Genomic DNA, 57,671 nt, shown 5'->3' with positions numbered 1-57,671 from the left:
ACCCTCCGACTGCTCGGCAGCGTCGGCGAACCGATCAACCCCGAGGCGTGGAACTGGTACCGCCAGGTCATCGGCCACGACCGCACGCCCATCGTCGACACGTGGTGGCAGACCGAGACCGGCGCGATCATGATCTCCGCGCTGCCCGGCGTCACGAAGCTCAAGCCCGGTGCCGCCCAGACACCGCTGCCGGGCATCGTCGCCGAGATCGTCGACGACGACGGCCACCGCGCCGACCCCGGCGAGAGCGGCTACCTCACCATCACCGAACCGTGGCCGTCGATGGCGCGCGGCATCTGGGGTGACCCGCACCGCTTCGTCGAGACCTACTGGTCACGGTTCCCCGGTCGGTACTTCGCGGGCGACGGCGCCCGGCTCGACGGCCAGGGCGACATCTGGATCCAGGGTCGGGTCGACGACGTCATGAACGTGTCGGGACACCGCCTGTCGACGGCCGAGATCGAGTCGGCCCTCGTCGGGCACGAGGGCGTGGCCGAGGCCGCGGTCGTCGGTGCCGCCGACGAGACCACCGGGCAGGCGGTCGTGGCCTACGTCATCCTCACGTCGGAGGCGGCGGCCGACGTCGACCGCGAGTCCGCGGCCGCGGAGCTCCGGAACTGGGTGGGCAAGCGCATCGGCGCCATCGCGAAGCCCCGGCAGGTGGTGATCGTGCCCGAGCTGCCGAAGACACGCTCCGGCAAGATCATGCGTCGCCTGCTCCGCGACGCGGCCGAGGGCCGTCGCATCGGCGACACGACCACGCTGGCCGACCCGACGATCATGGCGACCATCTCGGAACTCATGTAGCCGGAACGACGCGAGCCGCGCCTCCTGTCCGATCGGACTGGAGGCGCGGCTCGCGTGACGTGCGCTGCTGCCGGTCCGTCAGTCGGTGAGTTCCACCACCAGCTCGACCTCGACCGGCGCGTCCAGCGGGAGCACGGCGACGCCCACCGCGCTCCGCGCGTGGACGCCGGCGTCACCGAACACGTCGCCGACGAGCGTCGACGCGCCGTTCGCGACGCCGGGCTGCCCGGTGAAGGACGCGTCGGACGCGACGAACACCGTGACCTTGACGACGCGCGCGACCCGGTCGAGCGAACCGGCGACCGACTCGACGGCGGCGAGGGCGTTGAGTGCTGCCACCCGCGCCTGGGCCGTGGCGGTCTCGGCGTCGACCGTGCCGCCCACCTTGCCGGTGACCGGCAGCGCACCGTCCACGAACGGCAGCTGACCGGCCGTGTAGACGTACCGTCCGGTGACGACGGCGGGCACGTAGGCCGCGACGGGGGCCGCGACCGCCGGCAGGGTCAGTCCGAGCTCGGCGAGCCGGTCGGCGACGGTCATGCGTCGGCCTTCGGGCGCTTCAGGTAGGCGACGAGGCCGCCCTCGGGGCCGGTGACGACCTGGACGAGTTCCCACCCCTCGTCACCGAAGTTGTTGAGGATGGCGGTGGTGTTGTGGATGATCAACGGGGTCGTGAGGTATTCCCAGCGAGTCATGGAGATCCTTGCCAGCCTTTCAGTCGGCGGTGTCGTTTAGGCTGCATCCTATGTCTGCCCAGAAGACGTCTGCCTCGCGGACCAAGCCCGTCTCTGCAGTCGGCGCCTTCGTCGGTTTCGTCGGTTTCAGCGTGCTCGCCGGTCTGCTCGTCACGATCGGTGTCACCCCGGCCATCGCGGTCGCCGGTGTCACGACGACGTCGACGATCGGCGTGTTCGAGTCCCTGCCGGAGTACATCGAGATCGGTGACCTCCCGCAGCGCAACGAGCTGTACGCGTACCAGGGCGGCAAGAGCGTGCACTTCGCGACGGTCTACGACCAGAACCGTCAGGAGCTGAAGTTCGACCAGATCAGCGACCAGCTGAAGAACGCGGCGATCGACGGCGAGGACAAGCGCTTCTACGACCACGGCGGCGTCGACATGACCTCGCTCGTCCGTGCGGGCGTGGGCTCCCTCGCGGGCGGCCTCGGCGAGTCGGGCGGTGGGTCGACGCTGACCATGCAGCTCGTCCGCAACATCAAGATGAACCAGGCGCTCGAGCTCACCACTCCGGAAGAGCGTCTCAAGGCCTACAACGACGCGGTCGAGCAGACCATCCCCCGCAAGCTCGAGGAGATGAAGCTCGCGATCGGGCTCGCGAAGAAGTACACCCACAAGGAGATCCTCACCGGGTACCTCAACATCGCGTACTTCGGCGACCAGACCTACGGCGTGCAGGCCGCCGCGCAGCACTACTACAACAAGAGCGCGACCGACCTGACCCCGGCCGAGGCCGCCTCGATCCTCGCGATCGTGCAGTCGCCGAACACGCGCAACCTGTCGAACCCGAAGTACTACGACGCCAACGTCGCTCGCCGCAACGTCATCCTCAAGTCGATGTACGCGCAGAAGCACCTGACGAAGGCCGAGTACGACGAAGCCGTCAAGTCGAACCCGAAGGACTACGTCCACCTGACGCAGCCGTCCCAGGGCTGCAAGGCCTCGGTCGGCGACGGCTCGCAGTTCTTCTGCGACTACGCCGTGCAGGTCGTCAAGGAGATGTCGCAGCTCGGCGCCACGCAGAAGGAGCGCGACGCCGCCTGGCGCAACGGCGGCTACAAGATCCAGACGACGCTCGACATCGACGCCAACGCGCAGCAGAAGCAGGTGCTCAACACCTACGACAACAAGGCCGAGACGAACTTCAAGCTCGGCGCAGCGCTCGACTCGGTCGAGGTCGGCACGGGTCGCATCCTGACGATGGCGCAGAACAAGGACTACGACCAGTCGCTGCAGTCCCCGCCGACGTCGACGTCGATCAACTACAGCGTCGACAAGAAGTACGGCGGCGGCATCGGCTTCCAGGTCGGGTCGACCTACAAGCTCTTCACGCTGCTGCAGTGGCTCAAGGCCGGCCACGGCCTCAACGAGACCGTGAACGGGACGCCGCACAACACCGCCGTCTGGCAGCACTGTGGCGAACCGAGCTACACGAACTGGGCGCCGAAGAACGACTCCGCGGGTGAGAACGGCAACTACACCGTCGCCCGTGCGACCGCGCTGTCGGTGAACGCAGCGTTCGCCTCGATGGCCGCCAAGCTCGACCTCTGCGACATCAAGCAGACTGCGCAGGACCTCGGCGTGCACTCCGGTGACGACAAGACCGAGCTCAACTCGTACCCGTCGTCCATCCTCGGCACGAACAACATCGCGCCGCTGACGATGGCCGCCGCGTACGCCGGTGTCGCCAACAACGGCACCTTCTGCGAGCCCATCGCGATCGACAACGTCACCAACGCCGAGGGCAAGAGCCTCGGCGGCCAACCGAAGGCCTGCAAGCAGGTCCTCGACCCCTCGGTTGCGCAGACCGCGGTCTACGCGATGAAGGGCACGATCTCCGGCGGTACCGCGGTCGGCGCCCAGACCTACGACGGCACCCAGCTGTTCGGCAAGACGGGCACCACCGACGACGCCGACCAGATCTGGCTCGTCGGGTCGAGCACCCGCGTCGCCACGGCCTACTGGCAGGGCAACACCGACGGTGGCAAGAACAACCTCCGTCACTACGGCAACGGTGTCAGCGGCACCTACGCGAGCGCCCGTGCGGACGTCTGGCGGCAGGCGCAGACCCCGATGAACGCGCTGTACCCGGCCGGTGCCTTCACGGACCCGTCGTCCTCGGCCCTGCGCGGCAACGCGAAGGCCGTCCCGGACGTGACCGGCAAGACCGCTGCCGAGGCGAAGGCCGCGATCGCCGGCGCCGGGTTCACCTACGTGGACGGCGGCGCGCAGCCGGGCTCCGCGAAGGCCGGCACCGTCTCCTCGACCTCGCCGTCGGCCAACTCGCTGCTCTCGAGCGGTTCGAGCGTCACCGTCTACACCTCCGACGGCTCGCAGATCGTCATGCCCGCGATCGCCGGAGCAACGCTGGACACAGCGCGATCGAAGCTCAACGAGCTCGGGTTCTCGAACGTGAGCATCTCCGACTCGTACGTCAAGGGCGGCGCCGGCAAGACGTGCCGTGTGGCCTCGGTCGACCCGGGCGTGCACGCTGCGGCGAGCAAGGACTCCGCGGTGACGCTGACCCTCTACGGCGACAAGAACGGCAAGGCGCCCAAGGACTGCAAGTGAGTCGCGGTCGCGCTGCGCTGGGGGTCATCGCAGCGGGCGCGGCCGTCGGTGCCGCGTCGGCGGCCTGGGGCACGCTCGTCGAGCGACGTCGGTTCGGCATCCGGTGGGAGACCATCCCGGTGCTCCCGCCGGGGTCGCGCGACGTCACCGTGCTGCACCTGTCCGACATCCACATGGCGCCGTGGCAGGCCGACAAGCAGCAGTGGCTGCGTGACCTGAGCCTCGTCGAGCCCGACTTCATCGTCAACACCGGCGACAACCTCGGGCACCCCACGGCCAACGCTGCGGTGGAGTACGCGCTCGAGCCGTTCCGCGGCGTCCCCGGGGCGTTCGCGTACGGGTCGAACGACTTCTACGGGCCGACGCCGCGCAACCCGCTCAAGTACTTCGGCGGTCCGAGCACCCACAAGCACGGCACCCGCCCGGTCGAGCTCGACATCGACCGGCAGACGGCGTTCTTCGAGTCCCTCGGCTGGCTCGACGTGAACGACCAGGCACACGCCATCGAACTCCGCGGGTCGCGGTTCGAGCTGTTCGGGACGTCCGACGCCCACCGCGACTGGGACCGACTCGACCTGCTGCCGACCAACGTCGACGAGATGCGCGGCGACGTGCCCTGGTCGGAGGACGAGGACGGCCCCTCCCCCGTCGCCCTCGGCATCACCCACGCGCCGTACCGCCGGGTGCTCGACGCCTTCGTCACCCAGGGCGCCGACGTCATCTTCGCCGGGCACACCCACGGCGGACAGGTCCAGGTCCCCGGTGTCGGCGCGCTCGTCACGAACTGCGACCTGCCGCGTCGGTACGTCAGCGGGCTGCACAAGTGGCAGCACCGTGGGCACTGGTCGTGGCTCGAGGTCTCTGCGGGCCTCGGCACGTCGATCTACGCGCCGGTCCGCTTCGCCTGCCGACCCGAGGCCGTCGTGGTCACCCTGACGGCCCGCACGGACTGAACACGACGCGCCCGGGAGTTCGCCGGATGGTCACGACCACCCCCGATCATCGGATAGACTTCTGGGGTTGCTCCGGTACGGAGTGACCACACCGCGGGGTGTGGCGCAGCTTGGTAGCGCGCCTCGTTCGGGACGAGGAGGTCGCAGGTTCAAATCCTGTCACCCCGACACTGTGTTGAGACAGTACGAAGAAGGCCCTGGTTCTCCGGAACCAGGGCCTTCTGCTTTGCGTGGTGTGTCGGCCGGGGGCGCTCGCGCGTTCGTGAGCAGAAATGGTCGGGTGGCGTGCGGCGACCCGACCATTCCTGCTCACGAAGTGGCCGCGCGCGCGCGTACCCGCGGGCGCGTCAGACCGACGCGCCCTCCCCCGCAGCCACGAGCCGGCCCTCCGCGTGCAGCCCCGCCACCACGTCGAGCGCCTGGTGCCGGTACCGCGCCTGGGCTGCGCCAGGAGCGACGATCACGCCGTTCGCCCCGGTCGAGGCCACGAGCGCGTTGATCTTCGCCGCGACCTCGTCCGCGGTGCCGTACGCCTGACGCTCGGTCCGTGCCTGGATGAACCGCCGCTCGAGGTCGCTGAACTCGTACGCGCGGGCCTCCTCCATGGACACCGGCTCGGGCTTCGCGCCCTGCCGCATCCGGATGAACGAGATCATGCCCGGAGCACTCTGCTCGTCGATCACGGCGGGGTCCTCGTCGGTGACGACCTGCACGCCGATCAGCGCGTTCGGGGTCTGCCGGAAGCGCGACGGCCGGAAGGAGTCACGGTAGAGCGCGAGCGCGGCCTCGGTGTTGTCCGACGCGAAGTGGTGCGCGAAGGCGAACGAGACGCCGAGGGCACCGGCGACCTGCGCGCTGTACCCGGAGGACCCGAGCAGCCAGAACTCCGGCACGTCGCCGTAGCCCGGTACCGCTTGGATCCTGGCGAGGGGGTTCGAGGGGTCCATCCCGGTGAAGAAGCCGATCAGGTCGGCCAGCCGGTCGGGGAAGTCGTCGACGTCGAGCCGGTCGGTCCGGCGCAGCGCCATCGCGGTCGCGCCGTCGGTGCCCGGGGCACGCCCGAGGCCGAGGTCGACCCGGTCGCCGTAGAGCGCACGGAGCGTGCCGAACTGCTCGGCGATGACGAGCGGCGCGTGGTTCGGGAGCATGACGCCGCCGGAACCGATCCGGATGGTGGAGGTCGCGGCACCCACGGCGCTGAGCAGCACCGCCGGCGCGGAGGACGTGATCCCCGGCATGCCGTGGTGCTCGGCGACCCAGAAGCGCTCGTAGCCGAGCTTCTCGGCGTGCACCGCCATGTCGATGGAGCCCTGCAGGGCTTCGGTGTTGGACTGGCCGTACTCGCGGGTCGCGAGGTCGAGGACGGACAGGTGCACGGATGCGTCGCTCATGCAGTCGCCAACGCCACCCGGCCGACGTGCATTCCGCACCGCGTGCGGGCCTGGAGGCGCGGGTCGGCGCCGACCCGCGCCTCCAGTCCGGCAGACGGTCGCGTCTGCACGAGGCGGGCCGGCGGCCCCGTCAGTCGCCGTCGAGGCGTCCGCCGGACTCCGTGAGGTAGCAGTTGGCGCACAGCGACTCGTAGGTGACGTCGACGCCGTCGATCGCGACCTGCGATCCGTCGAAGACGAACCGTCCGTCGACCTTGCGGGCGTTGAAGACCGCCTTGCGGCCGCAGCGGCAGATCGTCTTGAGTTCCTCGAGCGAGTGCGCGACCTCGAGCAGGCGGGCGCTGCCGGGGAACGCCTCGGTGCGGAAGTCCGTCCGGATGCCGTACGTGATGACCGGCACCTCGTCGAGGACGGCGATGCGCAGCAGGTCGTCGACCTGGCGGGGCGTGAGGAACTGCGCCTCGTCGACGAGCACGCAGCTGACCGGCCGGACCATGCCGTCGAGCCGGTCGGACTCGGGGTCGGTGGCACCGGCCTCGGTGACCGCCGCGCGGACGTCGGCGTCGGGCGTGAACACGATGTCGACGGTGCGGGTCACCCCGAGGCGCGAGACGATCTCACGGTCGCCCTTGGTGTCGACCGACGGCTTCGCGAGGAGCACCCGGTGACCGCGTTCCTCGTAGTTGTAGGCCGCCTGCAGGAGCCCGGTGCTCTTGCCGCTGTTCATGGCGCCGTAGCGGAAGTAGAGCTTCGCCACTACGCGAGGAACCCGTCCTCGGCCGCACGACGGATGAGGTCGGACTTCTTGGACGCGGGCCGGCCGACCTTGCTGTACTTCTCGCGCACGCGGCGCAGGTAGGTCTTCGCGGTCTCGTACTGCACGTTCATCTGCGCGGCGACCTCGTTCGTCGAGTAGCCCGACACGTACAGGCGCAGCGCTTCCTCTTCGCCGTGGCTCAGCTTCGGCCGCTGGTGCGCGTTCGCCCCGGTCGGCAACGGCCGCCAGTCGCGCTGCGGCGGGGTGTCCCGCGCGACGCCCATGATCTCGCGCGCGACGTCCATGACCTCGCGCATGGGGAGCGACTTCGACAGGAAGGCGGCGGCGCCGGCGGCGAGCGCACGGTCGCGGGACTCTCGGCTGTCGACGCTCGACAGGACGATGACCTTGGCCCCGGCGGCACGGCAGGTGCGCACGCGGGCCTCGATCGAGACGGGTTCCTTGAGCTGGAAGTCGAGGAACACCAGGTCGGTCGGGAAGTTCTCGCTGTGCACCATCTCGAGCCACGTGTGGGCCGTCAGTGCGAGGTCGAAGTCGAACGCGTTCACCGCGATCCAGCTCGACAGGCTGTCCAACAGCACCTCGTGGTCGTCGAGGATCGCCAGCCGCACGCGTCGTGTCCCCGGGTTCGGGACGGCGGGCGCACCATCCGTGATCCGGCTCGGGTCAGTGCTGGTCATACGAGAACCTTAGTGCGAGGGCGGAGGGTCGGACCGCGACGTCCAGATCGGGGAACGTCACGCGGAGGACCGCGAAGTAGGGGTCGAAGGTGCGGTGGATGCCGACGTCGGAATCGGCGACGGCGAGGTCGATCGCGACGGTCACGCCGCGGCTCGTCGCGGGCGGCTGCGCGGTGGCGGTGGTCCGCTCGTCGCCGCCTATCCCTCCGTCCGCGTCGCCGGCCGCCCCGTCGTCCGTCCCCGTCCTTCGGATCGTGGCGCGGAACCCGGCGGGGTCGACCGTGGAGGCACGCAGCGCGGCCCGCAGGAACGTCCGGACCACCGTCCGCTGGTCGGCGTCGAGGGTGGCGATGAGCCCGTCGGGGTCGTCGACGACGGCGTCGGTACCCCCGTCGGTGCGGACGGCCTGCTCGAACCAGGTCCGGTCGGCGTCGGCCACCATCGAGCGCCGGATGCCGTCGGCGATCGACCGGGCCCGGGCACGGTCGGCGTCGGTGATGACCTCGCGCGTGCGGAGCTCGGCGAAGAAGGGTGCGACGTCGCGGGCGAGGATCGTCGAGCGGTCCTGCTGCACGCTGGCGTCGATGCCGTCGCGCTCCGCACGCTCGACCGAGTACGACCCGGCACGGATCTGCACGCGCTCGGCGAGCCCGGCGAACGTCCACGCGAACACCGCCGAGGCCGCGGTGAGCACGAGCGTCGGCGCTGCCGCCAGGAACGCCGCGACGCCGATCGGGACGTGGTGCGGGAACGCCCACGCCGCGATGCCCCACGAGACCCCGGTGACGACCGCGAGCAGCAGGCCGCCCAGGGCCAGGTCCGTCCAGGGTCGGTACGGCGCCGTCATGACGATGCCGGTCGCGGCGAGCAGGGACATGAAGTCGTTCAGTGCGCTGCGGTCCGGGCCCCACTGGGCGGCGACGCTCGTGATCGTCGCCGCGGCGAGGAGCAGCACGTGCACCACGAACGCCCAGCGCGGGAACGGTGCGCGGAACGGACTCGACGCGACGAACACGACCGCTCCGGAGGCCGCGACGAGCAGCACGGTGAGGGCGCTCAGGGTGGGGCTGCCGACGACGTCCCGGTCGAAGACGGACACGAACAGCGCCCACAGCACGCCGCAGGCGCCGAGCACGATGGCCAGCGGGCGGGACCCCATCGCGCCGAGCGGGTCGTACTGCTGCGCGGTGCGGCCGGCGTCGCGGGCGGGACCGGGGCGCGTCACCGGCCGACCTCGGACCCGGCGTTCGGCACCGGGGTCGTCCCGGTGACCGCACCGTACGGCACGGACATCATGACGCTCGTCCCCGAGCCCGGCGACGACCACACCTGCACGTCGCCGCCGACCCGGCCGATCCGCTCCCGCACGGATCCGCGCAGGCCCATCCGGTCGGGGCTCGTCGTGGACTCGTCGAAACCGCGCCCGTCGTCGACCACCATGACCGTGCACGCCACCCCGTCGTCGAACACGCTCACTTCGGCCGCGTCGGTTCCCGCGTGCTTCCGGACGTTCGCCAGGCACTGGCCGACGGCACGGAGGATCGCCGTCATCGCCGCCTGGTCCAACCGGACGAGGGCCGCGGGGTCACCGGTGACGGTCACCGTGAGTCCGAGCGCCCGGTGGTCGTCGACCATCTGCTCGAACGCGCGCACCGCGGCACCGGGTTCGGCGCGGGCCGGGCGGGCCCCCGGCGCGAGCCACTCCTTGCCCGTGAGCATCGCGACGTCCGCCTCGACCGTGCGGGCGAGCTGCGGGTCCATCGGGCCGTCGGGCGCGAGGGCGATCGCACCGAGGTGGTTGAGGACCGTGTCGTGCAGGATGGCCGCCGCCTCGGCCTCGACCCCGGCGCGGTACGCGGACACGTGCTCCTCGCGCGCGGAACGGAGCAGCTCGGGCTGCACACGCTCGGAGCGGGCGGTGTTGCGGCTCGTGATGAGCACGAGGGCGATGACGAACGCGAGCGTCACCCACGCGAGCACGAGGGGGTGCGTGGGACCGCCCGCCTGCGCGATCGCGATCGACGTCGCGACCCGACCGACCAGGAACCCGGCGATCGACCACAGCGCCACCCGCCCCGCGACCGCGCCGGCACCGCCCACCAGCACGAGCGGGATGATCGACAGGGAGAGCAGGTACGAGGCGACCCACCCGGCGGGGACCTCGCGTTGCACGACCACGGCGAACCACCACGCGCACACCCCGCCGACGACGAGGAACGCGACGGCCGACCGCCACGTGCCGAACTGCACGTGGACGGCGATCATGCCGAGCATCGGGACCAGCGCCAGCACGGCACCGATCACCCGGACGTCCGGTTCGGCCAGGCGGTAGAGCACCAGGGCGATCGCGGCGGCGGCGAGCGAACCGATCGCCGCGGCGTGGAAGGCCCGAACGGTCGACCACGCGTTCACTCGCGGAGCGAGGTGCGTGGGGATGCCGAGCACGGGTGGGGGTCCTTCCGGACGTGGGGGAACGCCGCCCACGATCCAACCACGGTTGGTGCGACCGTGTACCCCGATTGTCGGAGTGATCGGCGACCCGCTCGATGATACCGGCACACGGGTGTTCCCGGTGTCCCCCGAACGCGGACCGACGCCCTCGTGCCCGAGGCCCGTCAGAAGAGCGTCGGCACGACCGGTGCAGCGCGTGGGACCAGGCGCTGGTCGAACCCCGGATCGGCGCGCTTGAGCGGCGAGGACGTCGACCGGGACTGCTCCTCGAACGGCGACGGTCCGGAGATCGCTCCCGCCGGCGTCGCGGGCGCTGCCCCCGGGTCGCTCAGCCGGTTCGAGAACCCCATCGAGCCCGTCGCCGGATCGACGTGGCCGAGCCCCATGCCGTGCGCGCGCAGGATCGGACGGACCCGCTCGGACAACCAGCGCCGGTAGTCCTTCGGCGCGAAGGTGTTGTCGAGGTACATCGACCGGTACCGCTCGACGAGGTCCGGCCGGGTGCGCTGGAGCCACGCGAACCACCAGGGCTTCACGCCAGGACGCAGGTGGAGTGCGGAGTACATGACGCTCGACGCCCCGGCCGCCGCGGCTCGCCCGACGGCGTCGTCGAGGTGGGCCCGGGTGTCGGTGATGTACGGCAGGACGGGCATGAGGAACACGGAGCACGTCAGGCCCGCGTCACGGATGGCCCGGACCGTCGCCAGGCGCGCCGCCGTCGTCGGGGTGCCTGGCTCGACCTGCTGCTGGAGTTCGTCGTCGTAGACCGCGATCGACATCGCCAGGTCGACCGGCACCGACCGCGCGGCCTCGACCAGCAACGGGATGTCGCGGCGCAGCAGGGTGCCCTTCGTCAGGATGCTGAACGGCGTGCCCGAGTCGGCCAGGGCGCGGATGACTCCGGGCATCAACCGGTACTTGCCCTCGGCCCGCTGGTACGGGTCGGTGTTCGTGCCGAGCGCGACCGGGTGGCGGTCCCAGCTCGGCTTCGTGAGCTCGCGGTGCAGGACGTCGGCCACGTTGGTCTTCACGACGATCTGCTGGTCGAAGTCCGCTCCCCCGTCGAACTCGAGGTAGGTGTGCGTCGGGCGGGCGAAGCAGTACACGCACGCGTGGCTGCAGCCCCGGTACGGGTTGATCGTCCACCCGTACGTCCCACTGCCGTCCGCGCTCGGGACGCGGTTCAGCGCGCTCTTGGCCAGGACCTCGTGGAAGGTGACACCCGCGAACTCCGGCGTCGTCACGCTCCGGACGAACCCGCTGTTCGACTCGAGCCCGGGGAGCGCATCGCTCCGCGAGGCATCGATCGCCTGCCCACTCCACCGCATGCAGTCATTCGAACACACGTTCGAACGACATGCAAGCGGGGTCGGCTCAGTGGTGGAGTCCGAGCACCTTCGCCGTGCGCTCGAGGGTCGCGTCGGCGAGCTCCGCGTCGGACCCGAGGTCCTGCCCGTAGGTGGGCACCATCACGCGGACCGCGGCTTCCCAGCGGTCCCAGCGGTCCGGGAAGCACTTCCGGAGCAGGCCGAGCATGATCGGCACCGCGGTGGACGCCCCCGGGCTCGCACCGAGCAGGCCGGCGATCGAGCCGTCGGCCGAGGTGATGACCTCGGTGCCGAACTGCAGGACGCCACCCTTGTCCTTGTCGGGCTTGATGACCTGCACGCGCTGTCCGGCGGTGATCCGGTGCCAGTTGCCCGGCTCGGCGCTCGGCATGAATTCGCGCAGGGCGTCGAACTTCGTCTGCTTCGAGGCGAGGAGCTGCCCGATCAGGTAGCGCACCAGGTCGAAGTTGGAGAACGCGACGCTCAGCATCGGCCGGAGGTTGTGCGGCCGGATCGACTTCACGAGGTCGAAGAGCGAGCCCTGCTTGAGGAACTTCGGGCTGAAGCCCGCGTACGGCCCGAACATGAGCGAGGCGTTGCCGTCGACGATCCGGGTGTCGAGGTGCGGGACGGACATCGGCGGTGCACCGACGCTGGCCTTGCCGTAGACCTTCGCCGAGTGCTTCTGCACCACCTCGGGGTCGTCGGTGCGGAGGAACTCGCCGGAGACCGGGAACCCGCCGTACCCGCGGATCTCCGGGATGCCGGACTTCTGCAGCAGGTGGAGGGCCCCGCCCCCGGCGCCGACGAAGACGAACTTCGCCGCGATGCGCTGGGTCGACCGACCGATCTCGTTGCGGACGTCGAGCACCCAGCCCTCGCTGACGGTCGAACGCGTGAGCTTCGTGACCTGGTGCGACGGCTCGAACTCGACACCGTCGATCTCGAGCTGGTCGAAGAGTTGCCGGGTGAGCGACCCGAAGTCCACGTCGGACCCGGCGGCGGAGTACGTCGCCGCGATCGGCTGGTCCTTCTTCCGGCCCGGGATGAGCGCGGGCGCCCACTTCCGGATCTGCTGCGGGTCGTCGGAGAACTCGAGCCCGGCGAAGAGCGGGTGGTCCTGCATCGCCACGTACCGCTTGCGCATGTACTCGACGTTGTCGGCACCCCACACGAACGAGATGTGCGGCGTGGGGTTGATGAAGTTCGACGGTTCGGGCAGGTCACCGGTCTCGACGAGGTGGGCCCAGAACTGGCGCGAGACCTGGAACTGCTCGTTGACGGTCACGGCCTTGCTGATGTCGACGCGGCCGTCCGACAGTTCCGGCGTGTAGTTCAGCTCACAGAGCGCGGAGTGGCCCGTCCCGGCGTTGTTCCACGGGTTCGAGCTCTCCTGCGCGACGGTGCCGAGGCGCTCGTAGACGCGGATCTTCCAGGTGGGTTCGAGCCGGTGGATGATGGCGCCGAGGGTGGCGCTCATGATCCCTCCCCCGACCAGGACGACGTCGATGGGGTCCACCTGCTTCACTGCCACCCGACAATGCTAGCGGCGTCGGCTGACAAGCCGGGCCGGGAACGCCAGGAGGCGCGGTGCCAGCTGGCACCGCACCTCCTGGATCGCACAGGGTTACGCGGCGACCGTCCGGCGCGCGACGATCGCCTCGGCGATCTGCACCGCGTTCAGCGCGGCGCCCTTGCGGAGGTTGTCGTTGCTGACGAAGAGCGCGAGGCCGTGTCCCTCGGGTGCGGACTGGTCCGCACGGATGCGGCCGACGAAGGACGGGTCCTGCCCGGCGGCCTGCAGCGGCGTCGGGACGTCGGCGAGCTCGACCCCGGGTGCGTCGGCGAGGATCTCGGTCGCACGCTCGGGCGACAGCGGGCGCTCGAACTCGGCGTTGACCGAGATGGAGTGGCCCGTGAAGACGGGCACGCGGACGCAGGTCCCGGCGACGAGCAGGGCGGGGAGCTCGAGGATCTTGCGGCTCTCGTTGCGGAGCTTCTTCTCCTCGTCGGTCTCGCCCAGCCCGTCGTCGACGATGCTGCCCGCGAGCGGGATGACGTCGAACGCGATCGGGCGGACGTACTTGACCGGCTCGGGGAACGTCACGGCGGAGCCGTCGTGGGTGAGCGCCGCGGTGTCCTGCTCGAGCGCTGCCCGCGCCTGGCCGAGCAGCTCCTCGACGCCGGCGAGCCCGGAACCCGAGACCGCCTGGTAGGTGGTGGCGACGAGGCGACGGAGGCCGGCCTCGGTGTCGAGCACCTTGAGGACCGGCATGATCGCCATCGTCGTGCAGTTCGGGTTCGCGATGATGCCCTTCGGCGCATCGTCGATGGCGTGCGGGTTCACCTCGCTCACGACGAGCGGGACGTCCGGGTCCATGCGCCAGGCGCTGGAGTTGTCGACGACGAGGGCGCCCGCGGCGGCGAACTTCGGCGCGAGTGCCCGCGAGGCGGTGGCACCGGCCGAGAACAGCGCGATGTCGATGCCCGACGGGTCGGCGGTCTCGGAGTCCTCGACGACGATCTGCTCGCCGCGGAACGGCAGCGTGGTGCCGGCGGACCGGGCGCTCGCGAAGAACCGGACGTGCTCGGCCGGGAACGCGCGTTCCTCGAGCAGGCGGCGCATCACGGCGCCGACCTGGCCGGTGGCGCCGACGACGGCGACGGTGAGGGTGCTCATGCGGTGCTCCTGACGGGTCAGCGGCCGGTGCCGGCGTAGACGACGGCCTCGGAGTCGGCGTCGAGGCCGAACGCGTTGTGCACCACGCGCATGGCCTCGTTGAGGGTGTCGGCACGGGTGACGACCGAGATGCGGATCTCCGACGTGGAGATCATCTCGATGTTGATCGACGCCTCGTGCAGGGCGCGGAAGAGCGCCGCCGAGACGCCCGCGTTCGTGCGCATGCCGGCGCCGACCAGGGCGAGCTTGCCGATCTGGTCGTCGTACTGGATGCCCTCGTAGCCGATGTCGGCCTTCGCGACCTCGAGCGCGGTCAGGACGCCCTGGCCCTGGTCCTTCGGCAGCGTGAACGAGATGTCGGTCCGCCCGGTGACGGCCTCGGACACGTTCTGCACGATCATGTCGATGTTCGCACCGGCGCGGGCGACGATCGTGAAGATCTCCGCCGCCTTGCCCGGGGTGTCGGGCACGCCGACGACGGTGATCTTGCCCTCGGAGAGGTCTCCGGCGATGCCGGTGATGATCGGTTCTTCCACGGTTTCCCCCTCTGCAGGGTTGTAGACGATGGTTCCCTCGGCGTTGCTGAAGGAGGAGCGGACGTGCAGGGTGACGCCGTGCCGACGGGCGTACTCGACGGCACGGATGTAGAGGACCTTCGCACCGGAGGCTGCGAGTTCGAGCATCTCCTCGCTGGTGATGCGGTCGACCTTCTTGGCCTTCGGCACCACGCGCGGGTCGGCGGTGAAGATGCCGTCCACGTCGGTGTAGATCTCGCAGATGTCGGCGTCGAGCGCCGCGGCGAGGGCGACGGCCGTCGTGTCCGAACCGCCGCGACCGAGCGTGGTGATCTCGCCGGTCGTGCGGTTGAAGCCCTGGAACCCGGCGACGATCGCGACGTGCCCGGCGTCGAGTGCCTCGCGCACGCGCTTCGGGGTGACGTCGACGATGCGGGCCTTGCCGTGCTGGGCGTCGGTGAGCATGCCGGCCTGACTGCCCGTGTACGACGACGCCTCGACCCCGAGGCTCTTGATCGCCATCGCCAGGAGCGCCATCGAGATGCGCTCCCCCGCGGTGAGGAGCATGTCGAGTTCACGTCCGGCGGGGATCGGCGTCACGGAGTGCGCGAGGTCGACGAGCTCGTCGGTGGTGTCGCCCATCGCCGAGACGGCCACGACGACGTCGTTGCCGGCCTTCTTCGTCTGGACGATCCGCTTCGCCACGCGCTTGATGCTCTCGGCGTCCGCGACGGACGATCCACCGAACTTCTGCACGATCAAGGCCACTGGTTGGTACTCCCGGGGACGACGGTTCCGCGACTGTCACGCGGTCTCATGATGGTAGTCGGTGTTTCGAGGATGTTGCGTCAGAGCCGGTGCAGACGCAAGGATCCTGCGCGCTGCTCGGCTCCGGCAGGTCAGCCGCCGACGACCCGACGGCCCTCGAACGCGCGGCCGAGTGTGACCTCGTCGGCGTACTCGAGGTCACCGCCGACGGGCAGCCCGGACGCCAGGCGGGTCGTGCGGATGCCCATCGGGACGAGCAGCCGGCTGAGGTACGTCGCCGTGGCCTCGCCCTCGAGGTTGGGGTCGGTGGCGATGATGACCTCGTCCACCGTGCCGTCCGCCAGTCGCGTCATGAGCTGCTGGATGCGCAGGTCGTCCGGGCCGATGCCGTCGATCGGGCTGATCGCGCCGCCGAGCACGTGGTACAGCCCGCGGAACTCGCGCGTCCGTTCGATCGCGGCGACGTCCTTCGCCTCTTCGACGACGCAGATGACCGCCGGCGACCGGCGCGGGTCACGGCAGATGCTGCACTGCACGTTCTCGGTGACGTTGCCGCAGATCTCGCAGAAGCGGACCCGCTCCTTGACGTCCGCCAGGAGCTCGGACAACCGGGTGGGGTCGAACGACTCGGTCTGGAGGATGTGGAACGCGATGCGCTGCGCCGACTTCGGTCCGATGCCGGGGAGGCGACCGAACTCGTCGATGAGGTCCTGCACGATGCCGTCGTACATCAGGCGCCTTCCTCGTGGAGGGAGGTCTCCTCGATGAACTGGGCGTTCAGGATCTCACGGACGACGGCCTCGCCGTAGCGGCCCGCGACGGGGGTCCGGCGGACCTGCGGTACGGGTGCGGCGGGGCGCTGGGCCGGTGCCGGGCGCTGCTGGCTCGGCGCGGGGGCGGCGGGCTGCTGCGGTGCGGCGGACTGCTGCGCGTCGGGGTAGGGGTCGCCGTCGCCGTACGGGTCGTCGTCGAGCGGGTAGTCGTCGACGGGGACGTCCGGGCTGCCGCCCGGTGCGGCGGCCGGACCGGTGGACTGCTCGGCGCCCGGGCCGCGGTCGGCCTCGGCATCCGGACTGCCGGGAGGCGCGGCCTGCGTCGACGGGGTCGCCTGCGGTGCGGGGGCGCCCAGCGAGGACGCGGGGCGCAGCTGTGCCGCGAGGGCCGCGTCCACCGTCGGGTCGGACGTGGTCGGGACGGGAGCGACGGGCTCACCGGTGTCGGTGGTGCCGAACGGGGCCGACCACGAGCGCTCGGCCCCGGCGGTGGGATCCGCGGCGGGGATCGTGGCGACGGCCCATTCGGTGACCGGGGCGCCGGTGGGCTCCGGGGCGGGGGTGGGCTCCGGGGCGGGGGTGGGTGCAGGGCGGGACTGCGTCGGGCGCTGGTCTCCCTGCGCGGGCGCCGCGTCCGGCCGTGCCGGTGCCGGTGCCGGTGCTGGTGCCGCGTGCTCCGACGCTGCCGTCTCGCGCGCGGCGGACTCGGCCGCCGAGGGTGCTCCCGTGGCGGATGCGCCCCCGCCGGACTCCTGCGCAGCGGACCGGTCGGCGGAGTCCCCCGCCGCCTGCTGCTCGGCGGACCCGTGCGGCTCGGCCGTCGTCGGCTCCGGACGCGCGGGAGCGGCCGGAGCCGTCTCGGCGGACCGGTCGGCACCGGGCCGTGCAGCACCCGCAGCACCCGCAGCACCCGCAGCATCAGGGGCAGGCGCGGCACTCGGCGTCGGCTGCGCGGCCCCCTGCGGCGGCTGGGCCCCGGGCTGCTGCGGCGGTCGCTGCTGCCCCGGCCCACCGGGACCACGGGCGACGAACTTCACACGGAGCCCGAGCACGTCGACGATCGCGGCCCGCAGGAGCTCGCTGACGCTGGCGTTCGGGTCGGACATCTCCTTGAACGAGGCGACGTCCTGCTGGCTCGGGAACGTGAGGGTGAGGACGTCGTCGCGCAGCGCCGTGACCTGCGCCGTGACGACCACGGACCACGCCGAACGCTTCTGCCGCTGGACGTGCTCGACGATCTGCGGCCAGGAGTCGCGGAGCTGCTGGAACCCGACGGCGCCGATGGGACGCACGGCCGGCTCGTCGCCCGCAACCGCGCCCTGGCCGGTCGAGGACGCGTTCGCAGCGCCCGCGGCGGGCGTCGGCGTGGCTCCGGGTGCCGGCGTGGACCCGGGTCCGCTCGACGGCGCCTCGGGTGCACTCGGCACCGCGGCGGCCCACGAGGCAGCGGCATCCCGAGCGGTGGCACCGGGGTCGGTCGACGTCGGGGCCGGGGTCGCGGCCGGTTCGGCGGCGGCCGGAGCAGGAGCCGGCGCCGGCGTCTGGGCCTGGGTTTGGGTCTGGGCGGGAGCCGCGGGGGCCTGGGCCGCCCGAGGAGCGGGTGCGGCCGGCTGCGTGCTCGGCGCGGGGGCGGTGGTCGACCCCGCGGCCGGGAGCGACTCCGGTCCGGCCTGGTGCCCGCCGGCGTCCCCGACACCGATGCGTCGCTCGAGTCGCTCGACCCGGGCGAGGGCACCGCGCTGGGTGTCGTCGGCCTCGGGCACGAGCATCCGCGCGGTCATGAGTTCGAGGTGCAGCCGCGGCGAGGTCGCCCCGGTCATGTCCGTCAGCGCCCGGTTCGCGATGTCCGCCGCACGCGAGAGCCCGGTCGCACCGAAGACACCGGCCTGCCGGGTCATCGTGTCGAGCTCTTCCGGTGAGACGCCCCGGAGGACGGCCGCGGCGCTCTCGTTGGTCGCGGCCACGACGATGAGGTCACGGAGGCGCTCGAGGAGGTCCTCGACGAAGCGACGAGGGTCCTGCCCGGTCTGCACGACCCGGTCGATGGCGGCGAACGCCGATGCCGGGTCGGCCACGGCGAGCGCGTCGACCACGTCGTCGAGCAGTGCGGCGTCGGTGTAGCCGAGGAGCGCGACGGCCCGCTCGTACGCGATCGCCCCGTCCTCGCTGCCGGCCATGAGCTGGTCGAGCAGCGACAGGGTGTCACGGACGGAACCGCCGCCGGCGCGGACGACCAGGGGCAGCACGCCGGGCGCGACCGAGACCGATTCCTGCTGGCAGAGCTGTTCGACGTACTCGAGCATCGCGGCCGGCGGGACGAGGCGGAACGGGTAGTGGTGGGTGCGCGAGCGGATCGTGCCGATGACCTTCTCGGGCTCGGTCGTCGCGAAGATGAACTTGACGTGCTCCGGCGGTTCCTCGACCAGCTTGAGCAGCGCGTTGAAGCCCTGCGGCGTCACCATGTGCGCCTCGTCGAGGATGAAGATCTTGTAGCGGTCGCGCGCCGGGGCGAACACGGCGCGGTCGCGCAGGTCACGGGCGTCGTCGACGCCGTTGTGGCTGGCGGCGTCGATCTCGATCACGTCGAGCGATCCCCCGCCGCCGCGTGCCAGTTCGACGCAGCTCGGGCAGACGCCGCACGGGGTGTCGGTGGGGCCCTCGGCGCAGTTCAGGCAGCGCGCGAGGATGCGCGCGGACGTCGTCTTGCCGCAGCCGCGCGGGCCGCTGAACAGGTAGGCGTGGTTGACCCGGTTCGTGCGCAGGGCCGTCCGGAGGGGATCGGTGACCTGCGACTGTCCGATCAGCTCGGCGAAGTTCTCGGGCCGGTAACGGCGATACAGGGCGGTGACCACGCCCCAAGGGTAGCCGGGACGACCGACACCCGATGGTCGGACCGGACCGCCTGTGGGAAGTGGGCGGCGGGCGCGTGACGAACCGCGCCTCCCGTCCGTGCAGACGACGGGACGGGAGGCGCGGTTCGTACGTGCGACGGACTCAGACGCGTCCGCGGCGGCGGACGCCGCGGGCGAGCCGCGACAGACCCAGCAGGAGGAAGCCGAGCACCACCAGGCCACCCGCTGCCCCGGCGAGCGGGGCCACGTCGGCACCGGTGAACGCGAGCGCACCGGACCCGGAACCTGTCCCGCTCCCGTTCCCGGACCCGTTGCCGCCGGTCCCGGGCGCGCCCGGCGTCCCGGGCGTCCCGGGCGTTCCGGGTGTGCCGGGCGTTCCGGGCGTTCCGGGCGTCCCAGGCGTGCCGGGTCCACCCGGCACCGCGGCGTCGACCACGACCGCGACCGACTGCACGGCCGACGTCGCACCCGCCACCGTCTGCGTCACGCGGATGGTGTGCTGCCCGACCGCCAGTCGCAGGACGACCGACCAGGTGCCGTCCTCGGCCGAAGTCGTCGTGACGGGCGTGCCGTCGTCGGCGACGACCGTGACGGTCGCTCCCGGCTCGGCGGTCCCGGTGACCCGCCAGTCGACGGTCCCGGCGGCCGAGGCCGTCTGGTGCGCGCCCGGCGTGGGCGAGGTGACCGCGAGCGGCTCCACCGCGTCGACCACGATCGGGACCGGCTGCGAGACCGTCGTCGTGCCGTTCACGGACTGCGACGCCTCGATGGTCCACTCCCCCTCGGGGACGCGGTCGAACGTGACGCTCCAGTCGCCGTCGGCGTCCGCGGTCGTGGTGCGGACCTGCCCGTTCGACAGGCGCACCGTGACGAGCGCTCCCGGTGTGGCGTGCCCGGTCACCGTGAAGCTGCCGGTGTCGCCGGTGCCCGTCGCGGGGATGAGCTGGCCGGGGACCGGGCTCGTGATGGTCACGTCGGTCGGCTGGGCGACCACGACCCGCACGGTGCTCGTCACCGGGTCGGAGGTCACGCCGCCGACGGTCTCCGTGACCGACACGGTGTGGGTGCCCGGCGGGACCCGGGTGACGGTGACGGTCCACGAACCGTCTCCACCCGCGGTCGTCGTCGCGGTCCGGCCGTCGATGTCGACGGAGACCGTGGCGCCCGGCTCGGCGGTGCCGCTGACCGGGATCGACGTCGTGGCACCGGTGGTCGGGACGACCTGGCCGTCGGTCGGGCTGGTGACCCTGACCGGTGCGGCCGCGGCGACGGAGAACCCGACCTGCGGGGCGTTCGTCGTCGTCCCGCCGACCGTCTGCGCGGCGGCGATCGTGTGCGGGCCGGTGCCGACGTCCGGCACTGTGACGGCCCACTCGCCGTCGCCGTCTGCCGTCGTCGTGACCGGGGTCCCGCCGTCGACGCGGACCGAGACGGCCGCGTTCGGGGCGGAGACACCGGTGACCCGGACGTCCGTGGTGCCGCCGAGCACGCGGTAGGCGGTGCCGTTCTCCGGGGAGGTGACGACGATCGCGTCCACCGCGGCGACCTCCACCGTCAGGTCGCGCTCGATCGGCGACGACGTCGTGCCGTTCACGACCTGCGTGACGACGATCGTGTGGTCGCCGGCGTCGAGACCGGTGAGCTCGGTCGACCAGCGGCCGTCCGGGCCGACCGGGACCTGGACGGGGTCGCCGTCGTCGGTCACGATCCGCACGGTACCGCCGGGCTGCCCCTGGCCGCTGACCGGGATGCTCGCGGTCGTGGTGCCGGCCGGCACGGTCACGGTGTCGCCGTCAGCAGGGGTGTCGACCGTCAGCGCTGCACCCGCGGCGACCGTGAAGGTCGTCGAGACCGGCGCCGAGGTCGATCCCGCGACCGTCTGGGTGGCACGGACGGTGTGCTCACCGGTGCCGAGGCCCTCGAGGTCGACGGACCAGGTGCCGGCCGCGGTCGCCGTCACGGTCCGGGGGTCGCCCCCGTCGACCGCCACCCGGACGGTGGCCAGCGGCTCGGCGGCGCCGTTCGCGGTCACGGTCGCGATCGAGTCCTGCTGCGCGACGCGCACGGTCGACCCGTTCGCCGGGGTGGCGATCGTGATCGGGTCAGCGACGAGCACCCGGATGCCGACGGTGACCGGGGCGGAGACGGTGTCACCGATCCGCTGCGTGACGCTGACCGTCGGGGTGCCCGCGGGCACGTCGGGCACCGAGACGCTCCAGTTGCCGCCGGTGTCCGCGGTGGTGGACTCGCTGCGTCCGCCGCCGAGGTCGACCACGACGGTCGCACCGGGCTCCGCCGTCCCGCTGACGTCGACCGTGGTGGTCGCGCCCTCGCCGGCGACGGTGTACTCCTGGCCTGCCGTCGGTTCGGCGATCTCGACCGGGGCTCCGGCCTCGATCTCGAAGGCCGACTCGACCGGGGTGGTGGACGTGGACCCGTCGACCGTCTGCGTGACGCTGACGTCGTGCGTGCCGACGCCGAGGTCCGGCACGTCGACGCTCCACGCGCCGTCGTCACCGGCGGTGACCTCGACGGGGTCGCGGTCGTCGACGGTGACCGTGACGGTGGCGCCCGGCTGGGCGTCACCGGCGATCGTCACCGTGGTGGTGGCGTCGCCGTCCGCGACGGTGATCGGGTCCTCGCCGGGCTGGCGGACGGTCAGGTCGGCCGCGGCGACGACGGACACCGGTCGTGCGACCGCCGCGCTCGTCGTCCCGTTCACGGCTTGGGTGACCTCCGCCGTCCACGAACCGGTTGGCACGTCCTCGACCGTCGTGGCCCAGTCCCCGTCGTCGTCGACCCGTGCCGTCGCGGTCCCGCCGTCACCGAGGTCGACCGTGACGGTCGCCCCGGGCTGGCCGGTGCCGGCGAACCGCACGTCGGTCGTGGCGTCGTCGTCGGCCACCGTCACGGAGGCGGCCCCGGCCGGGGTCGTCACCGTGAGCGGTGCACCGGCGCGGACCGACACCGCCGCGGTGACGGGTGCCGACGTCTGCCCGCCGACGACCTGCGTCGCGCGGACCGTGTAGTCGCCGACCGGGACGTCCGCGAACGTCGTCTCCCAGGCGCCGTCGGCAGCGGCGGTCACCTCGTCGGAGTCGCCGTTCGACAGCGTCACCGTGACGGTGGCCCCGCCCTGTGCCCGTCCCGCGGCCCGCACGTCGGCCGTGCCGGCCGCGTCGGCGACCGTCAGGACGGCGCCGTTCGTCGGAGCGGTCAGGGAGAGCGCGGTCCCGGCACGGACGGCGACGGTCTGTGCGGGACTGGAGGCGCTGGTCCCGCCGACCGTCTGGGTCGCGGTGAGCGTCGGGTCACCGACACCGACCCCGCCGAACGTGACCGTCCAGTCGCCGTCGCCGTCGCCGTCCGCGGTGGTGGTCGCCTCGTCGTCGCCGAGTCGCACCGTGACCGGAGCGTTCGGCTCGGCCGTCCCGGTGACCGTGACGTCACGCGTCGCGTCGGCGTCCGGGACGAGCAGCACGGCGCCGGCGGCCGGGGTCGTCACCGTGACCGCGTCCGCGGCCTCGATCGTGACGGTGCGCGTCGCCGGGTCGGAGACCGCCGGGGACGAGACCGTCCCGGGCAGCGTCTGCGTCACCGACACCGGGTGCTCGCCGACGGCGAGGTCCGGGAAGGTCACCGACCAGGTGCCGTCCGGGGCGACCGTCGTCCGCTGGTCGTCCTCACCGGTCGTGCTCGCGGTCACCGCGGCGCCGGGCTGGCCGGTGCCGGAGACCGTCACGTCACGTCGGACGTCGTCGCCCGCGACCGTGATCGGCGCCGTGCCGGGGGTGGTGATCGCGAGCTGCGCGGCCGTGACGACCTGGAACGTGGTCGGGATCGCGGTGGTGACCACGCCCTCGACGCTCTGGCTCGCGTTCACCGTGTACGTGCCGGTGGGTGCGAGACCGGTGGCGTCGACACTCCACACGCCGTCGCCGTCGGCCGTGGTGGTGAACTGCGTGTCCGGGCCGAGCGAGACCGTGATGTCCGCGTCCGGCTCCGAGGTGCCGGAGATCGGGACGGTCGCGGTCGCGTCGCCGTCGACGACGACGAAGCGCGAACCGACGGCCGGCGAGTCGATCGCGACGGCGGTCCCCGGCACGACGGTGAAGTCGCGCGTCACCGTGGGTCCGGTCGTGCCGTTCACGGTCTGCACGGCGGTGACGGTGTGGTCGCCGATGCCGAGCTGCGTCGGGTCGGTCGCCCAGTTGCCGGAGCCGTCGGCGACCACGTCGACCGGGTCGCCGTCGTCGACCGTGACCCGCACGCTCGCACCCGGCTCGGCGGTGCCGCGCACGACGACGCCGATCTGGCCGCCCGCTCCCGCGGGGACCTCCTGCGCGTCCGTCGGCGACTCGATCACCAGGTCGTCGGCGACGGCGATCGCGAAGTCCCGGTCGACGGCTGCGGACGTCTGCCCGCCGACCGTCTGCGTGACGCTCGCGGTGTGGTCGCCCGCGCCGACGTCCGGCAGGGTCACCGACCACGCACCGTCGTCGCCGGCGGTCGTGGTGACCGGGTCGCCCGTCCCGTCGAGGACGACGCTGATGCCGGCGCCCGGCTGCGCGGTGCCCGAGACGACGACGTCGATCGTCGAGTCGTCGGTCGCGACGTCGGTCGTGCCGTCCTGGGTCGGCGAGGTCACGGCGAGCGCCGCGCCGGCGACGACCGTCACGACCTCGCGCACGGCCGGCGAGGTGGTCCCGCCCACGGTCTGCGTCGCCTGGATCGTGTACCGGCCGACCGGGACGTCCTGGACCGTGGCGGTCCAGTCCCCGTCGCCGTTCGCGGTCGCGGTGGCGGTCAGCCCGCCGCCGAGCGAGATCGCGACGTCGGCGCCGGGCTCGGCGGTACCGGTCACGTCGAGGTCGGTCGTCGTGTCCGCGTCGAGCACGGTGACGGTGGCACCGGGTGCCGGGGCGGTGATCGCGATCGGGTCACCGGCGGCGACGGTGAAGTCGCTCGTCACGGGGCCGGAGGTCGTCCCGCCCACGGTCTGCCGAGCGGTCGCGGTGCGGTCGCCGACCGGGACGCCCTGGAAGGTCGCCTCCCAGTCGCCGTCGCCGTTCGCGGTCACCGTCGCGGTGAAGGACCCGCCGATGCCGACCGTGACCTGCGCGTTCGGTGCGGCGGTGCCGGACACCGTGACGGGCGTGGTCGAGGTCGGGTCCGCGACGGTGATCGTGCTGCCGTCCTCGGGTGCGTCGATCGTCAGCGCCGGGGCGGCCGTGACCGTGAAGGCACGTGTCACGGGGGCACTCGTCGAGGACCCGACGGTCTGCGTCACCTGGGCGGAGTACGACCCCGCGGGGACACCCGTCACCGTCGTCGACCAGGTACCGCCGGCGTTCGCCGTGGTCGTGGCCGTGCGGCCGCCACCGAGGTCGACGTCGACCCGGGCGCCGGGCTGCGCCGAACCGGAGAACGGCACGTCGCGGGTGGTCCCGGCGAGCGGGAAGTCCTGGCCGGCCGTCGGGCTGTCGACCGTGAGGCCGGCTGCGGCGACGACCCGGAAGGCCCGCGTCACGGGCGCCGAGGTGGTGTCCCCGACGGTCTGCGTCACGCTCGCGGTCGGTTCGCCGATCGGGACGTTCGGCACCGTGATGCTCCACGCGCCGCTCGCGTTCGCCGTGCCGGTCGCGGTGAGGCCGCCGCCGAGGTCGACGTCGATGCGGGCGTTCGCGGTCGCGGTGCCGGTCAGGGTCACCGGCGCGGTGGCGCCGGTGGTCGTGAAGGTCTGCCCCGCGGTCGGCGTCGAGATGGTCAGGGCCTGCTGCGCGACGACCGAGAACTGCTGCGTGGCCGAGCCCGCCGCTGCTCCCCCGACGGTCTGGGTCGCGGTCGCGGTGTACGAGCCGGTCGGCACGTTCGCCACCGAGGTGCTCCACGTCCCGTTGGCCGCCACGGTCGCGGTGCCCGTCCGGCCGCCGCCGAGGGTCACGGCGATCGTGGCTCCGGGTTCGCCGGCGCCGCCGACGGTGACACTGCGGGTGGAGGACGCCGTCGGCACGCTGAACACCTGGTTCGCGGTCGGGGCCGTGATCGTCGGCGCGACGAAGGCCGAGGCCCGCACGGTCGACGTGGCGAGGTCGACGGTGGCGACGTTCGCCCCCGGCAGGATCGACAGCCGCAGGGCGTGCACGCTCCGCGAGCCGGGGTCGTACCCGCGGCCGTCGCGGAACCCGGTCGCGGTGTCCTGCGCGTTGACGGTGAGGTCGACGACCTGGCGGAGGAGCAGGACGACCGGCGACAGCAGCGTCGCCACGGCTGTGGTCGTGGTGGTCAGGGTGGTGCCGAGCTGCGTGAGGGCGGTCCCGCCGATGATCGGCCGGAGCGCGGTCTGCAGGGTCGGGACGACGATGCCGGAGACGACCGGCGCGAGCACGGTGCCGAGGGGCAGCGGCAGGCCGACGAGGCTCCCCGATGCGGTGACGGTCGGGTTCGCCGTCGCGGTGCCGGCCAGCGCGCCGAGGGTCGTGTCGACCTGCAGACCGATCGCGGCCGCCGACTGCCCGAGGACGGTGGCGTTGGTGGCGATGTTCACGCGCACCGCGGTGGAGTTGATCGTGTTGACGACCGCCGTCTGCAGCGTGGTGGGCAGCTGCGTGCCGAGGATCGTGGCGATGCTCTGGTTGATCGAGTCCACGGCGACCGTCGTCAGCACCGGGGTGTTCGCGGGCTGGCCGTTGAGGGCCGTGAGCTTGTCGAGGTCGACCGTGATCGTGCCGGTCGCCGGGACGATCGTCACGGCGCCGTCCGTGAGCGGCTGCTGGAGGACCTGGGTGAGGGTGCCGTCGAGGTTGAGGTTCACGTTCGCGGTGATGGTGGTGCCGCTCACGTTCACCGTGCCGAGCAGCGCCTGGCGGAGGAGCGTCTGGATCTGGCCGGACACCGCTGCGGTGGTGCCCTGCAGCGCTCCCCCGGTGCCGAAGACGCCGTTCACCGAACCCGACACCGTGCGGAGCTCGTCACGGAGCGAGGTCGTCAGCCCCTGGACGGCGGGGCTCGTCAGCGTGAGGTCGGCTCCGGCGATCCGGTAGTCGCTCGTGGTGCTGACCGTCGCGCCGCGCGTCGCGGACAGGGTCGAGGCGAGCGCCCCGACACGCAGCTGCGCGTTCGAGAGCACCGTCGTGTCGGCACCGACCCGGCTGAAGAGCGGGTTGAGGTCGAGCGTCGACGCCCCGGTGCCGATCCCGGTCCCGACGCCGATGCCGCCGTCGTTCGTCAGGAGGCCGGAGGACGCCGTCGCACCGTTCGCCGAGGTCGTCGCGTACTGGCCGGCCACCCCGAGGGTGAGGATGCCGTTCGCCCCGAGCAGGTCGATGTCGTTGCCGAGGTCCACCCCCACGGTGTTCAGGGCCTCGACGTTGAGCGGCTGGTTCGTCGTCCCGCCGCCGGTCGTCGCACCGCGCGCGGAGTAGGCGCCGCCGAGCTGGGCGATGCCGTCGACGTCCACGATGCCCGAGCCGCTGAGCAGGAGCCCCTCGGCCTCGGAGACGTCGGTCTGTGCAGCCGCAGCGGGTTGGATCGCCACGGTGGCGGCGAGGAGCGCCGTCACCGTGGCGATGACGCCGCCGCGCAGGAGGAGACGCCGATCGTCCGATGCTCGTCGTCGAGCTCGGCCGCCAGCACCGAAGATCCGTCGTGTCCAGTCGCCCGCCGTCGTGGGTACACGGGTACCCCGCAGCGACACGTGCCTGCGCATGCGTGTCTCTTTTCCTGGCGAGCGCGCTCGCCACCTGATCCGGAACTCCCCCGCTGGTGAGGCGGTGGAGGGTCAGGAGCCCTGGTTGGGGGTTCCTGAGGGCGATCTTTGCACACGATCAGGTTGCTGTCCGCAACCCGTTACGAAAGAGACACCGGGCGCACGAAAAGACTCCTCACGCACCCGCACCGGGACAGACACAGCCCCGGTTACCCTCCCCGGGAACGGAAAAGACTCCTCACGCACCCGCCAGAGCCCGGTTACCCTTGCTGCGTTTCCGCCCTGGGGGAGTTGGCCTGGATGGCGTCACGTGAGGAGCCGCCGAGAAGTCTACCGGACGCGACGGGCAAGATCGGACACATGAAGATCGCCATCGCCGGAGGCCACGGCCAGATCGCCCTCCTCCTCGCCCGCCAGATCACCGACGCCGGCCACGACGCCGTCGCCATCGTCCGCAACCCCGCGCACGTCACCGACGTGGAGCAGCAGGGCGGACGGGCGATCGTCGCGGACCTCGAGCAGCTCGACGACGACGAACTCGGGCTCCGGCTGCGCGGGGTCGACGCGGTGGTGTTCGCCGCCGGGGCCGGTCCGGGGAGCGGCGCCGAGCGGAAGCTCTCGGTCGACCGGGACGGGGCGATCCTCCTGGCGGACGCGGCCGAGCGCGCCGGCATCCGCCGCTACGTGATGATCTCGGCGATGGCGGCGGACTCGTACGACCCGGAGCGTGCGGTCGTGCCCGCCCGGTCCGAGGCCGATGTCTTCCAGGTGTACCTCCGCGCGAAGGCCGAGGCGGACGCGAACCTGCGGGCGCGGAGCCTCCGGTGGACGATCGTCCGACCCGGGGGCCTGCTCGACACGCCGCCCCAGGGCACGGTCGACGTCGGCGCCACGGTCCCCCGCGGCACGATCCCACGCTCGGACGTCGCGGCGGTGGTGCTCCACGCGCTCCTCGACGACACCGCGGTCGGCGTGCAGTTCGAGGTCACGAGCGGCGACACCCCGATCCCCGCCGCGGTCGCGTCGCTCGGCTGACGCCCGCCGACGGCAGCGGCGTCGAACCACGGATCCGACGTCGAACCGGGCGACGACGGTGGTTCGACGTCGGATTCATGGTTCGATCGCGGCGCCGCGCCCGCCGCAAGCGCGCCGCGGCGCCGCGCGCGCGGCGCCGCGCCTCAGAGCGCGACCGCAGCCGACTGCCGGGCGATCTCCAGTTCCTCGTTCGTCGGGATCACGAGCACCGCGACGCGCGACGTGTCCGTGGAGATGAGCCGCGCCTCCCGAGATGCCAACTCGTTGCGGTCCGCGTCGATCTCGATGCCCAGGTGCTCGAGCCCGGCGAGCACGCGCCGGCGCAGCAGCGCGTTGTTCTCGCCGACGCCCGCGGTGAAGACCACCGCGTCCAGCCCGCCGAGCTGCGCCGTGTAGGCGCCGACGTACCGACGGATCCGGTGCCGGTACACGGCGAGCGCTGCCTCGGCCACCTCGTCGCCGTGCAGCGCCGCGTCCTGCACGTCGCGCATGTCCCCGTTGCCGGTCAGGCCGAGCAGCCCGGACTCCTTGTTGAGCATGGTGTCGAGCTCGTCGAAGGAGAGCCCGGCCTCGCGGTGGAGGTGGATGAGGACCGCGGGGTCGAGGTCTCCGGAGCGGGTGCCCATCACGAGACCCTCGAGCGGGGTGAGGCCCATCGAGGTCTCGATCGAGCGTCCACCGTCGATCGCCGCGGCGGACGCCCCGTTGCCGAGGTGCAGCACGATCGTCTTGAGCTCGGCGAGCGGACGGCCGAGGAACTCTGCCGCCTGCTCGGACACGTACTTGTGGCTCGTCCCGTGCATGCCGTAGCGGCGGATCGCGTACTTCGCGGCGAGGTCGGCCGGGATCGCGTACGTGTAGGCGTGCGGCGGCATCGTCTGGTGGAACGCGGTGTCGAACACGGCGACCTGCGGCACGTCCGAGAAGACCTGCTTCGCGGCGCGGATCCCCTCGAGGTTCGCCGGGTTGTGCAGCGGCGCGAGGCTGTTCAGCTCCTCGATCTGCCGCTCGACCTCGTCCGTCACCACGGTGGCCCGGTCGAAGGTGGTGCCGCCGTGCACGACGCGGTGGCCGACCACGGCGGGCGGGTGCGCGTCGAAGGACGGCCCGACCTTCGCGAAGGCGTCGATCATGGCCTGGAAGCCGGCCGCGTGGTCGGCCACCGGGGTCGAGTCGTTCGACGAGGACTCCCCCGTGAGCGCGTTGGTGTGCTTCCACGCCCCCGTCGACTCGCCGATGCGTTCGACGAGCCCGGAGGCGAGCGTGCGCTCCCCCTCGAGCTCGATGAGCTGGTACTTGAACGAACTCGATCCGGAGTTCACGACGAGGGCTGCGGTCACGGGATGGGTCACTTTCTCGGTCGGACGGGAGGCGCGGTGCGGGTCGCGCGGGTCAGCCCGCGTCGGTCGCGGTGCCGGCCTGGATCGCGGTGATCGCGACGGTGTTGACGATGTCGCCGACGAGCGCACCGCGGGAGAGGTCGTTGATCGGCTTGCGCAGACCCTGCAGGACCGGGCCGATCGCCACGGCACCGGCCGAGCGCTGCACGGCCTTGTACGTGTTGTTGCCCGTGTTGAGGTCGGGGAAGATGAACACCGTGGCGCGGCCCGCGACGGGCGAGTCCGGCATCTTCGTCGACGCGACCGTCGGGTCGGCGGCGGCGTCGTACTGGATCGGCCCCTCGACGAGCAGGTCCGGGCGGCGCTCGCGCACGAAGGCGGTGCCGGCGCGGACCTTGTCGACGTCCGCTCCCGAGCCGCTGTCGCCCGTCGAGTAGCTGAGCATCGCCACGCGCGGGTCGATGCCGAACTGCGTCGCGGTCTCGGCGGACGAGATCGCGATGTCCGCGAGCTGCTCGCTCGTCGGGTCGGGGATGACCGCGCAGTCGCCGTAGACGAGGACCCGGTCGGCGAGGGCCATCAGGAAGACGCTCGACACGATCGAGGTGTCCGGCCGGGTCCTGATGATCTCGAACGACGGCCGGATCGTGTGCGCCGTGGTGTGCTTCGCGCCGGAGACCATGCCGTCGGCGAGCCCGAGCTGCACCATCATCGTGCCGAAGTAGGACACGTCGGTCACGGTGTCGCGGGCGAGCTCGATCGACATGCCCTTGTGCGCCCGGAGGCGGGTGTACTCCTCGGCGAAGCGCTCGCGGAGCTCGGGGTCGAACGGGGAGACGAGCTGCGCGGCGTCGAGGTCGAGGCCGAGCTCGGTCGCCCGGGTCCGGATCGCGGCGGGGTCGCCGAGGATCGTGAGCTCGCACACCTGACGCTGCAGGAGCGTCGACGCGGCGCGGAGGATGCGGTCGTCCTCCCCCTCGGGCAGGACGATGCGCTTGCCGTACCCGCGGGCCCGGTCGAGCAGTCCGTGCTCGAACATGAGCGGCGTCACGACCCCGGAGGGCGTGAGCTGCAGGCGGTCGCGCAGGGCGTCGGCGTCGACGTGCTGCTCGAACAGCGCGAGCGCGAGGTCGGCCTTGCGGGGCGAGTCCGCCGCGAGCCGTCCGCGGGTCTGGGTGATGCGGAGCGCGGTGTCGTAGGTGCCGAGGTCGTTCTGCGCGATCGGCAGCGAGCTCGACAGCCCCTCGAGCAGGCGGGAGATCTGCGGTGCCGTCTCGAAGCCGCCGTTGAGGATCACCCCGGCGAGGCTCGGGAAGGTCTCGGACTGGTTCGCGAGGAGCGTCGCGATGAGGACGTCGCTGCGGTCCCCCGGGACGACGACGATCCCGCCCTCGATCAGGCGCGGCAGGACGTTCTCCATGCTCATGCCGGCGACGACGGTGCCGAGGGCCTCGCGGTCGAGCAGCGCTTCGTCGCCGCGCACCAGGGTCGCCCCGGTGGCCTCGAGCAGGGCGCGGACGGTCGGCGCGACGAGGACACGGTCCTCGGGGATGGCCCACACGGGCAGGTCGGGGTGGTCGTCGCTGACGGCCTGCCGGACGCTCGACACGACCGACGGCAGGGCATCGGGGTCGGCACGGTTCACGACGATGCCGAACAGCTGGGCGTGCGCGGCGCGGAGCTCGCTCGTCGTGACGTCGGCGACCTGGGCCATGTCCTCGGGGGTGCGGGCACCGCGTTCGGCGGCGTCGCGGCCACCGAGCACGAGCAGCACCGGAGCGCCCAGGTTGACCGCGACCTTGGCGTTGAACGACAGTTCCGTGGGGCTGCCGACGTCTGTGTAGTCCGACCCGAGCACCACGACCGCGTCGCACTGCCGCTCGACCTGGGCGAAGCGGGTGACGATCGTCGCGAGCGCCGCGTCCGGGTCGGCGTGCACGTCGTCGTAGGTGACGCCGACCGCGTCGTCGTAGGAGATGCCGACCGCGGTGTGCTGCAGCAGGAGCTCGAGCACGTAGTCCGGCTCGTCGACGGAGCGGGCGACCGGTCGGAACACCCCGACCCGTCCGACCGAGCGTGCGAGGGTCTCGAGGACACCGAGGGCGACGGTGCTCTTGCCCGTGTGTCCTTCTGCTGACGTGATGTAGATGCGGGTCGACACGCGTCCAGGGTAGTCGGCGCACACGGCACGACATCTGGGAGCCCCGGCACTTCCGACACGCGGTCGTGAGCACTCCGGAGAACCTGTACCATTGGGTGTCGTCGTCGGAAGACGGCGCCAGGAGAATTCGCCTAGTGGCCTATGGCGCACGCTTGGAAAGCGTGTTGGGTGCAAGCCCTCGGGGGTTCGAATCCCCCATTCTCCGCCAGAGCACGGAACGCCCCGGGAACCGATCGGTTCCCGGGGCGTTCGTCGTCCGGAGCACTCCGGCGCACTCCGGACAGGACGGTCCCCCACCCGGCGGACCCCGCCGAACCCCGTTCGCCATGGACTGGCCGGGAAACGATGCCGAGGGGTGGAACGGGCTGTCCCCGATACCCGTCGGTCGCCTAGACTGACCCGAAGGACGGCCCCGGGACGGGTCGGACACGGTGCACGGAGCGGCAGGGGCGCGCTCCCCGGGCGAGCGTCGAACGCTGCCCGGGCACCCGAGGGACGAGGAGTCCACGTGGGGGACCTGACGGCGCCGGCAGCAGCTCGGCCGAGCGCGACCGTGTACGACGTGGTCCTCCGGCCGCGTCGCTCGCTCGTGCGCTCGACGATCCTGAGCGTCGTGTTCTCGGCCGTCCCCCTCGCCGTCGCCCTCGTCTGGGTCTCCCTCCCGATGCGCCTCTGGCCGGTCGTCACGGGTGCGGTCATCCTGCTCGCGGCCGCCGTCGCCGTCGTCTTCGTGCGCCTCGGCACCGCGTTCATCGGCATCGACCCGGTGGCGATCACGGTGCGCGGCGTCCTCACGCAGAACCGTCGGGTGGACCGCGACCGCGTCCACAGCCTGGTCCTCGCCACCACGTACGGCAGCGCGGTCGAGCGCACGACGCGCGAGCTCATCGCCCTCGACGCCGCCGGCGCCCACTTGTTCCGCCTCCGCGCCGACACCTGGAGCGACGCCGGCATCGACAGCATCGTGGACGCCCTCGGCGTGCAGGTCACCGACGAGACCCGGCCGATGTCGATCCGCGAGTTCGTGCGGCGCTACCCGGCGAGCCGGTCCTGGTACGAGCAGCGCGGAGCGTACGTCGCCGTCGGTGCGGTGGCGGTCCTCGCGGTCGCCGGGCTGCTCGTGGTCGAGACCACCGGCCTCCTCGGCTGACCCCTCAGCGACGGCGGCGCAGGGTCGAGAAGATCCCCTGCACGACCTCCTTGGCGATCGTCCTGCCCAGCCCGGACCCGAGCAGGTCCGACAGCGGGTCGTCCGCCTTCCGTGACGTCGTCGTCCGGGACGACGTGCGCCCCGACCGCCGCGCATCGGCAGCCCGTTCGGCTCGCTCGAACTCCCGCTGCGCCCGTTCGTACTCCTTCTGTGCCGCCGCTCGTTCGCGCGCCTCGGTCTTCTCCTTCGCGGCGGCCTCCTTCGCTGCGGCGGCAGCGGCGCGGGCCGCCTCCTTCTCCGCCTCGGCGGCAGCGGTCGCCGCGGCCTTCTCGGCGTCCGCGGCAGCCGCGTCCGCAGCGGCGGCCTCCATCCGGCGGGCGAGCATCTCGTACGCCGAGTCGGGATCGAGCCGCGTGCCGTAGGTGGGCAGGAGCGGGGATGCCTGCACCCGTGCCGTCATCTCGGCCGCGGGCATCGGGTCCATCGAGCCCTCGGGGGCTCGCAGGCGCGTCCAGGCCACCGGCGTCGGCGCGCCCTTCTCGTTCATCACGGTGACGATCGCCTCACCGGTGGCGAGCGAGGTCAGCACCTCCCCGAGGTCGTAGTCGCTCGTCGGGTAGGTCGACACCGTCGCGCGGAGTGCCTTCGCGTCGTCGGGGGTGTGCGCCCGCAGCTGGTGCTGGATCCGCGAGCCGAGCTGGGCGAGCACGTCGTTCGGGACGTCCTTCGGGGTCTGCGTGACGAAGAAGATCCCGACGCCCTTCGAACGGATGAGCCGGACCGTGCGGACGATCTGCTCGAGGAAGTCCGCCGACGCCCCGCTGAAGAGCAGGTGCGCCTCGTCGAAGAAGAACACGAGCTTCGGCTTGTCCTGGTCGCCCACCTCGGGGAGCTCGTTGAAGAGGTCGGCGAGGAGCCACATCAGGAACGTCGAGAAGACCTCGGGCTGGTCCTGCACGCCGGGCACCTCGAGCAGGCTGACGATCCCCCGGCCGTCGGCGGCGGTGCGGAGGAACACGGTCGTGTCGATCTCCGTCTCGCCGAAGAACTGGTCGGCGCCCTTGTCGGCGAAGGTGATCAGCTCGCGGAGGATCACCCCGGCGGTCTGCTTCGACAGTCCGCCGAGCTCGGCGAGCTCCGCCTTGCCCTGGTCGCTCACGAGGAAGGTCAGCACGCTCCGTAGGTCGGACAAGTCGACGAGCGGCAGCCCGGCCCGCTCGGCGTAGTGGAACACGAGCCCGAGGGAGGACTCCTGCGTGTCGTTCAGCCCGAGCACCTTCGACAGCAGGAGCGGTCCGAACCCGGACACGGTCGCACGGATCGGCACGCCGGTCCCCTGCCCGCCGAGCGAGTAGAGCTCCGCCTCGCTCGCCACCGCGCGCCACTCCTGGCCGATCCCGGCGGTGCGCGCGAGGAGCTTGTCGTTCGGCGTGCCCGCGACCGCCAGCCCGGACAGGTCGCCCTTGATGTCGGCGGCGAAGACGGGCACCCCGTTCGCGGCGATCTGCTCGGCGAGGACCTGCAGCGTGCGCGTCTTGCCCGTGCCGGTCGCGCCCGCGACGAGACCGTGTCGGTTGAGCATGCCGAGCGGGATCCGGACCTGCACGTCGGGCACCGCGGCACCGTTCACGAGGGCGCCGAGCTGCAGCGCGCTGCCCTCGACCTCGTAGCCGGCGCGGATCGCCGCGACGGCGTCCGCGCCGAGCGGCCCCTCGGTGGTGGTCGGCTCGGGAGGCACGGTGCCGGTCGTCGACGTCGGCTCGCCCGCCGGGGCGGTCGCGTCCACCGCCGGGGCCGGGGAGTCGACGACCGCCGGCTCCGCGTCGGGGTCGAGCCGCGCCTCCTGGCCCTGCGCCACCGCGGCGGCGAGTTCCTCCGCCCGCTGCACCGCCTCGTCCGCGAGGCGCCGGGCCTCGTCGGCCGCCTGCTTCGCTGCCTCGGCCGCTGCCCGTGCCTGCGCCACCACGTCGCTCATGTCCACAGCATACGAACGGCCGGACGCTCCTGTCCGGCGCGTGCCGTGGCACCGTGCGACGGTCAGTGCGTGAGCGCCGGGACCGTCCTCGGTCGGACGACCGCCCAGAGCAGCACGATCGCGACGGCCGACGTGCACGCCATCACCGCTGCCATCGGGGTCGCCGTGGTGATGCCGATCCACCCGACCACGGGCGAGATGATCCCCGCCACGCCGAAGTTCAGCGCGCCGAGGAGCGAGGCGGCGGTGCCGGCCTCCTTGCCGTGGGCGGCGAGTCCGATCACCTGGACGAGCGGGAACGAGAAGCCGCACGCGGCGATGAAGAACCAGAGCGGCACGAGCACCCCGACCAGTCCGGCGCCGAGCTGGTCGAGCACCATGATCGCGACGGCGGCGAGGAACAGGGTCGCGGTCGAGCACGCGAGGATCCACTGCGGTCCGACGCGCTGCGCCAACCGCGCGGAGACCTGCACGCCGACGACGACGCCGACCGAGTTCACCGCGAACAGCAGACCGTACTGCTGCGCGTCGAGCCCGTACAGGCCCTGGAACAGGAACGGTGACGCGCTGAGGTACGAGAAGAGCCCGCTGAAGACCATCGCCCCGATGAGCGCGACCCCGACGAAGACGCGGTCGGAGAAGAGTGCCCGGTACCGCTGCCCGATGGTGGAGTGCCCGGCCTCGTGCCGACGTGCCGGCGGGAGCGTCTCGACGATGAGCAGGACCGCGGCGAGCACGACAGCGGCGCCGTAGCAGGCGAGGAAGACGAAGATCCCGTGCCAGCTCACGAACCGGAGCATCTGCGAGCCGATGAGCGGGGCGAGGATGGGCGCCAGGCCGTTCACCATCGCGAGGCGGGACAGCATCCGCACGAGCGGCTTGCCGCCGAACAGGTCGCGCACCGTCGCCATCGCCACGACGCCACCGGCCGCTGCGCCCATGCCCTGCAGGACGCGGAAGAGCGCCAGCACCTCGACGTTCGGTGCCAGTGCGGCTCCGAGTGACGCTGCGACGTGCAGGCTCGTCGCGATGATGAGCGGGAGCCGGCGACCGACCTTGTCGCTCCACGGGCCGACCAGCAGCTGTCCGGCCGCGAAGCCGAGCGTCGTCGCGGTGAGGGTGAGCTGCACCGCCCCGTCGGTGATGCCGAACTCGTCCTTGAGCGACGGGAACGCCGGCAGGTAGAGGTCGATCGTGAACGGTCCGAGCGCGGTGAGGGCGCCCAGGACGAAGACGTAGACGAGTCGCTGCCGGCGGGAGAGCGCGTCTCCCGGGTGCAGGACGACACGGAGCGAACCGGTGGTGGCGGGCGCGGTCACGAGCAGGAGTCCTTCGACGGTGAGGGGTGGGGAGGTGATCGCGGCGTCGATCGAATCGATTCGTCCGCGGAACCATCCTACGGGTCCCCCGAGCACCACCGCAGCAGTCCGGGGCGTTCTCCCGCGTGTTGCCACGGCTCCCGCCCCGCTCGGACGCGGCACATGCGGTACCGTCGGACTGCTCGCCGCCGGTCGACCGCCGGCGGACGTCGTCCCGCCCGTTCCGCCGGAACACCGGCGGGACGGAACCGGATCAGAAGGGGGTGGCGTCATGGTGGATGCCCGCATCCTGCACACGACCGCTGCCCTGCGCGAGGCAATCCTGCGACTGGCCGCCGACCGGCCGGTGTCCGAGATCACGGTCGCCGACGTCACCCGGGCGGCCGGCATCAACCGCGCCACGTTCTACTCGCACGCGGTCTCCCCCGGGTCGTTGCTCGCCGACGTCCTCACACCGGAGCTCGACCGCATCCGCGAGGACGACGCCGAGGTCCGACGCGCGGCGTTCGCCCGGGGTGCCGGCGTCGACGAGTTCGCGACGATCACCCGACGCGGCATCAACGCCGTCGTCGAGCACGTCGTCGCGCACCGCGAGATCTACGGCAAGGCGCTCCCGGACCCGAACGACGCGTCGCTGCACCGTCTCCTCGTGGAGCACTTCACGGTGTCGAGCGAGCAGCACATCCGCACGCTCGAGCGCGAGCACCGGCCGGAACTCCTCGACGACGTCGCCGCGGGCTTCGTGGCGCAGGGCTTCGTCGGCGCGATCGAGGCCTGGCTCGCCGGACCGCGGCGGTCGCGGAAGGCACTGGTCGACACGATCGTGCTGTCGTTCCCGTCGTGGTGGCGCTGACCGCCCTGCCCGACGGACGTCAGTCGGTCGTGGGCTTCTCGCCCCGCTGGAGCGACTCGACCACGTCGACGGCCCCGCTGACGAGGTCGGCCTGGTCGTCGCCGGCCGGCACCCGGTAGTCCGCGGAGACGCCGTCGCCACCCGTGCCGCTCGTCGGCAGCGGGTCCCCCAGCGACACCACGACGACACCGGCGTCGTGCGCCGTCTGGATGACCCCGGTCAGCGCCGAGGCGTCGACCGCCCGCACGAGCAACGCCTTCGCGCCCGTGCGCACGAGCTGGTCCACCGCGGTGCGCTGTGCGGCGGCGGACCCGTCGGCCGGTGCGACGCGGACGTCCGCGGCGAAGCCGGCGTCGGTCAGTCCGGCCCGCAGGTCGGTACCGAGCGTGTCCTGCCCGGGTTCGAGGACCACGCCGATGACCGCGTGCCGGTCGAACCCGCCGTCGGAGCTGGTCAGGTCCGTGCTCTGCACCGGCGTGGGCGCCGCCGACGTCGTGCCCTGGCAGCCGGCCAGGGCGAGGGCCGCACCGATGACGACGGTGGCGGTGACGACGCGGAGGAGCACGACCGCCACGCTACCCGCCCACCGCGACGACGGACGGTGCCGGGACGGGGCCGAGGCGACGGACCGCGGCGACGGCGAGCACCGCGATCAGGGTCATGCCGCCGAACACGAGCGGGAACGACACCGCGGCGTCGGCACCGCCCGTCCCGATGAACAGCAGCCCGGTGACGGCGAGCCCGATCACGCTGCCCGAGGCGTCGGCGATGGTCAGGGCCGAGCTCGCGAACCCGTCGTCGCCCTCGCCGGAGAAGCGCAGCGTCAGCATCGAGGTCCGCGGGTAGATCGCCCCCATGCCCGCGCCGCCGACGAACCACCCGACGACGAGCAGCCACCACGGCAGGCCGAACGTGGCGACCGTCAGCGCCGTGAGCAGGCTGACGAGCACGAGCGCGAGACCGATCGCGAAGGTCCGGGTCGCGGTGAGCCGTTCCTCGCCCAGCCGTCCGTGCAGCCAGCTCGACCCGGCCCAGCTGAGCGCCGCGACCGTCAGTGCGAGCCCCGCCGCCGAGGCGGACAGGCCGTCCTTCGCCTGCAGCAGGAACGGCACGTACGCCTCGCTGCCGAAGAACGAGGCGGCGACGAGCCCCCGCAGCAGGATCACCGACGGCAGCCCCGGGGCGGCGCGGAAGGTGCCGGCGGGCAGCAGCGGGCGGAGTGCGAACCACGTCCCGAGGAGGCCGATGAGCACGGCGGCGACCCGCGCCCACGCGCCGAGGTCCGGGGCGACGTTGAGCAGCAGGATCGCCACCGCGGCGGCGACCGACCAGCCGATCCGGGACCGCTGCCACGCCGGACGGACCTCGGGTGCGGGTGGGTGCAGCCGGCCGAGGGTCGGGACGAGCAGGGCGAACGCGCCGACCGCGATGACGAGTGCACCGGCGAACACCCAGTGCCAGTTCCAGACGTCGGTGACGATGCCCGCGAGCGCCGGACCGACGAGCGCCGGCACCACCCACGCGGCGGCGAACCCGGCGAACACCGGGCCGTGCAGGTCGGCGGGGAAGATCCGGGCGACGAGGACGTAGAGCACGACGTCGATCGCGCCGGCACCGAAGCCCTCGACGAGCCGGCCGACGAGGAAGACCTCCATCGTCGGGGCCAGCATGACGACGGCGGTGCCGACGGCGAAGAGGCCGGCCGACACCCACGCCACGATGCGTCCACCCGCGCGGTCGGTCCAGTTGCCCGCGAGGACCATGCCCGGCACGCCGGCCGCCAGGGGTGCGGCGAAGGCCAGCGCGTAGAGGGTCTCGCCGTCGAGGTCGCGGCTGATCTCCGGCATGACGGTCGTCATCGCCAGGTTCTGGAACGCCGCGACCGCGACGATCGCGACCATGCCGACGGTGGCGAGGGCGTAAGGTCCGCTGAACAGACTGGTCCTCGTCGCCGCGGTGCTCACCCGATCATCGTAGGGCCGCCCACGGACGCCGGGCGGGCCGCCGAGGTCGGGCCCGCCACCGCCGTCGAGTGGGTCAGCGCGCGAGCGCCTGCTGCAGGTCCGCCACGAGGTCGCCGGCGTCCTCGATGCCGACGGACAGGCGCACGACGTTCTCCGGCACCGCCAGCTCCGTGCCCTTCACCGACGCGTGCGTCATCTCGGACGGGTACCCGATGAGCGACTCGACCCCGCCGAGCGACTCGGCGAGCGCGAACACCTCGGTCGACTCCGCGAAGCGACGCGCCGCCTCGGGCCCGCCGCTCAGCGCGACCGAGAGCATGCCCCCGAAGCCGCGCATCTGGCGTGCCGCGACGTCGTGGCCGGGGTGCTCGGCGAGCCCCGGGTAGTACACGCGCTCGACACCCGGAGCACCGACGAGTGCCTCGGCCACCGCCTGGGCGTTCCGCGAGTGCCGCTCCATCCGGACCGCGAGGGTCTTGATGCCGCGCGTGGTGAGGAACGCGTCGAACGGCGACGAGATCGCCCCCGCGCCGAACTGCAGGAACTGCACCTTCGCGGCGAGCTCCTCGTCGGCGAGCACCACGGCGCCGCCGACGACGTCGGAGTGGCCGCCGAGGTACTTCGTCGTCGAGTACACGACGACGTCGGCGCCGAGCGACAGCGGCTGCTGCAGGTACGGCGACGCGAAGGTGTTGTCGACGACGACCACGGCACCGGCCGCGTGGCCGATCTCGGCGAGCGCGGCGATGTCGGCGATCTTCATGAGCGGGTTCGTCGGGGTCTCGACCCAGAGGACGGTCTGCGTCGGAGCACCCTCGAGCGCGGCCCGGACGCGGTCGGTGTCGCTCATGTCGACGACCACGAGCTCGACGCCCCACGGCACGTGCAACCGGCTGACCAGGCGGTGGGTCCCGCCGTACACGTCGTTGCCCATCACCACGCGGGCACCGGGGACGAGCGTGGCGCGCAGCAGGGCGTCCTCGGCGGCGAGCCCGGACGCGAACGAGTACGCCGCGACGCCGCCGTCGAGGTCCGCCAGGAGGGTCTGCAGCGAGTCGCGCGTCGGGTTGCCGGCGCGCGAGTACTCGTAGCCGTTCCGCATGCCGCCGACACCGTCCTGCACGTACGTCGACGTGAGGTGGATCGGGGGGATGACGGCGCCGGTGGGGCCGTCGGGCTCCTGGCCGGCGTGGACGGCGCGGGTGCTGAACTCGGTCATGCGGGCTTCGTTCCTCGTTGGGTCGGGGGCGTCACGCGGGACGCGGGTCACTCGGACAGGTAGGCGAGCAGGTCGTGGCGGGTCAGCACGGTGACGGGCTTGCCGTCCTCGACGACGAGCAGGGCGTCCGCCGACTCGAGCGCACGTCGCGCCGACGAGACCGACTCGCCGACACCGATGAGCGGGAGCGGGTCGCCCACGAATCCGGACAGCGCGTCCGTCATCTTCGCGGCGCCGGTGAAGACCTGCTCGAGCAGGTCCTTCTCCGCCACCGCGCCGACGACCTCGCCGATGACGACGGGCGGTTCGGCGCTGAGCACGGGCATCTGCGAGACGCCGTACTTCGTCATGATGTCGACGACCTCGCGCACGGTGTCCGCCGGGTGGGCGTGGACGAGGTCGGGCAGCCGGCCGTCCTTGCCCGCGATGAGCGACCCCACGGTGCGCTCGTCGTCGGTCTCGGCGAAGCCGTAGGAGCGCATCCACCGGTCGTTGAAGATCTTGCCGAGGTAGCCGCGGCCGCCGTCCGGCAGGAGCACCACGACCACGTCGTCCTCGGTGAGGTCGCGGGCGGCGCGGAGCGCGGCGACGACCGCCATGCCGCTCGAGCCACCGACGAGCAGTCCCTCTTCACGGGCGAGCCGACGGGTCATCGCGAACGAGTCGGCGTCCGACACGGCGATGATCTCGTCGGGGACTCCGGGGTCGTACGCGGTCGGCCAGAAGTCCTCGCCGACGCCCTCGACCAGGTACGGGCGACCGGTGCCGCCCGAGTAGACGGAGCCCTCGGGGTCGGCGCCGACGATGCGGACACGGCCGTCCGAGGCCTCCTTCAGGAAGCGTCCGGTGCCGGAGATGGTGCCGCCGGTGCCGACACCCGCGACGAAGTGCGTGATGCGCTGCTCGGTGTCGCGCCAGATCTCCGGACCGGTGGTCTCGTAGTGGCTGCGCGGGCCGTTCGGGTTGGCGTACTGGTTCGGCTTGTAGGCGCCGGGGATCTCGCGCACCAGCCGGTCGGACACCGAGTAGTACGACTCCGGGTGCTCGGGCGGGACGGCCGTCGGCGTGACGACGATCTCGGCGCCGTACGCGGTGAGCACGTTCCGCTTGTCCTCGCCGACCTTGTCGGGCAGGACGAACACGCAGCGGTAGCCGCGCTGCTGGGCGACGAGCGCGAGGCCGACACCGGTGTTGCCGGAGGTCGGCTCGACGATGGTGCCGCCGGGGCCCAGGTCGCCGGAGGCCTCGGCCGCGTCGATGATCCTGGTGGCGATCCGGTCCTTCGACGACCCACCGGGGTTGAGGTACTCGACCTTCACGAGGACGGTCGCGCGCACCCCCTCGGTCACCCGGTTGAGCTTGACGAGCGGGGTGTCGCCGACGAGGTCGACCACGGAGTTCGCGTAACGCACGCGGTCGAGTCTAGGCGGCGGACACCGTCTTCCGCTGGGATGCGACGTGGGCGGACACCGCCGCGGAGACCTCCTGCCGGCGGCGGTCGATGACCTCCCCCATGTCCCGGGCGAGCGCCGGCGTGCCGCGCACGATCTGGTCGAGCGCGGTGGCGGGCACGACCAGCACCGCGACCTCGGTGAGCGCGACGGCGGTGGTGAGCAGCGCCTCCCGGGTCAACGCCGTCTGCCCGAGGTAGTCGCCGGTCTCGACGCGCGTCGCCGGCAACTCGGCGTCCTCGAACGGGACGCGCAGGTCGACGCTGCCGGACAGGACGAACCGGACGGCGTCGGGCACCGTGCCGGCCGTGACGATCGTCTCGCCCGCGGCGTACCGCTCGAGTCGGACGAGCGGTGCCAGCGCGGCCCCGTCGTCGCCCGTCAGGTACAGCGTGGGCGCGATCGACGCCAGGGCGGCGTCCCGACGCTCGTCGGTGACGAAGTCGTCGGTCGTGTCGCCGTCGAGGCCGAGCCCTGCGCGCCGGGCGGCGTACCAGAGCCACATCCGGAACTGGGCGAGCGCGTCGCCCTCCTGCGACGGTCCGCGCACCTCGAAGGACACGGTGTACGACGATCCGCCGGTCGGCACCGCCACCGGCTGCGTGCCGGGGTACCGCTGGGGCAGGCCGGACGCGACCCGCTGCAGCAGGGCGACCACCGCTGCCGGAGGGTCGTCCGTCGTGAACGTGACGTCCGTGGCGACCGGGAACGTGCCTCCTGTCCGGCTGAGGTTCGTGAACGACGCCCCCGCCAACGAGGAGTTCGGCATGATGAGGATCCCGGCGCCCGTGTCGATGTGCACCGACCGCCAGTTCACCTCGACCACCCGGCCGCGCACGCCACCGGCGTCGAGCCAGTCCCCCAGCCGGAACGGCTGCTCGAACAGCAGGAACAGCCCGGCGATCACCGGGCCGACGGCGGACTGCAGCGCGAGGCCGATGACGAGCGAGCCGACACCGAGCGCGGTGAAGATCCCGCCGACGTCCGCGCCCCAGACGATCTTGAACACCAGCGCCAGCCCGAGCGCGATGAGCACGATGCGGGCGATGTCCACGAAGATCGACGGGATCTTCTCGCGCCAGGTGCCCTTCCGGGCGTTCGTGAACAGGACGATGTTCAGCCCGTTCAGCACGAACACGATCACGAGGAACCCGAGCACGGTGCCGATGATCTGGTTCACCACGGGCTTGCCCGGGTCGACCGCGTCGGTGACCTGGACGGACAGGACGAGGATCGCGATGATCGGCACCACGGCGTTCCGCAGCAGTCCGACCACCTTGTGCAGCGAGTTGCCGCGCCGCTCGAGGTTCGACTGCAGCTCGGTCAGGACGAGCAGCAGCAGCGGCAGGCCGACGATGACGCTGATCGCCGGCCAGAACCACGGCTGCTCCCAGAACGCGGTCACGACGCCGCTCCGGTGCGCTCGAGCTTCCAGACCCGCTGCGGTCCGGCCTGCGTCTGCACCTCGCCGGCGTCCTGCACGCCCCCGCGGTCGCCGAGCTTGTCGACCACGCGCTGCGTCGCGTACACGCCCGGCGCCGGGGCGATCCCCTGCACCCGGTACGCCAGGCTGACGGCGTCGCCCCACATGTCGTAGACGATGCTCGAGCGCCCGACGAGCCCGCTCGTGACCTGGCCGGTGTCGATGCCGGCGCGCAAGCCGATCTTCGATCCGTGCTGCGCGTTGAAGCGCTCGAGCACGCCCTGCGCCTCCTCCGCCCAGTCGACGACGCGGCGGACGTTGTCCACGCGCGGCACGCTCAGGCCGCAGCTGGCGAGGTACCCGCTCCGGGTCGTGCGCACCCGCTCGACGCCGTGGCGGGTGGCCGCCTCGTCGAGGGAGCGCCAGACGTCGTTGACGAGGGACAGGGACTCCTCGGCCGTGAGGCCGGCGGCGAACTCGTCGAACCCGATGATGTCCGCGTAGACGACGGCGACGTCCTGGTGGTCGGCCGCGATCGTCTCGTCGCCCTGCTTGTAGCGACGGGCGACCTCCTCCGGCATGAGCGTCAGCAGCAGGGTGTCGTTCTGCCGCCGCTGCTCGTCGAGCAGGTCCTGCTTCACCTGCAGGCTGCGGCTCATGTCGTTGAACGCGAGTCCGAGGTCGCCGATCTCGTCGCCGGCCTTCGTCTGCACCTCGACGCCGAGGTCGCCGGACGACACCCGGTTCACCGCCGTCTGCAACCGGCGGATCGGCCGGACGAACACCTGGGCCAGCAGCAGGGACAGCAGGCTGACGAGGACGATGATCCCGACGAGCGCGAGGCCGATGTTCCGGGCGAAGTCGTTCACCGGGGCGAACGCCTCGGCCGTGTCCATCTGCGCGACGACGACCCAGCGGAGCCCGTCGACCTCGAGCGGCGCGTACGCCGCGAGCACCTCCTTCCCGCGGTAGTCGGTCGAGATCACGGTGCCGGACTTCCCCTGCAGCGCCCGTGTCACCGGCGTCGTGTTCACCTCCTGCAGGAGCACGGAGCCCTTCACCGCGACCTGGCGGGCCGCGGTCGACGGCGCCGTCCCGGCAGCGACGACGTCGCGCTGGTACTGCTTCGGGTGCTCGATGAGCTGGCGCGGGTACGACCGCATGAGGTGGTCGGCACCGACGAGGTACGACTCCCCGGTGTCCCCGAGGCCGTCGTCCTTCCACTGCTCGTTGCCCGTCATGACCTGCGTGATGAGGTCGACCGGCACCTGGACGGCCATCACCCCGATGATCTTGCCGTCCTCCCCCACCGGCGACATCACCCAGAGCGTCGGGACGTTGAGGCTCGGCACGTACCGCGCGAAGTCCGTCACCACGAAGTCGTCCGAGCTCGTCAGCTGCAGGGCCTGCTGGTACCCGGTCGCGAGGTTCGAGTCGCGGTAGGGCCCGCTCTCGAGGTCCGTGCCGAGGTCCGCGCCGGAGTACGCCGAGTACACGACGTCCCCGTCGGTGTCCATGAGCAGGAGGTCCTCGTACCCGGCGGACTCGACCGCCTGCTTGAAGTACGGCTGGTACTCGGCGTGCGCCGCCGACCACGCGCTGCCGTCACCGGCGTCGTCCTGGTCGATGGCCTTGTCGTAGTCGGTGAACGGCGCCGTGTACCGCGCCTGCAGGTAGGCCTGCGGGTCCTCGGTCGGCGCGAACTGGTCCGGGTTGGCGGTGCCGCCGTTGCGGTCGTCGAGCTGCGGGACGAAGGAGTCCCGGTACCAGTCCTCGACCTTCGTGTGGTCGTCGTCGGACACCGGCCGCGACTGCAGGTCGTCCCACCCGGACTCGAACGCCTTCGTCGCGCCGATGACGCTCTCGTTGCAGGTCTGCGCGACGACCGTCTGGGTGAACTGGCCGAACGAGCGCTGGAGTTCGGTGATCCTCGCCTCGCGCAGCGAGGTCACCTGGTTGAACGCCGCGGCCTCGAGCGAGCTCCGGCCGTTCAGGTAGCCGACGACACCCACGACCAGCGCCGCCACGATGCTCACCGCGAGGAGCATCACGAGGAGCTTGGACTGGATGTCGAGGGAGCCGCTCGTGAGGAACGCGCGGAACTTCCCCTTCTTGCGGGGCGCGTCCTCGACGACGCGTGGTGCATCGGGGGCGATCGGGCCCGTGGGCGGGATGGGGTCGGACGTCGGTGGGACTGCTGTCACTTCGGACTCCGCTCAGGGGCACGGTGCGCTTGAGTGTGGTTCCTTCACAGCTACCACACGAGCATCGTTCGTGTCCGTCGGGTCGACCGGAAAACGCCGTGGTCGCGACCCGACGACGGACGGGAGGCGCGGTGCGGGCCCGCACCGCGCCTCCCGTCCCGCCTGCGGTGCGCCTGGTGCGCGCTCGGCTGGTGCGCGCTCGCCTGGTGCGCGCTCGCTTCGTGCGTCAGCTGCCGACGGCGTCGGCGGGGGCGTTCTGCTGGTGGTGCAGCATCGCGTAGGTGCCGTCCCGCTCGAGGAGCTCCTCGTGCGTACCCTGCTCGACGATCCGCCCGTGGTCGAGCACGAAGATGACGTCGGCGTCGCGGATCGTCGAGAGCCGGTGCGCGATCGAGATCGTCGTCCGGCCCGCCGCGGCGTTGTCGAGGGCCGTCTGCACGACACGCTCGGAGATCGAGTCGAGGGCGCTCGTCGCCTCGTCGAGCACGAGCACCGGCGGGTCCTTGAGCAGCACCCGCGCGATCGCGATCCGCTGCTTCTCGCCGCCGGACAGCCGGTAGCCGCGCTCCCCGACGACCGTCTCGTAGCCGTCCGGGAACGAGGCGATCGTCTCGTGGATGTTCGCCGCGCGCGCGGCCTGCTCGATCTCGTCGTCGGTCGCGTCCGGCTTGGCGTAGCGCAGGTTGTCGCCGATGGTGGCGTGGAAGAGGTAGGTCTCCTGGCTGACGATGCCGACGTGGCGCATGAGGTCCTCGTGCGCCAGCTCGCGGACGTCCTGTCCGGCGAACCGGACCGAGCCCGCGGTCGCCTCGTACAGCCGGGGCACGAGGTACGACACGGTCGTCTTCCCCGCACCCGACGGCCCCACGAACGCGGCGAACTGACCGGGCTGGAGCTCGAAGGACACCCCGCGGAGGGTCGGCTTGTCCGCCTCGCCGTCCGGGTAGGTGAACGTCACGTCGTCGAAGGCGACGTGCCCCACCCGGGACTCGTCGACGGGCTTCGCCGTGGGCGGGTCCGTGATGGCGGGCTTGAGGTCGAGGTACTCGAAGATGCGGGCGAACAGCGCGCCGGAGGTCTGCAGGTCGAGGACGACCCGGAGCAGACCGACGGTCGGGAACAGCAGCCGGGACTGCACGGTGGTGAAGGCCACGATCGTGCCGGCCGTGATCGGGACGTCGCCGATGATGAGGTACGCGGCGACGACGTAGATGATCGCCGGGATGATGGACAGGAAGATCGACACGATCGCGAAGAACCACTGACCGGACATCTGCTGACGGACCTGCAGGCGGATCTGGTTGCGGTTCTCGTTGCCGTACCGCTGCGTCTCCGCGCGCTGCTGGTTGAAGCTCTTCGCGAGCAGGATGCCGGAGACGCTCAGGGCCTCCTGCGTGATCGCGGTCATGTCCGACAGCGACTCCTGCGTCTGCGCGGCGATCTTGGCCCGGACCTGGCCGACCCGTCGCTGCGCGATCACCAGGAGGGGCAGCAGGACGACGGCGACGAGGGTCATCTGCCAGCTGAGGAGCAGCATCGCGACGACGGCGGCGATCACCGTCACCGTGTTGCCGAGGATCGACGAGATCGTGTTGTTGAGCACGCTCGCCACGCCACCGACGTCGTTCTGCAGGCGGGACTGGATGACACCGGTCTTGGTGCGGGTGAAGAACGCGAGCTCCATGCGCTGGAGGTGTCCGAACAGCCGCATGCGCATCGCGCCCATGACCTTGTTGCCGACCGTCGCGGTGAGGTAGGTCTGCCAGACGCCGATCCCCGCGCTCGCGATCCAGAGCACCACCATGGCACCGACGAGCACGTACAGCACGGGCAGGTCCGGCCCGCCGCCGCCCTTCGGGAAGAGCCCCTCGTCGAACGCCCGCTGGGTGAGGAGCGGTGGGACGACGGAGATCGCGGCGCCGATCAGCACCAGCACGACGGTCAGGATGATCGCGTTCCGGTGCGGCACGAACAGCCCGGCGATGCGCTTGAGGAGGTTCGGGATCTTGGGCGCCTCGGCGTTGGCGGCCTTCTGCGCCTCGAAGTCGCCGCTGGAGATCCGGCCGCCACCGCGACCACCGCCGCCGCCGCGCATCCCGCCGTGCATGCTCACGACGCGTCACCCCGATCCATGCTGCAAACCTAGCCCCGGGGTGGGACATCGGGCCGCCGTGGCTCATTTGACCCCGTTCAGGGGGCATGCGACCATTTCCCGTCCCCTTCCCCGCACCACTCGAGGTCCCATTGACGTCCGCGCCCACCCGCCCCACGTCCCTCCGCGCACAGCTCGCCCGACGGAAGCCGATCGAGCAGCTGCAGGCCGAGGCCTCGGCGGGGGTGGACGGCGAGCCGCTCCGGCGGTCGCTCGGGGTCTGGCACCTCACGATGATCAGTGTCGGCGCCACGCTCGGCACCGGCATCCTCGTCGTCCTCGGGACCGCCGTGCCGCTCGCCGGTCCCGCGGTCTGGATCTCCTTCGTCGTCGCCGGTGTCGCCGCCCTCCTCTCGGCGCTGTCGTACGCCGAGATGGCGGGTGCCGTGCCGACGTCCGGGTCGAGCTACTCGTACACCTACGCCACCATGGGCGAGGGCATCGCCTGGGTGTGCGGCTGGTGCCTCGTGCTCGAGTACGCCGTCTCCGTGGCCGCCGTCGCGGTCGGCGCGAGCGAGTACGTCGACGAGACCCTGCGGGTGTTCGGGCTGCACCTGCCGACCGCACTGTCGGCGCCTCCGGGCGAGGGCGGCATGGTCAACCTGCCGGCCGCCGTCCTGGTGCTGCTCGCCACGGCGGTCCTGCTCCCGGGTGCGCGCGAGAGCGCCTGGGTGAACACGGTCATGGTCATCGTGAAGATCGCCCTGCTCGTGTTCTTCGTCATCGTGGCCTTCTCGGCGTTCCAGGCGCAGAACTTCGAGCCGCTCGCACCGATGGGTGCCGCCGGGGTCACCGCGGCCGCGTCCCGGCTGTTCTTCTCGTACATCGGGTTCGACGCCGCGTCGACCGCCGGAGAAGAGGCGAAGAACCCGCGCCGAGACCTCCCCCGCGCGATCATCGGGTCGATCGCGCTCATCACGGCGCTGTACATCCTCGTCGCGATCGCGGCCATCGGCGCCCGCTCGTGGACGTCGTTCTCGTCGACCGAGGCCTCGCTCGTGCGCATCGTCGTCGACGTCACCGGACAGCCGTGGGTCGCCCTGGTGTTCTCGATCGGCGCCGTCATCGCGATCGCGAGCGTCGTGCTCACCGTGCTCTACGGGCAGACCCGCATCCTGCTCACGATGGCCCGCGACGGACTCGTGCCGAAGGTGTTCGGCCGGGTCTCGCACCGCACCGGCACCCCCGTCTGGAACACCCTCATCATCGGGGTCGTCGTGACGATCGTCGCCGCACTGGTACCGCTCGGGGAGCTCGCGGACGCGACGAGCATCGGCACGCTCGTGGCGTTCGCCCTCGTGAACGTGTCGGTCATCGTGCTCCGTCGGACCCAGCCGTCGCTCGAGCGGTCGTACCGCGTGCCGCTGTTCCCCGTCGTGCCGATCATCGGCGCGCTCTGCTGCGTGCTGCTCGCGGTGTTCCTCGGCATCGGCACCTGGATCGCCTTCGGCATCTGGATGGTCGCCGGCGCCGCGCTCTACCTGGCCTACGGCCGCCGCCACAGCACGCTGCGCTGACGCGCCCGCCGCCCGCCCGCCCGGCTCTTCCGCCGGACTTCACGCGCTCACCGACACTTCACGCGCGCCGCAGCCCGTGAGGTGTCGCTCAGCGCGTGAACTCCTCCGTCCACAGGCGTCGCGGCAGTGGCCGCTCATCCACAGATTGCGGCCGGTCGAGTCCGGGCCGCCGGCGAACGGCCAGCCTGAGCGCATGAACTCGCCAGCACAGCGCCCCCTCCTGCTCCGAGCGACCGCGGCGGACCCGTCGCACGCCCGGCTGCTCCAGCGGCGACATGCGGCCGGGTCACTGGTGCGACTCCTCGCGGGTGTGTACATCTGCACTGCCGACTGGGATCGACTGGACCCGGTCGGCCGCCACCTCGCCAGAGCTCGGGCGGTGGCACCGCGACTGCGTCCGGGATCGGTCTTCTCCCACCTCAGCGCAGCCCTCATCCACGGCTGGCCGCTGATCGGCGATGCACCGGACCGTGTCCACGTCACCGATCGGGCGGCCCCGGTCATCCAGCACCGTGCCGGGCTCATCCGTCACCCGAGCAGCCGAACCCCCTGCACCCGAGCGCGCCCGTTCGACGGCGTCCCGGTCACGTGCACCTTGGACACCGCGTGCGCCGTCATCGCGACGGAGCCGGCGCACGTCGCCGCGGTCGCCGTCGACGCAGCCATCCGAGGCGGCACCCTGGCCTTCGCGGACCTCCGGCAGGCGGTGCCGGTGCGCCCGGCCCGGGGTTCAGTGCGCGCCGAGACGGTGCTCGCAGCGCTCCACGTGGGCCACGAGTCGGTCGGCGAGTCCTTCACCGCAATCCGCTTCGTCCAGCTCGGACTCCCACCCTGCGAACCACAGGTGGAGTTCCGCCACGCGGACGGCTCAGTGGATCGAGTCGACTTCTGGTTCCCGTCGCTCGGTGTGGTCGTCGAGTTCGACGGTCGGCAGAAGTACGTGGACCCGAGCATGCTCGACGGGCGCGACCCCGCCGACGTGCTCTGGGCGGAGAAGCGGCGGGAGGACCGGCTCCGATCGCTCCCGGCTGTCCGCTCGGTCATCCGCGTCACGTGGTGGCACCTCGTCGAACTCGATCGCCTCCGAGCGCTGTTCCGCGCACACGGCGTCTGGGTGTGACGGAGACGATCTCACGCGCTCAGCGACACCTCACGGGCGTCGGGCGGCATGAAGTGTCGCTCAGCGCGAAAAGTCCCGGCCGCAAGCCCCCCGCACGCGACGAAGGCCGCCGCCCCGAGGGGCAGCGGCCTTCGTGACCGAACGGTCGAGACTACGCGAGCTCGATCGTGGCGCCGGCGGCCTCGAGGGCCTCCTTCGCCTTGTCGGCCGTCTCCTTGTTGACACCCTCGAGGATCTTGGCGTCGGCGGTCTCGACGAGCGCCTTGGCCTCACCGAGGCCGAGCGACGTCAGGCCACGGACCTCCTTGATGACCTGGATCTTCTTGTCACCAGCGGACTTGAGGACGACGTCGAACTCCGACTTCTCCTCAGCGGCCTCGGCCGGGGCGCCGGCGGCGGCCGGAGCGGCAGCGGCGACCGGGGCGGCCGCGGTGACCTCGAAGACCTCTTCGAACTTCTTCACGAAGTCCGAGAGCTCGATGAGCGTGAGCTCCTTGAAGGCCTCGATGAGCTCGTCCTGCGAAAGCTTCGCCATGATTTTCTCCTACTACTAGCTAGATCGTGTGGTTGTGGAACGCGAGCCTGATCAGGCCGCGGACTCCTGCTTCTCGCGAAGGGCGTCCACGGTGCGGACGGCCTGCGAGAGGGGGGCCTGGAACAGGTACGCAGCACCGAACAGCGAGGCCTTGAAGGCGCCGGCGAGCTTGCCGAGCAGGACTTCACGGGACTCGAGGTCGGCGAGCTTGTCCACCTCGGTCGCGGAGAGCGGGTTACCGTCGAAGTAACCACCCTTCACCACGAGCTCGGGGTTCGCCTTGGCGAATGCACGCAGCGACTTCGCGACGGCGACGGTGTCACCGTGGACGAAGGCGAGAGCGGACGGACCGGCGAGCTCGTCGTCGAACGACGAGATGCCGGCGTTGTTCGCCGCGATCTTGGTCAGCGTGTTCTTCACCACGGCGTACGTGGCGTGCTCACGGATCGAGTTGCGGAGCTCCTTGAGCTGCGCGACCGTGAGACCGCGGTACTCGGTGAGCAGAACGGCGTTCGAGCTACGGAAGGACTCCGTGAGCTCGGCGACCGCAGCTTCCTTGTTCGCCATGGTTCTCCTTGGGGTTCTTGCCGGCAGCCCCAGGACTCCACCACATGAAAAAAGCTCCGGCGCAGAGGCTCGGAGCTGCTCCCCCGCGAACGGAAGGAGAGGTTCGGAACACCTGCGCGGGCTGCCTCATGAGTGAGGACCTTCGTTCGCGCTGCGAGCAGCACGACAACCGGCGGTCTTTGGCTTCGAGAACTGTAGCACGGCACGACGGTCGCGACCAACCGTCGGACGGGAGGCGCGGTGCCGGCCCGCACCGCGCCTCCCGTGCGTCAGTCGGTGGCGGACGGGACCGGGGTCGCCGACCAGTCGTCGGTCGCGTCCTCGGACGGGGAAGCGGAAGCGGACGCGGACGCGGACGACGCAGCAGGCGCAGCGGCCGCTGCCGACGCACCGCCAGCCGCAGCCACGGACGACGCCGCGGCCGACGCCGCGTCGGCCACCGGCCGCTCCGACGGCAGGTGCACCGTGAACACGGTGTCCCCCGGCTCGCTCGTCACGTCCACGGACCCGCCGTGCGCCTGCACGACCGCGTCCACGATGGCGAGCCCGAGCCCCGTCGACCCCGCGGTGCGCGAGCGGGAGCTGTCGGCGCGGGCGAACCGCTCGAACAGCTTCGGCAGGAACTCCGGGTCGATGCCCTGCCCGGTGTCCCGCACGGTCAGGTCCACGCCGGTCCCCGAGGCCGACGGCGCGAGCCCCACGGTGATGCGGGTGCCGTCCGGGGTGTGGGTCCGGGCGTTGGTGACGAGGTTGACGATCACCTGGTGCAGGCGCGCGGCGTCGCCCACCACCGTCACGGGGGTCGACGGGACGTCCACCTCGATCGGGTGGTCCGGCGATGCCGCGTGCGCGTCGTTCACCGCGTCGAGCACGAGCCCGGTGAGGTCCACGTCGTCGAACTGGATCTCGCGGCCCTCGTCGAGTCGGGCGAGCAGCAGCAGGTCCTCGACCATGCTCGTCATGCGCTTCGACTCGGACTCGATCCGGCTCATCGCGTACACGACGTCCTTCGGCAGGTCCGCACCCATCCGACGGGTGAGCTCGGCGTACCCGCGCACCGATGCCAGGGGCGTCCGGAGTTCGTGCGACGCGTCGGCGACGAACTGGCGGACCTTCTGCTCGGAGCGCTCGCGGGCCTGCATGGCGCCGGCGATGTGGCCGAGCATCCGGTTGAAGGCGCTGCCGACGCGGCCGACCTCGGTGCGGGGGTCGGTGTCGGGCACGCGGACGTCCTGCAGGGCGTCGCTGCGCTCGAGTGGCATGCGGGCGACGGTCGAGGCGGTCTCGGCGACCCGTTCGAGCGGCCGCAAGGACCGGCGGACGACGACCGCGGCGACGACGGACGCGGCGACGAGCGCTGCCGCGACGACGATGATCACGACGAGCAGCAGCGACCGGACGCTCTCGTACACGGGCGACATCGGGAGTCCGACCACGAGGACGGCGTTGCCGAGCACCGGGTTGTCGACCTGCACGGCGGCCACGCGGTAGCGGCCGAGCGATCCGCCGAGGTCCATCGTGGCCGGGTCGACGCCGACCTTGACGTTGCCCAGGCGGTCGAGCTGCGTCGTCGTGAGCTGCAGCCGCGAGCTGTTGTCGGTCAGGACGATCCCGCCCGCGCCGCCACCGGAGAAGTAGTACGCGGTGAGGGTGCCGGCCGCCTGGCCGAGGGGTTGCAGGGCGTCGTCGTTCGGGCGCTGCCCGTTCGGGTTCTGCTGTCCCTCGCCGAACTTCGTGCTCGCACGGTCGGTCGCCTTCGAGAGCTGGCTGTCGATCGTGCCCGTCTGGATGGACGCGAGCGCGATGATGCTCCCGGCACCGATGACCGCGCTGACGGCGACGACGAGCGCGACGATGCTCAGGACGAGCCGACGACGGAGGGTCACTGCACCGACCTCAGGACGTGGGCTTGATGACGTACCCGACGCCGCGCACGGTGTGGATCATCGGGGTCTCGCCCGCGTCGATCTTCTTGCGCAGGTAGGAGATGTAGATCTCGACGACGGAGGACTTGCCCCCGAAGTCGTAGGACCACACGCGGTCGAGGATCTGCGCCTTCGACAGCACGCGGCGCGGGTTGCGCATCAGGAAGCGGAGGAGCTCGAACTCGGTCGCGGTCAGCTCGATCGGCCGACCGGCGCGGGACACCTCGTACGACTCCTCGTCGAGCACCAGGTCACCCACGACGATGCGCGAGTCGCCGGCCTCGGAGATCGAGATCTGCGAGCGACGGATGAGCCCGCGGAGCCTCGCCACGACCTCTTCGAGGGAGAAGGGCTTCGTGACGTAGTCGTCGCCGCCCGCGGTGAGACCGGTGACGCGGTCCTCCACGGAGTCCTTGGCGGTGAGGAACAGCACGGGGGTGTCGTCGTTGTTCTGCCGCAGCCGGCTGAGCACCTGCAGACCGTCGAGGTCCGGCATCATCACGTCGAGCACCATCGCGTCCGGCTTCCACTCGCGCGCCGTGCTCAGTGCGTCCTGGCCGCCGTTCGCGCTCTTGACGTCCCAGCCCTCGTAGCGGAGCGCCATGGACAGGAGGTCGGTGAGGCTGGCCTCGTCGTCGACGACGAGGATGCGCAACGGGGTTCCGTCGGCACGCGTGAGGCGCGGGGCTGCTGCAGGCTGGGAGATGGTCACGTCTTCGAGTATCGAGAGTTTCCTATGAGCGGTCTGTGGAGCGCCCCTCGGCGCTCTGTGGATTCCCGAGCAGGCACTCGGCGTCCGCTCCGTACCGTGAGCGCCATGCTCCGATCCTCGGCCTGGCCGGCCTCTGCCCGATCCGTCGACACCGCGCGCATCGAGGAGTCCGCCCGGATCGCAGGCGGTCCCGGGAGGCGCGGCGCGACCCCGGCGGACCGGCTCGCGTTCGCGCGGTCGGTCGCCTCCACGGCCCCGCTGCTGTCCGCGGGGACGGCCGGCGGGTCCTTCGCCGCGCTCGCTGCCGTGGCGGCCGCGGACGTCGCGCTCGCACGCACGGTCGAGCCGCACCTCGACGCACTCGGCATCCTCGCGCAGGCCGGGGTGGACGCCCCGGAGGGGTCGACGTGGGGCGTGTTCGCCGCCGAGGGCCCGGGGCTGCGGCTCACGGCGACGTCGGGCGGCTCGGGCGGCTCGTTCGCGCTCGACGGCACGAAGCCGTGGTGCTCCCTCGCGTCGAGCCTCTCGAACGCGCTCGTCACCGCGCACGTCGGGGACGACCGGCAGCTGTTCGCTGTGGACCTCCGGCAGGACGGTGTGACGGTGCACGACGAGGCCTGGGTCGCCCGTGGCATGCCGGACGTGCCGAGCGGCCCGGTCGACTTCGCCGGGGTGCACGCGACGCCCGTCGGCGCTCCCGGCTGGTACCTCACGCGTCCGGGGTTCGCCTGGGGCGGGATCGGTGTCGCGGCGTGCTGGTGGGGTGGCGCGGTCGGACTCGCCCGGGTCCTCCGCTCCCTGGTGGTGTCCCGGCCCGGGTCCGAGCTGCTGCAGGCCGCCCTCGGCGCGACGGTCGCCGACCTCGCCGACGCCGAGGACGCCCTCGCCGACGCCGCGGCCCGGATCGACGGCCCGGGCACCGACTCCGGCGACGCGGCCGCCCCGATCTCCGACGACGACTGGTCGCTGCTCGCGCAGGTCGTGCGCTCCCGGGTCCGCCGGGCCGTCGACGCCGTCCGGGAGCGGGTCGTGCGGACGATCGGCCCCGCTCCCCTGACCTCGGACCCGGCGGTCGCCGCGCGCGTCGCCGACCTCGAGCTCTACGTGCTGCAGGACCACGGCGAGCGGGACCTCGCCCGCACCGGCCGCATCGTCGTCGAGCGCGGCGGTGTCGCGTGGTGAGCTTCGACCACCGCGAGCCGGGCACCGACCCCGCCGACTGGACGTCCTTCCTGCGGTCGGTGCCCTCGCTGCCGGTGCGGCTCGACGGGGTCGCCGCGGTCGTGGTCGTCGCGCCGCACCCCGACGACGAGACCCTCGGCGCCGGCGGGCTGATCGCGTCCGCCGCGGACGCCGGTGTCCCCGTGCACGTGCTGCTCGTGACCCGCGGCGAGGGCTCGCACCCGGACTCGCCGAGCACTTCCCCCGAGCGGCTCCGGGTGATCCGGGACGCCGAGTTCCGGGCGGCGCTGGCGGCACTCGCCCCCGCGGCGAGCGCGACGGTCCTGGACGTCCCGGACGGCGGGCTCCGTGAGCACCCGGACGTGCTCCGGGCGGCGCTCACCGAGCGGGTCGGGCCGGTCGACGGTCCCGTGCTCGTCGTCGCGCCGTGGCGTGGGGACGGGCACCGGGACCACCGCATCGCGGGCGAGGTCGCCGCGGACGTCGTCGCGGGCACTCCGGGAGCGGAGCTGCTCGAGTACCCGATCTGGGCGTGGCACTGGGACGACCCGTCCGACCCCGCGGCGCCCTGGGACCGGGCCCGGTCGCTGGCGCTGTCGTCGGCGGTCCTGGACCGGAAGCGCGCCGCACTCGACGCCTACACCTCGCAGACCCGGCCGCTCTCGCCGGCCCCGGGCGACGAGGCGATCGTCGACGCCCGGCACGCCGCGCACCACCTGCGGCCGACCGAGTGGTTCTTCGCCGTGTCCGCGGTGCAGTCCTCCCGCTCCCGGGAGTCCTTCGACGCCCACTACGAGCGGAAGCCGGAGGGCTGGGACTTCGAGGGCTCCTGGTACGAACGGCGGAAGCGTGCCGTGACCCTGGCGGCGCTCCCCCGCGAGCGGTACCGGTCCGCGCTCGAGCTCGGCTGCGCGACGGGGGTGCTGACGGCCGCGTTGACCGAGCGCGCCGACGCCGTGCTCGGGACCGACATCGCCGCGGCACCACTGGAACGTGCCCGGCTGCGTGCGCCGGCCGCCCGGTTCGTCCAGGCCGAGCTGCCGTCGGAGTGGCCGGACGGTCGATGGGACCTCGTCTTGTTTTCCGAGGTCGGGTACTACCTGTCGCCGGCGGACCTCGACGCCACGATCGACCGGGCGCTCGGTTCCCTCGACGACGACGGTGTCCTCGTCGCCTGTCACTGGCGGCACCCCGACGACGACGCCGTGACCTCGGGTGACGTCGTGGACGCCCGCATCGCCGAGCGGTGGCCGCGGCCCGCGCTCGTCCGGCACGTCGAGGAGGACTTCGTCCTGAGCGTCTTCCCCGGTCCGTCGGTGGTCTCCGTCGCGACGACGGAAGGGCTGACCCCGTGACGCTCCCCGCACGCGTCGACGTCGTCGTGCCGGCGCACGACGAGGAGGACGGCATCGGCGGCTGCGTCGAGGCCCTCGCCGACGCGGTCCGGGTCCTGCGGCGAGCGCACCCCACCGTCGAGGTGTCGGTCGTGGTCGTCCTGGACGGGTGCACGGACCGGACGGCGTTCGTCCTCCGGTCGGCGGCGGCCGCGGACCCGCTCTGGACCGAGGTCCCCCTCGAGGTCGTCGAGACCGCGCACCTCGGCGTCGGACGAGCACGGGCCGTCGGGACCACCCGTGCCCTCGCGACGGGACCGGAGCCGTCCGAGCGGTGGACGGCCCACACGGACGCCGACTCCCGCGTCGACCCGGGCTGGCTCGTGCAGCAGGTCGAGGCCCACGCCGACGGCGCGCACGTCCTGGTGGGGGCCGTGGTGCCGGACCCGGACGACCTCGACCCCGTGGTCCTCGCCCGGTGGACGCACGCGCACCCGCCGGGGTCGACGCTCGGCCACGTGCACGGTGCGAACCTCGGGCTGCGGGGGGACGTGTGCCTGGCGATCGGCGGCTTCGACCCGGTGCCCGAGCACGAGGACGTCCGGCTCGTCGAGCGTGCACGAGCCCTCGGGTTCGACGTGCGCGCGACGACGGACCTCCCCGTGGTGACGAGCGGCCGGTTCGACGGTCGGACACCGGGCGGCTACGCCGAGCACCTCCGCCGGACGTACGGCGACGCCAGCTGAGGCTTCATCGGAAGTTCTTGGGATCCCGCAGCGCCGCTCATCGACTGCCTCCCTACGGTCTCCTCGACCCCAACACCGAGGAGAACCATGTTCCTGACCTACCTCAGGCGCGAACTCACGAACCGCAAGAAGCAGACCGTCATCATCGCGATCGGCATGGCGCTCGCCATCGCCCTCGTGGTCATCGTGTCCTCGATCGCGGGCGGCGTGAAGGCCGCGCAGGCGAGCGTGCTGCAGTCCGTCTACGGCGTCGGTACCGACATCACCGTGACGAAGACCGAGACCCCGACCGGCTCCGCCACCGGGCGTCCGAGCTTCGACTTCGGCAGCCAGGGCAGCTCCGGCAGCGGCAGTGGGTCGACCGACCTCTCGCAGTCCCGGCTCGCCGTCTCCCGCGGGTCCAGCACGCTCAGCGCGTCGGACGTGCAGACCGTCACGAGCACGAGCGGGGTGAAGGCCGCGACCGGTGTCCTGACCCTCGAGAACAGCACGTTCTCGGGCCAGGTGCAGCAGCAGTCGGACAGCAGCAGCAGCTCGAGCGACAGCAGCGGCACCGGGACCCAGCAGGGTCCGCCGAGCGGCGGCGAGGGCGGCGGCGGCTTCGGCGGCGGATCGTTCAGCGTCGACTCGTTCACCGTCACGGGCATCCCGGTGTCCGGTGACACCGTCGGGCCGCTGACGAGCACCGAGCTCACGAAGGGTCGCGCGTTCACGTCGGCGGACGCGGGCAAGGACGTCGTCGTGCTCGACGCCGCCTACGCGAAGAGCGAGTCGAAGGCCGTCGGCGACACCGTCT

41 protein-coding genes, 2 tRNA genes and 1 other RNA gene (2 of these 44 cut by a window edge) are annotated in these 57,671 nt (G+C 72.0%); 14 read left to right on the top strand and 30 right to left on the bottom strand.

Annotated features, from left to right (window positions below; translation table 11 throughout):
* Positions 1-807, top strand: the end of a protein-coding gene (acs, locus tag ACIPKM_RS10945) for an acetate--CoA ligase (RefSeq protein ID WP_071295955.1). 1,182 nt of this gene lie to the left of the window's left edge; the window shows 807 of its 1,989 coding nt (coding positions 1,183-1,989); the start codon falls outside the window, past its left edge; the stop codon is at positions 805-807.
* 78 nt (positions 808-885) lie between these two features.
* Here the strand turns inward: acs and ACIPKM_RS10940 are convergent, their stop codons facing one another.
* Together ACIPKM_RS10940 and ACIPKM_RS10935 are read right to left on the bottom strand one after the other, a co-directional pair.
* A complete protein-coding gene (locus ACIPKM_RS10940; RefSeq protein WP_071295954.1) occupies positions 886-1,347 on the bottom strand; it encodes a RidA family protein in 462 nt (153 codons plus the stop codon).
* The gene (locus tag ACIPKM_RS10935) at positions 1,344-1,502 is read right to left on the bottom strand and encodes a hypothetical protein (protein ID WP_022907077.1); all 159 of its coding nucleotides are present in this window, start codon (positions 1,500-1,502) and stop codon (positions 1,344-1,346) included. The genes ACIPKM_RS10940 and ACIPKM_RS10935 overlap by 4 nt, the downstream gene beginning before the upstream one ends.
* Before the next feature lie 50 nt (positions 1,503-1,552).
* On the opposite strand from ACIPKM_RS10935, the gene ACIPKM_RS10930 reads away from it, so the two are divergent.
* The 3 genes from ACIPKM_RS10930 (at position 1,553) to ACIPKM_RS10920 (ending at position 5,235) form a co-directional block, all read left to right on the top strand.
* Positions 1,553-4,114 carry a transglycosylase domain-containing protein gene (locus ACIPKM_RS10930; RefSeq protein ID WP_070418411.1) on the top strand — a complete coding sequence of 854 codons (2,562 nt, stop codon included), beginning with the start codon at positions 1,553-1,555 and terminating at the stop codon, positions 4,112-4,114.
* Complete coding sequence (locus ACIPKM_RS10925) at positions 4,111-5,067, top strand: metallophosphoesterase (protein ID WP_070418410.1); 957 nt, start codon at positions 4,111-4,113, stop codon at positions 5,065-5,067. Before ACIPKM_RS10930 ends, ACIPKM_RS10925 begins: the two co-directional genes overlap by 4 nt.
* Positions 5,068-5,161: 94 nt before the next feature.
* A tRNA-Pro gene (locus ACIPKM_RS10920) sits at positions 5,162-5,235 on the top strand.
* A gap of 179 nt (positions 5,236-5,414) precedes the next feature.
* On the opposite strand, the gene ACIPKM_RS10915 is transcribed toward ACIPKM_RS10920, so the two are convergent.
* The 13 genes from ACIPKM_RS10915 to ffs form a co-directional block, all read right to left on the bottom strand.
* Positions 5,415-6,458, bottom strand: coding sequence for an LLM class flavin-dependent oxidoreductase (locus ACIPKM_RS10915; protein WP_071302625.1), 1,044 nt, complete (start codon positions 6,456-6,458; stop codon positions 5,415-5,417).
* Positions 6,459-6,588: 130 nt separating this feature from the next.
* Positions 6,589-7,215 (bottom strand): thymidine kinase, encoded by a 627-nt coding sequence (locus ACIPKM_RS10910; RefSeq protein ID WP_071295952.1) that lies wholly within the window; start codon positions 7,213-7,215, stop codon positions 6,589-6,591.
* A complete protein-coding gene (locus ACIPKM_RS10905) occupies positions 7,215-7,916 on the bottom strand; it encodes a response regulator transcription factor (protein ID WP_229086463.1) in 702 nt (233 codons plus the stop codon). Before ACIPKM_RS10905 ends, ACIPKM_RS10910 begins: the two co-directional genes overlap by 1 nt.
* Positions 7,903-9,141: a hypothetical protein gene (locus ACIPKM_RS10900; protein ID WP_071295951.1), complete on the bottom strand. Its 1,239-nt coding sequence runs from the start codon at positions 9,139-9,141 to the stop codon at positions 7,903-7,905. The genes ACIPKM_RS10905 and ACIPKM_RS10900 overlap by 14 nt, the downstream gene beginning before the upstream one ends.
* Positions 9,138-10,361: a sensor histidine kinase gene (locus tag ACIPKM_RS10895; RefSeq protein WP_070418406.1), complete on the bottom strand. Its 1,224-nt coding sequence runs from the start codon at positions 10,359-10,361 to the stop codon at positions 9,138-9,140. The genes ACIPKM_RS10900 and ACIPKM_RS10895 overlap by 4 nt, the downstream gene beginning before the upstream one ends.
* A 170-nt stretch (positions 10,362-10,531) precedes the next feature.
* On the bottom strand, positions 10,532-11,695 hold the full coding sequence (locus ACIPKM_RS10890; protein WP_071295950.1) for an Rv2578c family radical SAM protein: 1,164 nt from the start codon (positions 11,693-11,695) through the stop codon (positions 10,532-10,534).
* 46 nt (positions 11,696-11,741) lie between these two features.
* Positions 11,742-13,229, bottom strand: a complete 1,488-nt coding sequence (locus tag ACIPKM_RS10885; RefSeq protein WP_139201961.1) for a malate:quinone oxidoreductase — start codon at positions 13,227-13,229, stop codon at positions 11,742-11,744.
* Positions 13,230-13,322: 93 nt separating this feature from the next.
* Entirely contained in the window at positions 13,323-14,375 is a 1,053-nt protein-coding gene (locus ACIPKM_RS10880; protein ID WP_071295949.1) for an aspartate-semialdehyde dehydrogenase, read from the bottom strand.
* Between the two features lie 17 nt (positions 14,376-14,392).
* Positions 14,393-15,658 (bottom strand): aspartate kinase, encoded by a 1,266-nt coding sequence (locus ACIPKM_RS10875; protein ID WP_070418403.1) that lies wholly within the window; start codon positions 15,656-15,658, stop codon positions 14,393-14,395.
* A 131-nt stretch (positions 15,659-15,789) separates the two neighbouring features.
* Entirely contained in the window at positions 15,790-16,389 is a 600-nt protein-coding gene (gene recR, locus ACIPKM_RS10870) for a recombination mediator RecR (protein ID WP_070418402.1), read from the bottom strand.
* Positions 16,389-19,283: a DNA polymerase III subunit gamma and tau gene (locus tag ACIPKM_RS10865; protein WP_402736718.1), complete on the bottom strand. Its 2,895-nt coding sequence runs from the start codon at positions 19,281-19,283 to the stop codon at positions 16,389-16,391. The genes recR and ACIPKM_RS10865 overlap by 1 nt, the downstream gene beginning before the upstream one ends.
* A gap of 142 nt (positions 19,284-19,425) precedes the next feature.
* A complete protein-coding gene (locus tag ACIPKM_RS10860) occupies positions 19,426-26,991 on the bottom strand; it encodes a choice-of-anchor G family protein (protein WP_402736717.1) in 7,566 nt (2,521 codons plus the stop codon).
* Between the two features lie 226 nt (positions 26,992-27,217).
* Positions 27,218-27,314, bottom strand: an RNA gene (gene ffs / locus ACIPKM_RS10855) — signal recognition particle sRNA small type.
* 37 nt (positions 27,315-27,351) lie between these two features.
* On the opposite strand from ffs, the gene ACIPKM_RS10850 reads away from it, so the two are divergent.
* A complete protein-coding gene (locus ACIPKM_RS10850; RefSeq protein ID WP_071302619.1) occupies positions 27,352-28,026 on the top strand; it encodes an SDR family oxidoreductase in 675 nt (224 codons plus the stop codon).
* A 143-nt stretch (positions 28,027-28,169) separates the two neighbouring features.
* Here the strand turns inward: ACIPKM_RS10850 and ACIPKM_RS10845 are convergent, their stop codons facing one another.
* Positions 28,170-29,366 carry an acetate/propionate family kinase gene (locus ACIPKM_RS10845; RefSeq protein ID WP_402736716.1) on the bottom strand — a complete coding sequence of 399 codons (1,197 nt, stop codon included), beginning with the start codon at positions 29,364-29,366 and terminating at the stop codon, positions 28,170-28,172.
* 52 nt (positions 29,367-29,418) lie between these two features.
* A complete protein-coding gene (gene pta, locus ACIPKM_RS10840; RefSeq protein ID WP_402736715.1) occupies positions 29,419-31,527 on the bottom strand; it encodes a phosphate acetyltransferase in 2,109 nt (702 codons plus the stop codon).
* A gap of 120 nt (positions 31,528-31,647) precedes the next feature.
* Between pta and ACIPKM_RS10835 the strand changes: the two genes are divergently transcribed.
* Together ACIPKM_RS10835 and ACIPKM_RS10830 are read left to right on the top strand one after the other, a co-directional pair.
* A tRNA-Ser gene (locus ACIPKM_RS10835) sits at positions 31,648-31,735 on the top strand.
* 300 nt (positions 31,736-32,035) lie between these two features.
* Positions 32,036-32,677 (top strand): hypothetical protein, encoded by a 642-nt coding sequence (locus tag ACIPKM_RS10830; protein WP_070418396.1) that lies wholly within the window; start codon positions 32,036-32,038, stop codon positions 32,675-32,677.
* Positions 32,678-32,681: 4 nt separating this feature from the next.
* Here ACIPKM_RS10830 and ACIPKM_RS10825 read toward each other — a convergent pair whose 3' ends face one another.
* Together ACIPKM_RS10825 and ACIPKM_RS10820 are read right to left on the bottom strand one after the other, a co-directional pair.
* Positions 32,682-34,652, bottom strand: coding sequence for a helicase HerA-like domain-containing protein (locus ACIPKM_RS10825; RefSeq protein ID WP_071295966.1), 1,971 nt, complete (start codon positions 34,650-34,652; stop codon positions 32,682-32,684).
* Positions 34,653-34,714: 62 nt separating this feature from the next.
* Positions 34,715-35,971, bottom strand: a complete 1,257-nt coding sequence (locus ACIPKM_RS10820) for a multidrug effflux MFS transporter (RefSeq protein WP_071295965.1) — start codon at positions 35,969-35,971, stop codon at positions 34,715-34,717.
* A gap of 271 nt (positions 35,972-36,242) precedes the next feature.
* On the opposite strand from ACIPKM_RS10820, the gene ACIPKM_RS10815 reads away from it, so the two are divergent.
* Positions 36,243-36,824 carry a TetR/AcrR family transcriptional regulator gene (locus ACIPKM_RS10815; RefSeq protein ID WP_070418395.1) on the top strand — a complete coding sequence of 194 codons (582 nt, stop codon included), beginning with the start codon at positions 36,243-36,245 and terminating at the stop codon, positions 36,822-36,824.
* 19 nt (positions 36,825-36,843) lie between these two features.
* Here the strand turns inward: ACIPKM_RS10815 and ACIPKM_RS10810 are convergent, their stop codons facing one another.
* From ACIPKM_RS10810 to ACIPKM_RS10780, 7 genes are all read right to left on the bottom strand, one after another.
* The gene (locus ACIPKM_RS10810) at positions 36,844-37,389 is read right to left on the bottom strand and encodes a substrate-binding domain-containing protein (protein ID WP_175475816.1); all 546 of its coding nucleotides are present in this window, start codon (positions 37,387-37,389) and stop codon (positions 36,844-36,846) included.
* 10 nt (positions 37,390-37,399) lie between these two features.
* Complete coding sequence (locus tag ACIPKM_RS10805; protein WP_083403413.1) at positions 37,400-38,788, bottom strand: MFS transporter; 1,389 nt, start codon at positions 38,786-38,788, stop codon at positions 37,400-37,402.
* A 73-nt stretch (positions 38,789-38,861) separates the two neighbouring features.
* Positions 38,862-40,007: a cystathionine gamma-synthase gene (locus ACIPKM_RS10800; RefSeq protein WP_071295942.1), complete on the bottom strand. Its 1,146-nt coding sequence runs from the start codon at positions 40,005-40,007 to the stop codon at positions 38,862-38,864.
* 47 nt (positions 40,008-40,054) lie between these two features.
* Positions 40,055-41,419, bottom strand: coding sequence for a cystathionine beta-synthase (locus ACIPKM_RS10795; protein ID WP_070418392.1), 1,365 nt, complete (start codon positions 41,417-41,419; stop codon positions 40,055-40,057).
* 10 nt (positions 41,420-41,429) lie between these two features.
* A complete protein-coding gene (locus tag ACIPKM_RS10790) occupies positions 41,430-42,863 on the bottom strand; it encodes a mechanosensitive ion channel domain-containing protein (RefSeq protein ID WP_070418391.1) in 1,434 nt (477 codons plus the stop codon).
* The gene (locus tag ACIPKM_RS10785) at positions 42,860-45,085 is read right to left on the bottom strand and encodes an adenylate/guanylate cyclase domain-containing protein (RefSeq protein ID WP_402736714.1); all 2,226 of its coding nucleotides are present in this window, start codon (positions 45,083-45,085) and stop codon (positions 42,860-42,862) included. The genes ACIPKM_RS10790 and ACIPKM_RS10785 overlap by 4 nt, the downstream gene beginning before the upstream one ends.
* 226 nt (positions 45,086-45,311) lie before the next feature.
* Positions 45,312-47,192: an ABC transporter ATP-binding protein gene (locus tag ACIPKM_RS10780; protein ID WP_261646598.1), complete on the bottom strand. Its 1,881-nt coding sequence runs from the start codon at positions 47,190-47,192 to the stop codon at positions 45,312-45,314.
* A gap of 92 nt (positions 47,193-47,284) precedes the next feature.
* On the opposite strand from ACIPKM_RS10780, the gene ACIPKM_RS10775 reads away from it, so the two are divergent.
* Positions 47,285-48,754 carry an amino acid permease gene (locus tag ACIPKM_RS10775; RefSeq protein WP_374115153.1) on the top strand — a complete coding sequence of 490 codons (1,470 nt, stop codon included), beginning with the start codon at positions 47,285-47,287 and terminating at the stop codon, positions 48,752-48,754.
* A 193-nt stretch (positions 48,755-48,947) separates the two neighbouring features.
* Positions 48,948-49,874 carry a hypothetical protein gene (locus ACIPKM_RS10770; RefSeq protein WP_261646591.1) on the top strand — a complete coding sequence of 309 codons (927 nt, stop codon included), beginning with the start codon at positions 48,948-48,950 and terminating at the stop codon, positions 49,872-49,874.
* Between the two features lie 151 nt (positions 49,875-50,025).
* On the opposite strand, the gene rplL is transcribed toward ACIPKM_RS10770, so the two are convergent.
* The 4 genes from rplL to ACIPKM_RS10750 form a co-directional block, all read right to left on the bottom strand.
* Positions 50,026-50,409, bottom strand: coding sequence for a 50S ribosomal protein L7/L12 (rplL, locus tag ACIPKM_RS10765; protein ID WP_022907351.1), 384 nt, complete (start codon positions 50,407-50,409; stop codon positions 50,026-50,028).
* Positions 50,410-50,460: 51 nt separating this feature from the next.
* Entirely contained in the window at positions 50,461-50,976 is a 516-nt protein-coding gene (rplJ, locus tag ACIPKM_RS10760; protein ID WP_070418388.1) for a 50S ribosomal protein L10, read from the bottom strand.
* 269 nt (positions 50,977-51,245) lie between these two features.
* On the bottom strand, positions 51,246-52,862 hold the full coding sequence (locus ACIPKM_RS10755; RefSeq protein ID WP_261646592.1) for a HAMP domain-containing sensor histidine kinase: 1,617 nt from the start codon (positions 52,860-52,862) through the stop codon (positions 51,246-51,248).
* 10 nt (positions 52,863-52,872) lie between these two features.
* Positions 52,873-53,613 carry a response regulator transcription factor gene (locus ACIPKM_RS10750; protein ID WP_031274250.1) on the bottom strand — a complete coding sequence of 247 codons (741 nt, stop codon included), beginning with the start codon at positions 53,611-53,613 and terminating at the stop codon, positions 52,873-52,875.
* Positions 53,614-53,718: 105 nt separating this feature from the next.
* Between ACIPKM_RS10750 and ACIPKM_RS10745 the strand changes: the two genes are divergently transcribed.
* The 4 genes from ACIPKM_RS10745 to ACIPKM_RS10730 all read left to right on the top strand — a co-directional run.
* Positions 53,719-54,795, top strand: a complete 1,077-nt coding sequence (locus ACIPKM_RS10745) for a hypothetical protein (protein WP_071296722.1) — start codon at positions 53,719-53,721, stop codon at positions 54,793-54,795.
* Positions 54,792-56,150 carry a PIG-L family deacetylase gene (locus ACIPKM_RS10740; protein ID WP_254790979.1) on the top strand — a complete coding sequence of 453 codons (1,359 nt, stop codon included), beginning with the start codon at positions 54,792-54,794 and terminating at the stop codon, positions 56,148-56,150. The genes ACIPKM_RS10745 and ACIPKM_RS10740 overlap by 4 nt, the downstream gene beginning before the upstream one ends.
* A complete protein-coding gene (locus tag ACIPKM_RS10735; RefSeq protein WP_070418384.1) occupies positions 56,147-56,875 on the top strand; it encodes a glycosyltransferase family 2 protein in 729 nt (242 codons plus the stop codon). Before ACIPKM_RS10740 ends, ACIPKM_RS10735 begins: the two co-directional genes overlap by 4 nt.
* Before the next feature lie 87 nt (positions 56,876-56,962).
* Positions 56,963-57,671 carry the 5' portion of an ABC transporter permease gene (locus ACIPKM_RS10730; RefSeq protein WP_070418383.1) on the top strand. It continues 830 nt past the right edge of the window, so the window shows 709 of its 1,539 coding nt (coding positions 1-709); it begins with the start codon at positions 56,963-56,965; the stop codon falls past the right edge of the window.

It is taken from the genome of Curtobacterium sp. NPDC086286, from assembly GCF_044746255.1.
Lineage (GTDB): Bacteria > Actinomycetota > Actinomycetes > Actinomycetales > Microbacteriaceae > Curtobacterium.
This window is presented reverse-complemented; position numbering and strand designations above follow the sequence as displayed.

Bases quoted from the DNA above. Each gene is read 5' to 3' on its own strand.
- ACIPKM_RS10940 (WP_071295954.1), bottom strand. From the start codon at position 1,347: ATGACCGTCGCCGACCGGCTCGCCGAGCTCGGACTGACCCTGCCGGCG.
- ACIPKM_RS10935 (WP_022907077.1), bottom strand. From the start codon at position 1,502: ATGACTCGCTGGGAATACCTCACGACCCCGTTGATCATCCACAACACC.
- ACIPKM_RS10930 (WP_070418411.1), top strand. From the start codon at position 1,553: ATGTCTGCCCAGAAGACGTCTGCCTCGCGGACCAAGCCCGTCTCTGCA.
- ACIPKM_RS10915 (WP_071302625.1), bottom strand. From the start codon at position 6,458: ATGAGCGACGCATCCGTGCACCTGTCCGTCCTCGACCTCGCGACCCGC.
- ACIPKM_RS10905 (WP_229086463.1), bottom strand. From the start codon at position 7,916: ATGACCAGCACTGACCCGAGCCGGATCACGGATGGTGCGCCCGCCGTC.
- ACIPKM_RS10890 (WP_071295950.1), bottom strand. From the start codon at position 11,695: ATGCGGTGGAGTGGGCAGGCGATCGATGCCTCGCGGAGCGATGCGCTC.
- ACIPKM_RS10880 (WP_071295949.1), bottom strand. From the start codon at position 14,375: ATGAGCACCCTCACCGTCGCCGTCGTCGGCGCCACCGGCCAGGTCGGC.
- recR (WP_070418402.1), bottom strand. From the start codon at position 16,389: ATGTACGACGGCATCGTGCAGGACCTCATCGACGAGTTCGGTCGCCTC.
- ACIPKM_RS10860 (WP_402736717.1), bottom strand. From the start codon at position 26,991: ATGCGCAGGCACGTGTCGCTGCGGGGTACCCGTGTACCCACGACGGCG.
- ACIPKM_RS10850 (WP_071302619.1), top strand. From the start codon at position 27,352: ATGAAGATCGCCATCGCCGGAGGCCACGGCCAGATCGCCCTCCTCCTC.
- ACIPKM_RS10825 (WP_071295966.1), bottom strand. From the start codon at position 34,652: ATGAGCGACGTGGTGGCGCAGGCACGGGCAGCGGCCGAGGCAGCGAAG.
- ACIPKM_RS10815 (WP_070418395.1), top strand. From the start codon at position 36,243: ATGGTGGATGCCCGCATCCTGCACACGACCGCTGCCCTGCGCGAGGCA.
- ACIPKM_RS10800 (WP_071295942.1), bottom strand. From the start codon at position 40,007: ATGACCGAGTTCAGCACCCGCGCCGTCCACGCCGGCCAGGAGCCCGAC.
- ACIPKM_RS10780 (WP_261646598.1), bottom strand. From the start codon at position 47,192: ATGCACGGCGGGATGCGCGGCGGCGGCGGTGGTCGCGGTGGCGGCCGG.
- ACIPKM_RS10775 (WP_374115153.1), top strand. From the start codon at position 47,285: ATGCGACCATTTCCCGTCCCCTTCCCCGCACCACTCGAGGTCCCATTG.
- ACIPKM_RS10770 (WP_261646591.1), top strand. From the start codon at position 48,948: ATGAACTCGCCAGCACAGCGCCCCCTCCTGCTCCGAGCGACCGCGGCG.
- rplL (WP_022907351.1), bottom strand. From the start codon at position 50,409: ATGGCGAAGCTTTCGCAGGACGAGCTCATCGAGGCCTTCAAGGAGCTC.
- rplJ (WP_070418388.1), bottom strand. From the start codon at position 50,976: ATGGCGAACAAGGAAGCTGCGGTCGCCGAGCTCACGGAGTCCTTCCGT.
- ACIPKM_RS10745 (WP_071296722.1), top strand. From the start codon at position 53,719: ATGCTCCGATCCTCGGCCTGGCCGGCCTCTGCCCGATCCGTCGACACC.